The sequence below is a fragment of the Alphaproteobacteria bacterium genome (assembly GCA_037200005.1).
Taxonomy (GTDB): Bacteria; Pseudomonadota; Alphaproteobacteria; order UBA9219; family RFNS01; genus JBBCGY01.
The window spans coordinates 490,204-535,876 of sequence record JBBCGY010000002.1 but is presented as its reverse complement, the minus strand read 5'-3'; the positions used below and the strand labels follow the sequence as shown (position 1 = coordinate 535,876).

The 45,673-nt window shown below is 57.0% G+C and carries 56 protein-coding genes and 8 pseudogenes (1 of these 64 cut by a window edge); 36 read left to right on the top strand and 28 right to left on the bottom strand.

Annotation, left to right across the window (positions count from 1 at the left end; all coding sequences use genetic code 11):
• Nucleotides 1–31: 31 nt before the first annotated feature.
• Nucleotides 32–487 (bottom strand): response regulator, encoded by a 456-nt coding sequence (locus tag WDO70_12530; protein MEJ0063974.1) that lies wholly within the window; start codon nucleotides 485–487, stop codon nucleotides 32–34.
• A 9-nt stretch (nucleotides 488–496) separates the two neighbouring features.
• Nucleotides 497–874 (bottom strand): response regulator, encoded by a 378-nt coding sequence (locus tag WDO70_12525; GenBank protein MEJ0063973.1) that lies wholly within the window; start codon nucleotides 872–874, stop codon nucleotides 497–499.
• A gap of 116 nt (nucleotides 875–990) precedes the next feature.
• On the opposite strand from WDO70_12525, the gene gltX reads away from it, so the two are divergent.
• The 7 genes and pseudogenes from gltX (at nucleotide 991) to WDO70_12490 (ending at nucleotide 7,019) form a co-directional block, all read left to right on the top strand.
• Nucleotides 991–2,349 carry a glutamate--tRNA ligase gene (gltX, locus tag WDO70_12520; protein ID MEJ0063972.1) on the top strand — a complete coding sequence of 453 codons (1,359 nt, stop codon included), beginning with the start codon at nucleotides 991–993 and terminating at the stop codon, nucleotides 2,347–2,349.
• Nucleotides 2,350–3,778, top strand: a pseudogene (gene cysS, locus WDO70_12515) (cysteine--tRNA ligase). It abuts the gene before it with no gap.
• A gap of 415 nt (nucleotides 3,779–4,193) precedes the next feature.
• Nucleotides 4,194–4,736, top strand: a complete 543-nt coding sequence (locus WDO70_12510) for a TrmH family RNA methyltransferase (protein MEJ0063971.1) — start codon at nucleotides 4,194–4,196, stop codon at nucleotides 4,734–4,736.
• On the top strand, nucleotides 4,733–5,125 hold the full coding sequence (locus tag WDO70_12505) for a dihydroneopterin aldolase (GenBank protein MEJ0063970.1): 393 nt from the start codon (nucleotides 4,733–4,735) through the stop codon (nucleotides 5,123–5,125). The genes WDO70_12510 and WDO70_12505 overlap by 4 nt, the downstream gene beginning before the upstream one ends.
• A 56-nt stretch (nucleotides 5,126–5,181) precedes the next feature.
• Entirely contained in the window at nucleotides 5,182–5,625 is a 444-nt protein-coding gene (locus WDO70_12500; GenBank protein ID MEJ0063969.1) for a hypothetical protein, read from the top strand.
• 66 nt (nucleotides 5,626–5,691) lie between these two features.
• Entirely contained in the window at nucleotides 5,692–6,519 is an 828-nt protein-coding gene (locus WDO70_12495; GenBank protein ID MEJ0063968.1) for a hypothetical protein, read from the top strand.
• A complete protein-coding gene (locus WDO70_12490; protein ID MEJ0063967.1) occupies nucleotides 6,516–7,019 on the top strand; it encodes a hypothetical protein in 504 nt (167 codons plus the stop codon). Before WDO70_12495 ends, WDO70_12490 begins: the two co-directional genes overlap by 4 nt.
• Here the strand turns inward: WDO70_12490 and WDO70_12485 are convergent.
• Nucleotides 7,016–7,990: an IS1595 family transposase gene (locus WDO70_12485; protein MEJ0063966.1), complete on the bottom strand. Its 975-nt coding sequence runs from the start codon at nucleotides 7,988–7,990 to the stop codon at nucleotides 7,016–7,018. The two genes, WDO70_12490 and WDO70_12485, sit on opposite strands and share 4 nt — an antisense overlap.
• Before the next feature lie 124 nt (nucleotides 7,991–8,114).
• Here WDO70_12485 and WDO70_12480 point away from each other — a divergent pair, with 124 nt between their 5' ends.
• From WDO70_12480 to WDO70_12450, 7 genes and pseudogenes are all read left to right on the top strand, one after another.
• The gene (locus tag WDO70_12480; GenBank protein ID MEJ0063965.1) at nucleotides 8,115–8,351 is read left to right on the top strand and encodes a DUF6471 domain-containing protein; all 237 of its coding nucleotides are present in this window, start codon (nucleotides 8,115–8,117) and stop codon (nucleotides 8,349–8,351) included.
• Nucleotides 8,352–8,420: 69 nt separating this feature from the next.
• Entirely contained in the window at nucleotides 8,421–8,924 is a 504-nt protein-coding gene (locus WDO70_12475) for a hypothetical protein (protein ID MEJ0063964.1), read from the top strand.
• A 35-nt stretch (nucleotides 8,925–8,959) separates the two neighbouring features.
• Nucleotides 8,960–9,250 (top strand): hypothetical protein, encoded by a 291-nt coding sequence (locus tag WDO70_12470; GenBank protein MEJ0063963.1) that lies wholly within the window; start codon nucleotides 8,960–8,962, stop codon nucleotides 9,248–9,250.
• On the top strand, nucleotides 9,247–9,699 hold the full coding sequence (locus WDO70_12465) for a hypothetical protein (protein ID MEJ0063962.1): 453 nt from the start codon (nucleotides 9,247–9,249) through the stop codon (nucleotides 9,697–9,699). Before WDO70_12470 ends, WDO70_12465 begins: the two co-directional genes overlap by 4 nt.
• A 333-nt stretch (nucleotides 9,700–10,032) precedes the next feature.
• Nucleotides 10,033–10,479: a GIY-YIG nuclease family protein gene (locus tag WDO70_12460; GenBank protein MEJ0063961.1), complete on the top strand. Its 447-nt coding sequence runs from the start codon at nucleotides 10,033–10,035 to the stop codon at nucleotides 10,477–10,479.
• A pseudogene (locus WDO70_12455) lies at nucleotides 10,424–11,389 on the top strand (UvrB/UvrC motif-containing protein). Before WDO70_12460 ends, WDO70_12455 begins: the two are co-directional and overlap by 56 nt.
• 58 nt (nucleotides 11,390–11,447) lie before the next feature.
• Nucleotides 11,448–11,984, top strand: a complete 537-nt coding sequence (locus WDO70_12450; protein MEJ0063960.1) for a hypothetical protein — start codon at nucleotides 11,448–11,450, stop codon at nucleotides 11,982–11,984.
• Here WDO70_12450 and WDO70_12445 read toward each other — a convergent pair.
• The 5 genes and pseudogenes from WDO70_12445 to WDO70_12425 all read right to left on the bottom strand — a co-directional run bounded on the left by WDO70_12445 (nucleotide 11,958) and on the right by WDO70_12425 (nucleotide 14,979).
• Nucleotides 11,958–12,317: a hypothetical protein gene (locus WDO70_12445; protein ID MEJ0063959.1), complete on the bottom strand. Its 360-nt coding sequence runs from the start codon at nucleotides 12,315–12,317 to the stop codon at nucleotides 11,958–11,960. The two genes, WDO70_12450 and WDO70_12445, sit on opposite strands and share 27 nt — an antisense overlap.
• Before the next feature lie 88 nt (nucleotides 12,318–12,405).
• Nucleotides 12,406–13,672: pseudogene (locus WDO70_12440) on the bottom strand (glutamate-5-semialdehyde dehydrogenase).
• A pseudogene (locus WDO70_12435) lies at nucleotides 13,672–14,011 on the bottom strand (tRNA-binding protein). The pseudogenes WDO70_12440 and WDO70_12435 overlap by 1 nt, the downstream one beginning before the upstream one ends.
• A 1-nt stretch (nucleotide 14,012) precedes the next feature.
• Nucleotides 14,013–14,153 carry a hypothetical protein gene (locus WDO70_12430; protein ID MEJ0063958.1) on the bottom strand — a complete coding sequence of 47 codons (141 nt, stop codon included), beginning with the start codon at nucleotides 14,151–14,153 and terminating at the stop codon, nucleotides 14,013–14,015.
• Nucleotides 14,131–14,979, bottom strand: coding sequence for a hypothetical protein (locus WDO70_12425; protein ID MEJ0063957.1), 849 nt, complete (start codon nucleotides 14,977–14,979; stop codon nucleotides 14,131–14,133). Before WDO70_12425 ends, WDO70_12430 begins: the two co-directional genes overlap by 23 nt.
• On the opposite strand from WDO70_12425, the gene WDO70_12420 reads away from it, so the two are divergent.
• A complete protein-coding gene (locus WDO70_12420; GenBank protein ID MEJ0063956.1) occupies nucleotides 14,978–15,115 on the top strand; it encodes a hypothetical protein in 138 nt (45 codons plus the stop codon). The genes WDO70_12425 and WDO70_12420 overlap by 2 nt on opposite strands.
• A gap of 105 nt (nucleotides 15,116–15,220) precedes the next feature.
• Nucleotides 15,221–15,809 (top strand): annotated as a pseudogene (gene pgsA / locus WDO70_12415) (CDP-diacylglycerol--glycerol-3-phosphate 3-phosphatidyltransferase).
• On the opposite strand, the gene WDO70_12410 reads toward pgsA, so the two are convergent.
• From WDO70_12410 to WDO70_12395, 4 genes are all read right to left on the bottom strand, one after another.
• A complete protein-coding gene (locus WDO70_12410; GenBank protein ID MEJ0063955.1) occupies nucleotides 15,806–16,177 on the bottom strand; it encodes a S49 family peptidase in 372 nt (123 codons plus the stop codon). The pseudogene pgsA and the gene WDO70_12410 overlap by 4 nt on opposite strands.
• Nucleotides 16,177–16,521: a S49 family peptidase gene (locus WDO70_12405; protein MEJ0063954.1), complete on the bottom strand. Its 345-nt coding sequence runs from the start codon at nucleotides 16,519–16,521 to the stop codon at nucleotides 16,177–16,179. The genes WDO70_12410 and WDO70_12405 overlap by 1 nt, the downstream gene beginning before the upstream one ends.
• A gap of 65 nt (nucleotides 16,522–16,586) precedes the next feature.
• On the bottom strand, nucleotides 16,587–17,039 hold the full coding sequence (locus WDO70_12400) for a S49 family peptidase (protein ID MEJ0063953.1): 453 nt from the start codon (nucleotides 17,037–17,039) through the stop codon (nucleotides 16,587–16,589).
• Nucleotides 17,005–17,598, bottom strand: a complete 594-nt coding sequence (locus WDO70_12395; GenBank protein MEJ0063952.1) for a hypothetical protein — start codon at nucleotides 17,596–17,598, stop codon at nucleotides 17,005–17,007. Before WDO70_12395 ends, WDO70_12400 begins: the two co-directional genes overlap by 35 nt.
• A 129-nt stretch (nucleotides 17,599–17,727) precedes the next feature.
• Here WDO70_12395 and rpmG point away from each other — a divergent pair.
• Both rpmG and WDO70_12385 read left to right on the top strand, forming a co-directional pair.
• A pseudogene (gene rpmG, locus WDO70_12390) lies at nucleotides 17,728–17,893 on the top strand (50S ribosomal protein L33).
• Nucleotides 17,894–17,919: 26 nt separating this feature from the next.
• Nucleotides 17,920–18,249 (top strand): hypothetical protein, encoded by a 330-nt coding sequence (locus WDO70_12385; GenBank protein ID MEJ0063951.1) that lies wholly within the window; start codon nucleotides 17,920–17,922, stop codon nucleotides 18,247–18,249.
• A gap of 5 nt (nucleotides 18,250–18,254) precedes the next feature.
• Here the strand turns inward: WDO70_12385 and WDO70_12380 are convergent, their stop codons facing one another.
• The 3 genes from WDO70_12380 to WDO70_12370 all read right to left on the bottom strand — a co-directional run bounded on the left by WDO70_12380 (nucleotide 18,255) and on the right by WDO70_12370 (nucleotide 20,732).
• Nucleotides 18,255–18,620, bottom strand: a complete 366-nt coding sequence (locus WDO70_12380; protein MEJ0063950.1) for a hypothetical protein — start codon at nucleotides 18,618–18,620, stop codon at nucleotides 18,255–18,257.
• Between the two features lie 99 nt (nucleotides 18,621–18,719).
• Nucleotides 18,720–19,502 (bottom strand): TatD family hydrolase, encoded by a 783-nt coding sequence (locus tag WDO70_12375; protein MEJ0063949.1) that lies wholly within the window; start codon nucleotides 19,500–19,502, stop codon nucleotides 18,720–18,722.
• Between the two features lie 36 nt (nucleotides 19,503–19,538).
• Nucleotides 19,539–20,732, bottom strand: coding sequence for a hypothetical protein (locus WDO70_12370; protein ID MEJ0063948.1), 1,194 nt, complete (start codon nucleotides 20,730–20,732; stop codon nucleotides 19,539–19,541).
• Nucleotides 20,733–20,923: 191 nt separating this feature from the next.
• Here WDO70_12370 and WDO70_12365 point away from each other — a divergent pair, with 191 nt between their 5' ends.
• Nucleotides 20,924–21,439: a hypothetical protein gene (locus tag WDO70_12365; GenBank protein MEJ0063947.1), complete on the top strand. Its 516-nt coding sequence runs from the start codon at nucleotides 20,924–20,926 to the stop codon at nucleotides 21,437–21,439.
• On the opposite strand, the gene metG is transcribed toward WDO70_12365, so the two are convergent.
• Together metG and WDO70_12355 are read right to left on the bottom strand one after the other, a co-directional pair.
• The gene (metG, locus tag WDO70_12360) at nucleotides 21,436–22,977 is read right to left on the bottom strand and encodes a methionine--tRNA ligase (GenBank protein ID MEJ0063946.1); all 1,542 of its coding nucleotides are present in this window, start codon (nucleotides 22,975–22,977) and stop codon (nucleotides 21,436–21,438) included. The two genes, WDO70_12365 and metG, sit on opposite strands and share 4 nt — an antisense overlap.
• 15 nt (nucleotides 22,978–22,992) lie before the next feature.
• Entirely contained in the window at nucleotides 22,993–24,027 is a 1,035-nt protein-coding gene (locus WDO70_12355) for a DNA polymerase III subunit delta' (GenBank protein MEJ0063945.1), read from the bottom strand.
• Nucleotides 24,028–24,126: 99 nt separating this feature from the next.
• On the opposite strand from WDO70_12355, the gene WDO70_12350 reads away from it, so the two are divergent.
• Nucleotides 24,127–24,339, top strand: a complete 213-nt coding sequence (locus WDO70_12350; GenBank protein MEJ0063944.1) for a hypothetical protein — start codon at nucleotides 24,127–24,129, stop codon at nucleotides 24,337–24,339.
• Between the two features lie 5 nt (nucleotides 24,340–24,344).
• Nucleotides 24,345–24,899, top strand: coding sequence for a hypothetical protein (locus tag WDO70_12345; GenBank protein MEJ0063943.1), 555 nt, complete (start codon nucleotides 24,345–24,347; stop codon nucleotides 24,897–24,899).
• On the opposite strand, the gene tmk is transcribed toward WDO70_12345, so the two are convergent.
• Both tmk and WDO70_12335 read right to left on the bottom strand, forming a co-directional pair.
• Entirely contained in the window at nucleotides 24,896–25,507 is a 612-nt protein-coding gene (gene tmk, locus WDO70_12340; GenBank protein ID MEJ0063942.1) for a dTMP kinase, read from the bottom strand. The two genes, WDO70_12345 and tmk, sit on opposite strands and share 4 nt — an antisense overlap.
• The gene (locus WDO70_12335; protein ID MEJ0063941.1) at nucleotides 25,504–26,583 is read right to left on the bottom strand and encodes a D-alanyl-D-alanine carboxypeptidase family protein; all 1,080 of its coding nucleotides are present in this window, start codon (nucleotides 26,581–26,583) and stop codon (nucleotides 25,504–25,506) included. The genes tmk and WDO70_12335 overlap by 4 nt, the downstream gene beginning before the upstream one ends.
• Nucleotides 26,584–26,791: 208 nt before the next feature.
• Between WDO70_12335 and WDO70_12330 the strand changes: the two genes are divergently transcribed.
• From WDO70_12330 to WDO70_12305, 6 genes and pseudogenes are all read left to right on the top strand, one after another.
• Nucleotides 26,792–27,151, top strand: coding sequence for a hypothetical protein (locus WDO70_12330; protein ID MEJ0063940.1), 360 nt, complete (start codon nucleotides 26,792–26,794; stop codon nucleotides 27,149–27,151).
• A 296-nt stretch (nucleotides 27,152–27,447) separates the two neighbouring features.
• The gene (lptD, locus tag WDO70_12325; protein ID MEJ0063939.1) at nucleotides 27,448–29,598 is read left to right on the top strand and encodes an LPS assembly protein LptD; all 2,151 of its coding nucleotides are present in this window, start codon (nucleotides 27,448–27,450) and stop codon (nucleotides 29,596–29,598) included.
• 10 nt (nucleotides 29,599–29,608) lie between these two features.
• Nucleotides 29,609–30,103, top strand: a complete 495-nt coding sequence (locus WDO70_12320) for a glutathione peroxidase (protein MEJ0063938.1) — start codon at nucleotides 29,609–29,611, stop codon at nucleotides 30,101–30,103.
• A gap of 92 nt (nucleotides 30,104–30,195) precedes the next feature.
• Complete coding sequence (locus WDO70_12315; GenBank protein ID MEJ0063937.1) at nucleotides 30,196–30,705, top strand: peptidylprolyl isomerase; 510 nt, start codon at nucleotides 30,196–30,198, stop codon at nucleotides 30,703–30,705.
• Nucleotides 30,705–32,098, top strand: a pseudogene (gene trmFO, locus WDO70_12310) (methylenetetrahydrofolate--tRNA-(uracil(54)-C(5))-methyltransferase (FADH(2)-oxidizing) TrmFO). Before WDO70_12315 ends, trmFO begins: the two are co-directional and overlap by 1 nt.
• Complete coding sequence (locus WDO70_12305; GenBank protein ID MEJ0063936.1) at nucleotides 32,076–32,543, top strand: hypothetical protein; 468 nt, start codon at nucleotides 32,076–32,078, stop codon at nucleotides 32,541–32,543. The pseudogene trmFO and the gene WDO70_12305 overlap by 23 nt, the downstream one beginning before the upstream one ends.
• A 2-nt stretch (nucleotides 32,544–32,545) precedes the next feature.
• Here WDO70_12305 and hscB read toward each other — a convergent pair whose 3' ends face one another.
• Nucleotides 32,546–33,172: a Fe-S protein assembly co-chaperone HscB gene (gene hscB, locus WDO70_12300; GenBank protein ID MEJ0063935.1), complete on the bottom strand. Its 627-nt coding sequence runs from the start codon at nucleotides 33,170–33,172 to the stop codon at nucleotides 32,546–32,548.
• A 42-nt stretch (nucleotides 33,173–33,214) separates the two neighbouring features.
• Nucleotides 33,215–34,309 carry a cysteine desulfurase family protein gene (locus tag WDO70_12295; protein ID MEJ0063934.1) on the bottom strand — a complete coding sequence of 365 codons (1,095 nt, stop codon included), beginning with the start codon at nucleotides 34,307–34,309 and terminating at the stop codon, nucleotides 33,215–33,217.
• Nucleotides 34,310–34,612: 303 nt separating this feature from the next.
• On the opposite strand from WDO70_12295, the pseudogene WDO70_12290 reads away from it, so the two are divergent.
• A pseudogene (locus WDO70_12290) lies at nucleotides 34,613–35,273 on the top strand (alpha/beta hydrolase).
• Nucleotides 35,274–35,284: 11 nt separating this feature from the next.
• On the opposite strand, the gene WDO70_12285 reads toward WDO70_12290, so the two are convergent.
• Both WDO70_12285 and WDO70_12280 read right to left on the bottom strand, forming a co-directional pair.
• The gene (locus tag WDO70_12285; protein MEJ0063933.1) at nucleotides 35,285–35,638 is read right to left on the bottom strand and encodes a hypothetical protein; all 354 of its coding nucleotides are present in this window, start codon (nucleotides 35,636–35,638) and stop codon (nucleotides 35,285–35,287) included.
• Between the two features lie 20 nt (nucleotides 35,639–35,658).
• Nucleotides 35,659–35,985, bottom strand: coding sequence for a hypothetical protein (locus WDO70_12280; GenBank protein MEJ0063932.1), 327 nt, complete (start codon nucleotides 35,983–35,985; stop codon nucleotides 35,659–35,661).
• Nucleotides 35,986–36,204: 219 nt separating this feature from the next.
• Here WDO70_12280 and WDO70_12275 point away from each other — a divergent pair, with 219 nt between their 5' ends.
• Nucleotides 36,205–36,657 carry a DUF2147 domain-containing protein gene (locus WDO70_12275; protein ID MEJ0063931.1) on the top strand — a complete coding sequence of 151 codons (453 nt, stop codon included), beginning with the start codon at nucleotides 36,205–36,207 and terminating at the stop codon, nucleotides 36,655–36,657.
• Nucleotides 36,658–36,775: 118 nt separating this feature from the next.
• Here WDO70_12275 and WDO70_12270 read toward each other — a convergent pair whose 3' ends face one another.
• Nucleotides 36,776–37,411 (bottom strand): hypothetical protein, encoded by a 636-nt coding sequence (locus WDO70_12270; protein ID MEJ0063930.1) that lies wholly within the window; start codon nucleotides 37,409–37,411, stop codon nucleotides 36,776–36,778.
• A 74-nt stretch (nucleotides 37,412–37,485) separates the two neighbouring features.
• Between WDO70_12270 and WDO70_12265 the strand changes: the two genes are divergently transcribed.
• Nucleotides 37,486–38,256 (top strand): PIG-L family deacetylase, encoded by a 771-nt coding sequence (locus WDO70_12265; protein ID MEJ0063929.1) that lies wholly within the window; start codon nucleotides 37,486–37,488, stop codon nucleotides 38,254–38,256.
• Nucleotides 38,257–38,340: 84 nt separating this feature from the next.
• On the opposite strand, the gene WDO70_12260 is transcribed toward WDO70_12265, so the two are convergent.
• Genes WDO70_12260 through WDO70_12250 form a run of 3 tightly spaced genes read right to left on the bottom strand, consistent with a single transcriptional unit; the run spans nucleotide 38,341 to nucleotide 38,904 of the window.
• Entirely contained in the window at nucleotides 38,341–38,505 is a 165-nt protein-coding gene (locus WDO70_12260) for a hypothetical protein (protein ID MEJ0063928.1), read from the bottom strand.
• A 4-nt stretch (nucleotides 38,506–38,509) separates the two neighbouring features.
• Nucleotides 38,510–38,734, bottom strand: a complete 225-nt coding sequence (locus tag WDO70_12255; protein MEJ0063927.1) for a hypothetical protein — start codon at nucleotides 38,732–38,734, stop codon at nucleotides 38,510–38,512.
• Nucleotides 38,731–38,904: a hypothetical protein gene (locus WDO70_12250; protein ID MEJ0063926.1), complete on the bottom strand. Its 174-nt coding sequence runs from the start codon at nucleotides 38,902–38,904 to the stop codon at nucleotides 38,731–38,733. Before WDO70_12250 ends, WDO70_12255 begins: the two co-directional genes overlap by 4 nt.
• 249 nt (nucleotides 38,905–39,153) lie before the next feature.
• On the opposite strand from WDO70_12250, the gene WDO70_12245 reads away from it, so the two are divergent.
• The gene (locus tag WDO70_12245) at nucleotides 39,154–39,810 is read left to right on the top strand and encodes a helix-turn-helix transcriptional regulator (GenBank protein ID MEJ0063925.1); all 657 of its coding nucleotides are present in this window, start codon (nucleotides 39,154–39,156) and stop codon (nucleotides 39,808–39,810) included.
• On the top strand, nucleotides 39,780–40,619 hold the full coding sequence (locus WDO70_12240) for an SAM-dependent methyltransferase (GenBank protein ID MEJ0063924.1): 840 nt from the start codon (nucleotides 39,780–39,782) through the stop codon (nucleotides 40,617–40,619). The genes WDO70_12245 and WDO70_12240 overlap by 31 nt, the downstream gene beginning before the upstream one ends.
• On the opposite strand, the gene WDO70_12235 is transcribed toward WDO70_12240, so the two are convergent.
• Nucleotides 40,616–40,981: a helix-turn-helix transcriptional regulator gene (locus tag WDO70_12235; GenBank protein ID MEJ0063923.1), complete on the bottom strand. Its 366-nt coding sequence runs from the start codon at nucleotides 40,979–40,981 to the stop codon at nucleotides 40,616–40,618. The two genes, WDO70_12240 and WDO70_12235, sit on opposite strands and share 4 nt — an antisense overlap.
• A gap of 327 nt (nucleotides 40,982–41,308) precedes the next feature.
• On the opposite strand from WDO70_12235, the gene WDO70_12230 reads away from it, so the two are divergent.
• The 4 genes from WDO70_12230 to WDO70_12215 form a co-directional block, all read left to right on the top strand.
• On the top strand, nucleotides 41,309–43,090 hold the full coding sequence (locus WDO70_12230) for an acyl-CoA dehydrogenase (protein MEJ0063922.1): 1,782 nt from the start codon (nucleotides 41,309–41,311) through the stop codon (nucleotides 43,088–43,090).
• Nucleotides 43,091–43,156: 66 nt separating this feature from the next.
• Nucleotides 43,157–44,074 (top strand): hypothetical protein, encoded by a 918-nt coding sequence (locus WDO70_12225; protein ID MEJ0063921.1) that lies wholly within the window; start codon nucleotides 43,157–43,159, stop codon nucleotides 44,072–44,074.
• Nucleotides 44,075–44,082: 8 nt separating this feature from the next.
• On the top strand, nucleotides 44,083–44,997 hold the full coding sequence (locus WDO70_12220) for a hypothetical protein (protein MEJ0063920.1): 915 nt from the start codon (nucleotides 44,083–44,085) through the stop codon (nucleotides 44,995–44,997).
• Between the two features lie 24 nt (nucleotides 44,998–45,021).
• A protein-coding gene (locus tag WDO70_12215) for a hypothetical protein (GenBank protein ID MEJ0063919.1) crosses the window boundary here: on the top strand, nucleotides 45,022–45,673 show its start. Its footprint extends 1,544 nt past the window's final position; only the first 652 of its 2,196 coding nucleotides appear in the window; it begins with the start codon at nucleotides 45,022–45,024; its stop codon lies beyond the right edge, outside the window.

The window sequence follows — 45,673 nt, the reverse complement described above, 5'->3', positions numbered from 1 at the left end:
AACCGCAATATGGGTCGCGGGCGGGCGGAAATCAACCCGGGATGTATGTCAGACGGTATTTCGAACTCTGCGCCAGCGTAAAGAAATCCACTTTGTCTTTTTCGTACAATTCCGGCTGAACGCAGGTATCGCCAAGCGCCTTAAGATGCCTCTCGAATTTTCTCTTCTCGCCGGTAATCATGGTGGTGATCAGCGGGCAGAAACCCGGCTCCTTCTTGAGCAGTTTCAGCAGGCTCAACGACCCCATGCCGGGATATTCTTTATCGCCGCAATAATCTCCGTCGGTGATGAGAACATCAAAACGGCTTTTCTTTTCGAGAGCGGCTTTTGCCGACGCGAAATCCGGGCATGCAGTGACTTCAAAGCCCGCGCGCTTGAAGGCATTAACGATAGCCTTCTGCGTCTGCATGTCGTCTTCGACGATCAGCGCGCGCAGCTTGCGCGGCGGCAGGGGCGTTCTCGATCTTCTGCGATGCTCGTGGGGCATGTCGGCCTATTATCCCAAAGTTATCTTGCGCGCCAAAGTCTTAAGCGCGGCGGGGTCCTTGCCGGAAATCTCCGGCCTGACGGCCTTCAACCCAAGCTTGGCGATTTCCTCTTGCGCATAGCCGGGGAGAAATGTCGCTATGACGACGCCCGATACGGGGCGATGGCCTGGGGTTTTTTCAAGATGTTTCAGCAAGTCGCATGAACCGGGATCATTTCCTGAATCGCTGCCCTTGATAATCCAGTCACGGCGCCCGCCGAGAGCAAGTTCGGCGCCGGCATGAGCGGATGTTTCCACGCTCGTTACTTCATTGCCCGCCCCGGAGAACATAATCTCCATAAGGCCGCGCATGGCAGCGTCTTTTTCTACGACAAGAACTCTGGGCATAAGATCATCCTTTGAATGCTTCCAGCAATATACCATTCAATAAACTCGATTTTCCGGGGTATCGTCAATATCGTAATTACTTGCATAGTCTTAAAAAAAGCTGCAAAAACAACATCATGACCCAAATCAAGCAAGTCAATGTCCGCTTCGCCCCCTCGCCGACCGGCCTATTGCATATCGGCAATGTCCGGGCGGTGCTGTTCAACTGGCTGTTCGCCCGCCGCCATGGCGGCATCTTCATGCTGCGGCTCGACGATACCGACCGCGAGCGCTCGCGTGAGGATCTAGCGCAATTCATCGAGCGCGACCTGCGGTGGCTGGGCCTGGAATGGGACAAGTTCGCGCGCCAGTCCGACCGCATGGAACGCTATCACCAGGCGCTGGCCGATCTTAAGGCCAAGGGCCGTGTCTATGCCTGTTATGAGACGCAGGAAGAACTCGGCCTGAAGCGCAAGGCGCAATTGGGCCGGGGCCTGCCGCCGATCTATGATCGCGGGGCGTTGAAACTCACCGACGCCGAAAAGCAAAAACTGGAAACCGAAGGCCGCAAGCCGCACTGGCGCTTCCTGCTCAACGATGAAGATGTCATCTGGGATGACGCCGTGCAGGGGCAGAAGAACTTCGCCGCCGCCGCATTGTCCGATCCCGTCCTGGTGCGCGAAGACGGCGTGCCCCTCTATACCTTCTGTTCGGTGGTCGATGACGCCGATTTCGCCATCTCCCACGTCATCCGCGGCGAGGATCACGTCACCAACACCGCCGTGCAAATCCAAATTTGGCGCGCGCTGACGGATTTGCCGCCGCCCGGCTTCGCGCATTTTCCGCTGCTGGTCAGCGGCGACGGCATCGAGATGAGCAAGCGGCTGGGCACGCTTTCCATCGCCAGCATGCGCGACGACATGGGCATCGAGGCGATGGCGATCAACTCGCTGGTGGCGCGGATCGGCACGTCCGATCCCGTCATCGCCGCCGCGCGGCTCGAAGAGCTGGTGCCCGATTTCAGCCTGGATAAAATCTCGCACGGCACGCCGAAATTTGAAGTCGCCGAACTGCAAAGCCTGTCGGCGCGGATTTTGCACGGCATGCCCTACGCCGAAGCCGCCCCTCGCCTCGCCGGTTTGGGCTTCGGCGAAGTCGATGAAAATTTCTGGAACATGATCCGCCCGAACCTGACCAAGCTCGCCGACGTCGGGGAATGGTGGCAGGTCGCGCGCGGCCCAGTCACGCCGCAAATCGACGATCCGGCCTTCGCCGAGCAGGCGCTGAGCGTCCTGCCCGCCGAGCCATGGGATACCGCCACCTGGAACGCCTGGACGGCGGCGGTGAAGGCCAAGACCGGTAAAGGCGGCAAGGATCTGTTCATGCCGCTGCGCCTCGCGCTCACCGGCCACGCGCACGGGCCGGAACTTAAGCTGTTGCTGCCGCAAATCGGCGAGCACAGAGTGCGCGAGCGGCTGATGGGACGCGCGGCGTAAATGTCCGATCTTCGCCTCTACAATACGCTCACGCGCGACAAGGAAGAATTTAAGCCCATCGATCCGGCGAATGTCCGCATGTATGTCTGCGGGCCGACGGTTTATGATTTAGCGCATCTGGGCAACGCGCGGCCCGTGGTCGTGTTCGACGTGCTGTATCGCCTGTTGCAGCGGCGCTATGGCGCGGAGCATGTCACCTATGTCCGCAACATCACCGACGTGGACGACAAGATCATCAACAAATCCAGGGAAACCGGCGAGCCTATCGACAGCATCACCGCGCGCACGACGGCGGCCTATCACGAGGACATGGCGGCGCTGAATGCGCTGCCCCCCCACGCATGAGCCACGCGCGACGGAACATATTCCGCAGATGATCGCGATGATCGAAGCCCTCATTCCCAAACATGCCTATGAGAAAGACGGGCATGTCTTGTTCCATGTGCCAAGCATGGAAAATTACGGCGAATTATCGCGCCGCAACCGCGACGAGCTGGTTGCGGGCGCGCGGGTCGAAGTCGCGCCCTACAAGCGCGACCCCGCCGATTTCATCCTGTGGAAGCCCAGCACGCCGGATCAGCCGGGCTGGGACAGCCCCTGGGGCCGGGGGCGGCCCGGCTGGCATATCGAATGCTCGGCGATGGCCGCGCAATATCTCGGCAAGAGTTTCGACATTCACGGCGGCGGCCTCGATTTGATCTTTCCGCATCATGAAAACGAGATCGCGCAAAGCTGCTGCGCTCACGGCACCCAGCGGATGGCGAATGTCTGGATGCATAACGGCTTCCTGACTATCGACAATGACAAGATGTCGAAGTCGCTGGGGAATTTCTTCACCGTCCGCGATCTGCTGAAAAAATATCACAGCGAGGTGATCCGCCTCGTGCTGCTCTCCGCCCATTACCGCCAGCCGCTGGATTTTTCGGAAGCTGCGCTGGAGCAGGCGAAGGCAACGCTTGACCGGTGGTATGGGGCGTTACGATGCTTAGAATTATCTGTGTATGCTGATTTGCCATCGATACAGCCGCAACAAGATAAAGAAACTGCCGTGAGTGCAATAATTGACATCCTGAATGATGATCTCAACACACCTCAAGCCATTGCATTCATACATACACTTGCGGACAAAATTTTTAAGGCAGATTCTATAGGTAATCGCGGAGACTTGGTTGACTTGACCCCGCAAATGCGGTCAACCACATCTATGCTCGGCCTCCTGCAACAGGACCCCGAAGCTTGGTTCCGCTGGCAGCCCGCCGGACAGGAAGGACTAACCGACGCCGAAATCGCCGCGCAAATCCAGGCCCGCCTCGACGCCCGCAAATCCAAAGACTTCGCCGAGGCCGACCGCATCCGCAAATCGCTGGCCGACCAAGGTGTCATCCTCGAAGACAAGCCCGACGGCGCGACCGAATGGCGGCGGGGGTAATACAGTTAGAATAGGCGTCATTCCCGACGCCGCGCAGCGGCGAGCGGGAATCCCGTTTGTTCATTGATAAAAAAAGGAAACGGGATTCCCGTTCGTGCCATGCCTGCCAAGGCAGTCATGGCACGCCGGGAATGACGGCATCGGTTGCAATCATGCTCTATAACGAATAAGTACACTGACGAAATGACCGCCCCCATCATCATCCTCGTTCGGCCGCAGTTGGTCGAAAACATAGGCTCCGCCGCGCGGGCGATGCTGAACTGCGAGCTGACGCAGCTTCGCATCGTCGATCCGCGCGATCCGTGGCCGTCGCAGGAGGGCAAGGAGCCGATGGAGCCGTGGATCCGCGAGCGGCTTTACGCTTCCGCGTCCGGCGCGGACGAGATTCTGAACAACGCGAAAGTGTTCCCCCGATTTGCGCACGGCGCTGGCCGATCTCAACCACGTCTATGCGACATCGGCGCGCGATCACGACATGGCGAAACGCTGGCTCACGCCGCGCGAGGCCGTGGCGGCCATGCTGCCCCTCGCCGCCGAAGGGCAAAAGACCGGCATTATGTTCGGGCCGGAGCGCACCGGCCTGACCCATGACGACATGACCTTCGCCAACGAGGCGATCTATATTCCCGTCAATCCGCAATTCTCGTCCCTCAATCTGGCGCAGGCGGTGCTGATCCTTTCTTACGAATGGCATGAGGCTCAGAACAAGCCGCCCAAGCCCCGGCAGGAGCCGAACCGCGCCGCCACCAAGGACGAGCTGCATAATTTCTTCGACCGGCTGGAAGGCGCGCTCGACGAGGCCGGATTTTTCACGACGCCGGAACTCCGTCCGACCATGGTGCGCAATCTGCGCCATGCGGTTCAGCGCGCCGCGATGACCGAACAGGAAATCCGCACCTGGCACGGCGTTGTCAAAGCTTTGGCCGAAGGCCCGAAACGCAAAAAGGATATTCAATGAGCAAACGCGACATGATCGAGCTTTTCCTGCGCGATGTGCCGGTGCAACTGCGCGTCGGCTGCTGCGAGCGGGAGAAACAGGCGCCGCAGACCGTGATCGTCAGCGTAACCCTGACGTCATCCGCGCCGCCGGATTATCTGCCGCTCGGCGACGATCTGGCGCAGGTGATCGATTACACCGCGCTGCATGATTTCATCTGCCGCGACCTGCCGTCGCAGCCTCACCGCAATCTGCTGGAAACCATCGCCGAGCATGTCTGCAACTTCGGTTTTCGCGATGCTCGCGTCGAAAAAGTCAGCGTCAAGCTGGTCAAGCCGGAGATTTTCCCCGAAACCCGCCAGACCGGGATCGAGCTTACAAGATTTCGGAAGAATCACGGCATTATGTAGCAGTCTCACCTTGTGACCCATAGTTTCAGGCGCAGCCGGCGCTTATGATTCCGGCCATGGCAGAAACCCATGTCCTTAGCGCCCTGAAAGACAAGTATGCCGAATTGGCTGGCAAGCTGAAAGCCTGTGACGATGAAGCATCAAGGCTGCAAGCCGCCCTTGCGAACCTAGACCGGACAATCCGGCTGTTCGAGAATGATTTCAGCCCTGCGGCTATCAGGCCGCTTGTTCCGCGAAAGCCAAAGCTGTTTCAGAAAGGCACGGTGATACGTCATGCGCTGGACGCCATGCGGGAGGCCGGGAAGCCGCTATCGGCCCGCGACCTTGCGATCATGGTATTGAACCGCCAAGGCATTCAGAACCCCGACAATGCCGCCGTGGAACATCTGCGGCGCGTCCTGACCGTCACCCTGAAACGCAAGCTTGGCGATGGCGATATTGCCGTGACCGAGCATGGGGTGCCGAGGCTGTGGTCTATTGTGGGAGCGGCCAATCATTAAGACATACTATGTAATGCTGTTTTACAACTAACTTGCAAATAAGCCTAGATTTGATATTGCCATGCAATGGCAAGCAGATTCTTAAAATTCAAAAACCAATTCAAAGACACCTTTGGGTCTAGGGTTTTTGTTTATGGCTCAACAGTTTTTTTGGGACTGAATGACAGCCTGTCTGACAAAGTTATTTTTTATAATGAAAACAAAAATGCCGTCTTTACATGGTCTCATGTTTTCATCATAGCGGGCGTTGGGCTGCTATTAATTGACCTATGGATTGCTTTAAAGGATTTTCGCCAAGGAAGGAAAAGCTCAAAGGCTCATTTAGATTCTTTTATGGGAAACGAATTGCTTGCCTTCTCACAGAATACAAGACTGTCTTCTACAGAAAGGGTAAGTCTCTATCTTCATGATCAACAAGCTGGAATGTTTAGGCTTCTGGGAAGACATTCCGATCATCACAGGTATGCTTCTCCGGGCAGAAAAATGTATCCTGACGGTCAGGGCATAATTGGAAATGCCTTTCAGAATGATTTTTGCTATGAGCCGAATTTACCCGACCCGGCTGCTGACGAAAGACTCTATATCCAAGAAGTCAGCAAGTTATGCGCCATCCCAAAAGATGTCATAAAGAGCCTAAGAATGAAATCGCGTTGCTTGGTTGGATATGCTATAAGAAATCTTAGGAATGAAAAAATTGGCGTCCTGATTCTGGAGACAACAAAACCAGACTTTTCCCATATTCCTTTGCAGGGAAGCACGCCGACAATGCAAATAACCCTAGTCGAATCGAGAATAAGAGATATTCTAGAGCGCGAATGTAATCGATTAAAATATCATATTGAATCTATGGAAGCACAAAAATCAATCGCTCTAGCGGCGCAGGAGGGGGTATGACGCAAAGGCTTGCACATACTATGGCCTATTTTTGCTCCAAGCAGGGAGGGAAGCTGCCAAGCATAATCTTGGCAATGATGATCTATGTTGCCGATTGGAAGTCTGCAATAGAGCGCGGGGTTACTATTACGGATATCGCATGGAAAAAAACTGAATATGGGCTGCCTTATACTGATGATATTCTGAATACCGCAAAAACGTATTCCCATTATTTTAGCGTGACAGAAAGCAATCTGGATAAAGAGTATTTTGAAATATCTTTGAAGGCTATGAATTATCCGTTTCAGCCTTCTCCGGAAGAGCAAGAAACATTTAAATTTGTAGAAAATCTTTTCTACGAAAAAAGGACGTGGAAAGAACTCTCTGACATCATTTCCTCAACATACCCAATGATCTCAAAAACGACTAGCTTGCTCAATCTTCCAGAATTGGCCAAGGAGTACGTTGGATATGTGCTGCCACACTTAAATAATAGAAGAGTGGCAAGAGCAGTTGGTTAGCTATCCCCCGTTCCCTTTTGCCAATACCCCTTCCACTGCCGGGAAACGGGATGATTGAGGGCCGCGTTCGCCATCATCGCGTATAGGGTTCCATTCGGGACGCGCCGGTTATCTTCCCGCCACGCCATTTCATCGGAATAGTTTTCGAGGTACGGCCCGGCGATATGGTGGTGCGTTCCGATTTCGGCGCGGCGAAGGCGTGAGAAGAATGACTCCGCCATATTGGTAGAAGCGCCGTTATGCGAATAGGCTTGGCTATGATTGATGCGCTTGGTTTCATACCGGGCATGAAGGCTATCCCATGCCGAAGCTTCATCGGCATAGATCGTGCTGCCGGGCGCGACGCAGTTCTGAATGGCGGGAACGGCGGCATCTTCCGATTTGGTCACGAAAGATAGCGTCTTGCCGTCGCGCTGGCGCGTGACGACGACCACGCGGCGCTTGCCGGTGCGGTTCTCGGCCAAGCGGCGGTCAATCCGGTCTTTCTTGTAGTTCGCGGGCTTCACATAGCCGCCGAAATACGCGCCGTCGATTTCGACTTCGCCCGATACCTTGGCATCGGCGCTGTTGCCGCTGCTAGCAATCGCTTCGCGCAGCTTGTGCGCCAGCACGAAAGCCGTCTTGTATTGGCAGTCCAAATCACGGCTCAATTGCAGGGCGCTATGACCTTTTGCGCCGTTCACGAAAATGGCGATGGCGAGAAGCAAATCCTTGATCGGCATTTTACGGCCCGCGAAGATCGTGCCGCTCGTCACGCTGAATTGATGATTGCAGCCCTTGCACTTCCAAAGCTTGCGTGTCGCGTATTTATAGACCGCTACGCAGCCGCATTTCGGGCAATAGGGCTGGCCGTCATTTCCGGCCCACCTGATTTGCTGAAACGTGTCATGCGCTTCATCATCGGTCAGGCGAGCAACCGCTTTCAACGAAAGCGTCCTTGCCTTGGCGGATAAGAGGAAGTGCTGGCCCACTGAAAAAATCACCGTATTTGATGTTTACACACCGAATATGATGATTATTTATCCCATTGTCAATGACAAAAAACATCATATATGATGATATTCATCACCACAAACAATATCAATGGGTTAGATCATGCCGGACGACAAGATTGATTGGGCAAAGCGCGTAAAAGGCATTCTCAAGGCCGAATTGAAGCGCCGGAATGTCAGTTACAAGGAACTGGCCGAGAAGCTGGAGGCGGTCGGCGTGAAGGAAAGCGAGCGCAATATCGCTAACAAGCTGGCGCGAGGCAGCTTTACAGCCGTGTTTTTTGTTCAGTGCCTCGCCGCCATAGGATGCCAGAACGTGAGGTTGAAGGAGGACGACTAATAAGGTGTTTGACTCTCCATGCCACAACTACTAATTGCGTAGTGGGGATCAAAAAATTTAGGATATGACATGGCGCAATCTTTCGAGCTTTACAGACTCTCGTTGCTGCCGCGCCCGCTTGATCTCCTGACATATAATCAGAAGCAGCCAACACGAGAAGAGTATCTGCGATCTGTCTTTGCAAAGAAAAGAGCCTTCGATTTTTATAAAAAAACCTTTCATTATGTTCCGGCAGAGAAAGCCGATGCTGGATCATCGATTATAGGACGCATTGGAAGGGCGATTGTCTCTAGCGAGAATTTGTCGCCCGAAGAAGGCCTGAAAGAATCCACTCGGAAATCTTGGAAGGCGGCACTTATGATTATTGATCCGGCTCACCATAAAGACGGGCAAAAATTAGGGTTTGAGGTTGATCCCAAGGTCGGCAGTCCAAGTGGACTCATACAGGCACTTGTGAATGTCATAATGAAGCAATGCCTAATGGCGCATATCATATCGAAGTTCAGCCGATTACAGATGACGCTAGTTTTTGGAAATTCGCCGAAGACAATAAGGGTGAAATTACATCTCTAACGTTTAACTTCATTGCTCCCAATATGTTCGGAAGCGTGGATGAATTATCGAAAGAAATGAAGGATTTTCAAAAACATGAAAAAGCTCAGAAAATCAAGGTAACCCTGCAAAGCAAGGATGGGCTTGATACGGGGACAAAAAAGATTAAAAGCTCGGTTGAGTATGCCACGCGAGGCACCGGAACTATTGTCGCTAAAACGAAGCGCAACAAAACATACAATTCGACAAAAAAGAGAAAGAGGGTTACGATTCCGAAGGATGCCAAAAACAGCGACCATTGGCTGGTCAAGGCCGCTAAAAAGATTGCTGAGGTGATCGGGACGTGAATAAGACGATTGCACGATGCGTGATGATTGTCGCCGTCGGTCTGTGGATCGCAATTGCTATCTTCAGTCCCCATTTGCTTGGCGATAGCAACACTTTCCTAAAGGGCTTTGTGAATCAGGAGTTCATTGGCTTGCTTGGCGTTGTTGTCACAATAACCTTGGCGTCTGCTGCAAACCTTCATCTTGAATTGAACAAATTGGAAGAAAAAGTAAATAAGGCGATATTCAGAAATACCAGAACTTCAGTAAGGCTATCCGCCTATACTATGATTTGGACAATGTTTTTCGGTTTAGTTCTAGTCGTAATTAAACCCCTTATTTGTGGTGGGGATAACGAGTCCGTCTCGGCATTGATTAACGGGGGCGCGCTGCTGATTGTGTTATCAAACATTATAATTTTGGCCGATTTGACTCAGGCCATTTTCAAAATAGAGCCTTCTTTCAAATAGCTCTTAGGTGAGACTGCTACATAATGCCGAAGAATCACCCTTGACTCGCCTTTTGGTTTTTTCTAGCCGCGCCGCGAGTTACGCACACAAGCCTTTTCTATCAGAGACTTGCCGATTTTATATCCCGCTTATGCATCAATGCACCGTCCCGCCGCATCGCGGCATGAATATTTTTATTTTATTTCATAGGCTTGCGAATATGTGCCTATATTTTAATCAGACAGGCCGCATCCCAGCCTTTTCCTGATTTTTTTTCGCGCGTTAAGCACTTTGCCAACATAGTTATCCACAGAAAATGGGGGTAAGATCGAAAGACAGGGAATAGAAGACAGAATGCAAAAACTTTCGTCCAGTTTTGCCGCGGGGGCCGAGATTATCCGCGGCCATATCAAAACCATACCCGAAAGCCCCGGCGTGTACCGGATGCTGGCGGAAAACGGCGAAGCGCTGTATGTCGGCAAGGCCAAGAACCTGAAAAAGCGGGTGCTGGCCTATACCCAGGCCGCGCGGCTGCCGAACCGCCTGCAGCGCATGGTGGGCCTGACGCGCGGCATGGAACTCGTCGTCACGCATACCGAGGCCGAGGCGCTGCTGCTGGAAGCCAATCTGGTGCTGAAGCTCCAGCCGCGCTTCAACATCCTGCTGCGCGACGACAAAAGTTTCCCCTACATCCTGCTCACCGGCGATCATGATTTTCCCGCCGTGACCAAGCATCGCGGGCCGCATGAGCGGCGCGGCTGGTATTTCGGCCCCCTTCGCGTCGGCCCTGGCGGTCAATGAGACGGTGATCCATCTGCAGCGCGCCTTCATGCTGCGGAATTGCTCGGACAATATCTTCAAGTCGCGCACGCGCCCATGCCTGCAATATCACATCAAGCGATGCACCGCGCCCTGCGTCGGCAAGGTCACGGCGGCGCAATACGGCAAACAGGTCGACGAAGCGCGGGCGTTCCTGTCCGGCAAGAACAGCGAACTGCAGCGGGATTTCGCCGAGCAGATGCAAGAGGCGAGCGACAAGCTCGATTACGAAACCGCCGCGAAATTGCGCGACCGCATCAAGATTCTGACGACCATCCAGTCGCGCCAGGATATCCATGTCGCCGGGATCGACGACGCCGACGTTATCGCCGCGCATAAGGAAGGCGGCCATATCGCCATTCAAGTCTTCTTTTTCCGCGCCGGGCGCAATTTCGGCACCCGCACGTATTTTCCGCGCCACGAGCCGGAAGCCGCGATCGAAGAAGTCATGGAGGCGTTCCTGGCGCAATTCTACGCAGAACGCCCTCCCCCGCCGCTGCTGCTGCTCAGCCATATGCCGGACGAAGCGGCGCTGCTGGGCGAAGCGCTGGCCAGCAGAACCAGCCATGCCGTCGATCTCCAGGCGCCGCAGCGCGGCGACAAGAAGCGCCTGACCGATCACGCCGTCGCCAACGCCAAAGCCGCCCTCGCCCGCCGCCAGGCGGAGAGCGCCGCGCAGAACAAGCTGCTGCAAGGCGTGGCGGATTGCTTCCAATTGTCCGACACGCCGAAGCGGATCGAGGTTTACGACAATTCGCATATTCAGGGCCGCCACGCTTCCGGCGCGATGATCGTCGCCGGGCCGGAAGGCTTCGACAAAAAGTCATACCGGAAGTTTAATATCAAAGGGCAGCAGGCAAGCACCGCCGCTCCAGGCTTCGCGGAATCCGCGGGCGGCGACGATTACGCAATGATGCGCGAAGTGATGCTTCGCCGCTTTCGCCGCCTTTATGGAAGAAGATTCCGAGCGCAAGACCGCGCAATGGCCCGATCTGCTGCTGATCGACGGCGGACAGGGGCAGCTCAACGCCGTGACGGAAATTCTCGGCGAACTCGGCCTGACCGACATCATGGCCGTCGGCATCGCCAAGGGGCCGGATCGCGACGCCGGACGGGAGAGATTTTACCTGCCGGACGGCACGAATTTCACGCTGCAGCCCAACGACCCCGTGCTGTTCTATCTGCAGCGCCTCCGCGACGAAGCCCATCGTTTCGTCATCGGCGCGCACCGGCAAAAACGGCAGAAAGCCATAAGCTCGACGCCGCTCGATGACGTCCCCGGCATCGGGCCGACGCGAAAAAAGGCGCTGCTGCACCATTTCGGCTCGGCACGCGCGGTGACGGAAGCGGGGAGTTCACGATTTACAGAAAGCGCCAGGCATCAGCGCCAGTCTGGCGCGGAAGATTTATGCGTGGTTTCATTGAAGAATATTGGGACAAAAATGTTCAGGAGAAAATATTCAGCCCAACCCGAACATCAGATTTGACAAGCCGCCAGCCACATCGGAGCGAACGCATTTCGGCTCATTCGGAGCGGGGTCTGCTTCCAGGGGAGGCTTGAGCAACGCGGCCATTCGGCCTGCCAGCTGGGTATCCAGATGCTTCATGCTGAATTCCGCTCTTCCGGCCAATATTTCATCCAAGCCGGCATTGCTTTTGACCAAACTGCAGAATTCTGTGGCCAAACACATATCGCGGGCAGCAATCCACGCGACTTGCTTATGGAAACCCGCGCCCATTTCCCTGGCGCATTCGACGATCCGGCTCGCCGGCCCTTTAACGATTTCCGTGATCTGATCCAGAGAATAATTCTGCGCCATGGATGCCCCATCGACATATTTGCATGCAATCGCTTCACTCTACCTTATTTTCGCGAAAGTAAATAAAGCGATGTTTGGTTAACGCGGCTTAACCCCTCGCTTGCCCGCTGCCATGCAAGCGATATTGATAGGTCGTCAGCTCCTCCAGCCCCACGGGGCCGCGCGCGTGAAGCTTGCCGGTGGCGATGCCGATCTCCGCCCCTTTGCCGAATTCGCCCCCATCCGCGAATTGCGTCGAGGCATTGTGGATCGCAACCGCGCTGTTCACGTGCCGCAGGAAATAATCCGCCGTTGCGCCATTCTCGGTGATGATCGCGTCGGTATGCTGCGAGCCGTGGCAATTGATGAAATCCACGGCTTCATGCGCATCCGCCACCACGGCCACCGCGATGATCGGCGCGAGGAATTCATGGCCGTAATCGCCCGGCTCCACGCGTTTCAGCAGCGGATGGAACGGCAGCAACGCCTCCGGCGCGCGCACTTCGCAGCCCGCTGCCAGCAAAGCTTCGATGACCGTCCGGCCCGTTGTCGCTACGATATCCCGATGCAGCAGCAGGCATTCGGTCGCGCCGCAGACCGACGGACGCCGCATCTTGGCATTGACCGTCACGGCGATGGCTTTCGCGGCATCGGCTTCGGCATCGATATAGGTATGGCAAATGCCGTCCAGATGGCTGAAGACCGGAATCCGGCTTTCCTGCTGCACCCTGGCGATCAGCGATTTCCCGCCGCGCGGAATGATGACATCGACATAATCCTCAAGCCGCAATAACGCGCCGACCAGTTCGCGGTCCGTCGAAGGCAAAATCTGCACCGCATCGCGCGGCAGGCCGGATGCCGCTAGAGCGTCCTGGATAACGCCCGCCAGCGCCTTCACGCTATGCCAACTTTCGCTTCCTCCGCGCAGAATGCAGGCATTCCCCGATTTTCAAGCATAGCGCGGCGGCATCGACCGTAACATTGGGGCGCGATTCAAAAATAATGCCTATCACGCCGAGCGGGCACGCTGCGTTTTTCGATCCTGAGACCGTTGGGGACGCACCGTTTCGGAAAGCAGCCGGTCGACAGGATCGGGCAGCCCGCGCACCGTATCGACGCCAGCCGCAATCGACGCCAGCCGCGCCCTCTCGTCAAGCCGCAGCCGGTCGAGCTTCGCCTCATCCATGCCCGATTTCCGCGCCGCGTCCATATCGGCGGCGTTTGCGGCGAGAATTTCGCCCGCCCGCGCCCGCAATCCCGCGGCAATCGCCGTCAGCGCCGCATTTTTTTTCCTCAGGGGAAGCCTGCGCCAAAAGCGCCGCCACCGCCTTAGCCTGCCGGCCGATAGAAGTTAGGGGATTATTCGTCATATCCATCAAAACAGCTTCGCTCCGTTTGGAACGGGTTTGTCGGGACTGACGAGCACGACCGCGCCGTTCTCGTCGGGAAAGCCTGTGCAAAGAAATTGCGACATGAAGCCGCCGATATTCCGCTCGCCGAGATTGAGGCAGCCGGACGATTTGCTTGCCGATCAAACTTTCCGGCGTGTAATGCACCGTAAGCTGCTCCGAGCTTTGCCGGACGCCGAATTCCGGGCCGAAATCCACCCAGATTTTATAAGCAGGCTTGCGCGCCTGCGGAAAAGTTTCGGCGCGCACCACAGTACCGGCGCGTAATTCGACGGCGGCGAACTGATCGAAGGGAATAATGTCCATCTCAGCCTTCCGTTCTGTGCAGATGATCGTAATGCACGAAAACCGGCTGCTGTTTCTTTTCCAGCACCGGGCGAAGCTTGCTCGAACCGTAGCGGGCCACGCCGAGCGCGAGCAGTTTTTTATTCTCGTCCACGATCCGCACCAGATCGCCTTTGTCGAAATCGCCGTCGATGGCGCTCAAGCCTACCGGAAGCACGCTGAACACCTTCTCTTCGTCGCGCAGCATGGCGGCAAGACATATGTTGGCGGTCACCGAAGCTTGGGTCATATGGGCTTCGCTGCCGAGCCACCGCTTTACGGCGCCGCGCTTGCCGGATAGCGGCAGGGAAACCGTGCCGGCCCGTTTCGTCGCGCATGATACGGCCGATGATCTCCGGCTCGCGCGCCGAGGCGATATGCGTGCGAATGCCGAGCATGGCCATTTTCTTGGCGATGCCGAGCTTGCTGGCCATGCCGCCGCGCCCGGTTTTCGATTTTCCGACGGTCACGGCGGATTTCTTCTCCTGCCAGTCGATGACGGGAATGACCGCCGCTCCCGGCTCGTCCGGCGGGCAATCATAGACCCCCGCGATGTTCGACAGGATAATCAGGCGGTCGGCATTGAGCATCGCCGCGAGCAGGCCCGCCAGCTCGTCATTGTCGGTGAACATAAGTTCGGTGATGGCGACGCTGTCATTCTCGTTCACGACCGGCAGGATATGCGGTTGCCCATGCAGCATGGCGAACAGATGCGCGATATTCTTGTGATGATCGCGGGTGCGGAAATCCTGCTTCGTCAGCAAAATCTGCGCCGGGATGATGCCGTGGGGCGCCAGCAAATCCTGATACAGCGTCATCAATCTGGGCTGGCCGAGCGCGGCGAGAATCTGCCGCTCCGCCAACCTGGTCGCAATGGCGCAGCGCGCGGCCCTGGGCTGCCAGGATAGTCCGCCCCGTTCCCATCGCGCCCGAAGAGACCAGCACGACATGGGCCCCCTCGCGCTTCAGGGAGGCGATCTCCGCCGCGAGATTGCCGAGCAGGACGGGGTCGGGGTTCCGTCTTCCCGGCTGAGCGCCGCCGTGCCGATTTTAATGACGAGATTCATGGCGCGATATTGGCCGTAAAATTCCCCATAATTCAATGTTTGACCCGCCCGGCAGGCAAATGAACCGTTTTCACCACCGCATTTTCCGGTATATTGTGGGGCAAATCATAGGTAAATATCGTCGATGCTCGATAATCTTCCCAATCAATTGACCGTAGCCCGGATAGCGATCATTCCGATCATTCTGGGGCCTTATCCTGATGTCGGCGACCTGGAGCGCGTGGCTGGCGCTTATCCTGTTCGCGGCGGCGGCGATTACCGACTGGCTCGACGGTTATCTGGCGCGCAAGCAGGCCCTGGTCTCCAGTTTCGGCAAAGTCATGGATGTCATCGCGGACAAATGCTGGTGGCGGCGGTGATCTTGACCTGGCCAATACGCGGGCCATCGACGGCGCGGCGATCATCCCCGCGATCATCATTCTCATGCGCGAAGTTGCCGTGTCCGGGTTGCGCGAGTTCCTGGCGAGGTCAAAGTCAGCGTGCCGGTCAGCAAGCTGTCGAAATGGAAAACCACGCTGCAATTCGTGGCCCTGTCCGTTTCTTATCATCGGCGATTACGGACCTGAGTCGGTGCCGTCGATTCTTATCGGCTCGACCCTGCTGTGGATCTCAGGCGTGCTCACCCTCATTACCGCTGGGATTATTTACAGGCCAATCTCAAGCATCTGGCGGAAGAAAATAAGAATAACCGACCGGATACGACGCTCCATTAATTCAACCCGATGTAAGGCATTCGAGCGACGGGCTGCGCCGCTATGCTCGCGAGCCACTCATGCAATTGATTCATGGCCACGCCGAGATTGGGCATAGAGACTTTCGGCTCGAAATATTGCCTTAGCATCTGTTCCAGCTTTTCCGCGGGCGTTTCTGCGGCGGAAACTGCTATGAGCATGATCAGGTCCGTAGGCTGCAGACCCATGCTGGTCTTGGCATAGGCAATGGCCGCGCTCAAACCGCCCAGTTCATCGACAAGACCGTTCTTGACGGCTTGCGCTCCGGTAAAGACGCGCCCTTTGCTGACCGCCGGCATTTTATCCATCGGAATCTTTCGCGCTTTCGAAACATTCTCGCGGGAAAGTATTATAAGTGTCGTCGATCAACGCATCCATCCGCGCCTGTTCCGCGGGGCGTATAATCATGCAGCATCGACCACATGCCCATATTCCCCCCCGTCTGCAGCACATCCCAATTGATGCCCAGTTTTTCGTATAAGCCCGCAAGAATAAACTTGCCGCCCAGGACGCCGATCGAGCCGGTGAGAGTCGCGGGATCGGCAAAAATCCGGTCGCCGTTCATGGCGATCCAATAGCCGCCGGAACCAGCCATGGCGCCCATCGATATGATGACCCTTCTTGCCTTTGTCCTGCGCTTTGACCAAAGCGCGGCGTATCGTTTCCGAGGCCGACGGCGAGCCGCCGGGACTATCGACGCGGACGATAATCAGCTTCACTTCCTTATCCTCGGCGGCATCGCGCAAGGCTTCGGCCACTTCACGGGCGTCCATGGTCTCGCCGCCGGGAAAGCGGGCTGTAATGCTCGGCGCGATCGGCGATCTCGCCGTGCGCGACGATGAACGCCACCGTCTCTTTCGGCATGGGGTTTTTCTTCATGTCGAGCGGCAAGTCGACATACTCCTCGGGACGCATCATGGCTTTCTTGCCATAGGTGTCATTCATGATTTTATCGATCTCGTCGCTATAGCCGATCTGATCGATCAGTTTTTTATCGAGCGCCTCTTGCGCGGTATACGGCCCTCCGGCCATCAATTCCTTGACCCGCTCGATCGGCAGACTCCGGCTTGCCGCGATCCCGGACGCCAGCTGCTCGTTCATGTCGTCGAGCATCGACTGCATCATTTCACGGGCGGGCGCGGGCATTTTATCTTCGCTCAGGAATTCGAACGCGGTCTTATATTCTTCGCGCTGCACGAAATGCGCTTTCACCCCGGCTTTCTCCAGGGCGGCGCGGGGCGAAAGGCTGTTCTATCTGCAATCCGGACCAGGCCGACCGTGCCGACCGGCTGCACCCAGATTTTTCTCGAAGGGCCGAGGCGAGGTAATAAGCGCTGTTGCTGGGGCCGAAATCGCCGAAGCTGGGAGAAAAAGCATAGGAGAATTTTCCCGCCTCGCGGAATTTCTGCAGGGCGGCCCGAATTTCCTGGCCATGCGCCATATGAGGCAGATTCTTGCCGAACAGCCCGATGACGCCGAGAACATGCGCATCTTTGCTGCCGCGCTCCAGAGCGCCGACGACATCATGCACCGAAACCTCCCGATCCTGGGTCATGGTATCGACGAAAGACCTGAGCGATATCGGCATATCCTCGGCTTCTTCCACCAGGTCGGTGTTAAAATTCACGACCAGAATAATTTTCTCGGGGGATCTTCGGCGGCGCGGACGCCTTATGCATCGCCAGCCAAACGCCTCCAGCGACTGCCAAAACGACCAGAAACCCGATTGCCGCAAAGACGCGACGGTATATTTCATGATTTGCTTGAACATGGCGGCTTCCCTGATAGCGTGATTTTAACCATTAACCGGTTTCTGCTCTTCCGGCAACAAAAGCTTGACAAAATGGCTGATTTTCAAGATGTTCCGGGCTTCCATGGCTGAATTTTCAGGTGAATGACAATGGCTAAGACCAAAAACGCGATCAAGATGCTCAGCGAAGGCGGCACCGGTACTTTCTACGTCACGAAGAAAAACCCGAAAAACAACACCAAAAAGCTCGAACTGAACAAATACGACGCCAAAACTGCGCAAGCACGTCAAATTCAAAGAAGGCAAAATCAAGTAAGGCTGTCTTAGCAACAGGCTTATTCGATGAATGCCATGCCTTCTTCCGCCTCCCCAGCCCCGACCACCCCGCTGGACCTCACCTGGAAACGCATCATAAAAATCTGGTGGGCCTTCTGCTGGCGCGCGGGGTTGCTCGGTCTTATCAGCAGTTTCATCATAGGCCTCGCGGCCGGTTATATGGGTCTTGCCTTAGGCATGGACTCGCAAACATTGGCGGGAATAATTGCCGCCCTCGGCACCCTCATCGGCATCGGCACCGGGCTTATCGCCTTCCGCGCCGTGCTTAAGAAGAAATTTCCCGATTTCCGCATCGCGCTTGTGCCGCTTGCCGGGGAAGACGCGAAACGCCGCTAATCCTTCTACCTGTTCGCATTGCCGGGATTAGGCCGCGGAACCAGCGCAAGGCCAATAAAGAATCCCAACAACCACTCCATATCTTCTTTTGGTTTTTGCGGCTGTAGAAGCGGCGGCTGACAAATCCGTTTAAGCTGCTTGTTCGCCTTGCGCTGGCGATGCCGGCGTTCCGCATCGGCGATGGCGAGAATGGCCTGGCGCTCCGAATCTTCCTCGAAGGCGATATCCTTCATCAGCCGCATCATTTTCGGCGTCATTTTATCGTCGGTCTGCGCCGCGCAACGCATCCGGCCCATCAGGTCGCGCATATCCTTGAGTTTCTCATGGCTCCGCAGCCACGCCCAGGCGGAAACCGGATCAAGTTTTTGCATGAAAGTGAAGCCATTCATGCCCTCAGTGATATCGGAAAAGTCTGAAGCAACTATTTATTTTGATATCGAAATTATATTTTCTATCCTTGAAGTACAGGATCAGTTCACCTTCGTGAACAAGCGGTAAAAATTTTCCGTGGTGATTGCCGCTATTTGGTCGGTTGTTACCCCTTTGACCTGCGCCAAGACGGCGGCGGTATGCACGATAAAAGCCGGTTCGTTTTGTTTGCCGCGATAAGGTTCCGGGGCGAGGAACGGCGCGTCGGTTTCGACCAGCAGCCGGTCGAGCGGCACGTCGCGCGCGATGGCGCGCAATTCCTCGGATTTCTTGAAGGTCAGGATGCCGGAAAAGGATATGTAAAATCCCATCGCCAGCGCCGCTTCGGCCAATATGCGCTTCGAGCTGAAGCAATGCATCACGCCATGCAGTTTGTCTTCCTTGCCGCGCCGCTCCTCGGCGATAAGGGAGGCCGTGTCTTCCTCGGCATCGCGGCTATGCACGATCATCGGCAGGCCGGTTGCGATGCAGGCGCGCATATGCTCGCGGAAGCTTTCCTGCTGCCGCTGCCTGGGCGCGGTATCGTAAAAATAATCGAGGCCGGTTTCCCCCAGCGCGGCGATTTTCGGATGATCGGCCTTCGCCGCCAAATCAGCCGCCGTCACCTGCTCGCCGTCCTCGGCCACATGATGCGGATGCACGCCGATGGTGCAGAACACGTCGGGATAGGATTCCGCGACGCCGATCACCTGCCGCGCTTTCGTGATATGCGTCGAGATCGTCAGAAACCGGCCCACCCCCGCCGCGCGCGCGCGCTCGACGACGCCCTGCTGATCCTTCGCAAGCGCCGGGAAGTCGAGATGGCAGTGGGAGTCGATAAGCATGCATGATTGGTAAATTCATGCCCGCCGAGAGTCAATTCATGGCGTATGAGTCGGCACGGCGACCGGCGACGATTTGGGCTGCGGGTGCGGCGGGCCAAGCTCGGCAATCAGCTGCGCATAGGTTTCCTGGCAGATATTGCGCGAGGAATCCCGGATCAGCTGGTTGGCGATGGCCGGGCCTTGCTGCGTTAAACTGTCGGGCTTGAGCAGTTCCATGATCTGCTCATAGCTGAACCCAGCCGAGACGATCTTCACCGCCCCCGCATCTTCCGCTCCGTCCCATCTGGATTCGCCGGGCATATTCTTCCATGACGGGCGCATGATGATGATCTTTGCAGGCGAAGTATCATCGTTGACGCTCAGCGCTAGATGGTGCGGCGTACTGCCATTGCCGAGAATAATCGCTTTATGGTGAAGCCCGGCTATCAGAAACGCCGTCGCCGGCTCCTCGAAATTGTTCCAATCGATGCCGAGATTGGTCGCTTGCGGCGCGAGGCCCTGCTGATTAAATTCGTCGATGCGCTCCTGCAATTGCACCGCGTTGCCATGCAAAGCGAAGACCGGAATGATCGCTTCGCCTCGCTGAGCTGCCTCTTTCTGGAAAGCGGCGATGCCGGGAATATGATCCTCGGCCCATACCGACTTCACCATGCCGCCAAGTTTCTTCGCACCGGCATTGGCTTCGGAGTCCGTCAGCGATTTGCCGCCGAAGAAGAACAGAAACGTCGCGGGCGCGTCGGGTGGAAGCCCGGCTTCCTGCCGTCCCGCCGAGGCGGCCTGTATCAGCCGGGCAATCATGGATTCATATTTATCATCCGAAGGGTCAAACCAAGAAATAGGCTTAGCCAGCAGCATGCCCGCAGGCGAAGGAGAGGGAATGAGCTTATAGAATTCCGGGCCATTGGCATGAAGTTTTTGTACAATTTCCGCATTCGTGATAACGCTGGCCCCCGACTGCTGCGAAAGCTGTTCGACGATCGCTTGCTGCGCGGGCGTAACTTCGGCGGAGCCTGGAATATCCGTGCGCTTATAGGGATAGGCGACAGAAACATCGACGCGCCAAGATTCGGCGCCATCCGCGACCATGGCCTGAAAACGCTCATCCGCATGCAGCTCGAATTGCGCCGGTGCGCCACCGACCTTCAGTGAAGACGCATAAGCGAAGACATGACCGATGATATCGGTGGCGTAACCGGCGGAATTCGGAATGGGAACAATGAATTTTTGCACGTTCTACTCATAATAAAAAATCGGCTGGCTGAGCCTATATCCGGTCGACACTATATCAATTCTTCCGCACCGCCAAAACTTTCATTTTGTCCTGGTTAACCATAAAAAAAGCCCATCGCCGGGCGAAAGCTTTCAGCATTACTTTCGGCGTTTCGATGCTATATTCGCCTGAAGCAAGCAAGAGGAATTATATGAAACGCGCTCTTATTACAGTCATAGACGACGCCTCCATAGCGCCAATAAAACAAGGCCTGCGCTCGATCGATCTCGCTGAACGCGAGAGAGCGGTCGCCCATATCGCGCAATACGGCAAATATAACGAGCATGTGCGCGCCGCAGGAATTCGCCTGGCCTCGGCTCTTCATATCGTCGCCAGCGACGCCGACGGCGGCATCCATTATCAAATCGCCAGTGCCGCGAAGAATCTATTTCAACGCAGCGGCGCGATTGCCAATCCCGAACAACGCCTGGACCTTCTTGAGACTCTGCGTGACGTCAGCCGCGCTCAGGCACAGGTGCTGACCAGGCAAGGATATCCCAGCGATCCGGAAGAAAGACAATCTTGGGACGCGACCTTCGCCAGAGCGGTTTATGAAGGCACCGTCGCGCAGAATCTCGACGCTCTCGAACAGCTTATCGATCCCAGCAAGCCATCGCTTCACGAATGGCACAGCAGGTTCGCCGCCGCCGCATCGCCCCGGCCTTAAATTATTTCTTCCACATATCTCGGAAACACGCCGCTCGGCGCGGGGAGTTCTATTCCCGGCGTCAAGGCAATCGTCGGCGCGAGCGTCGCGAAGCTGCGCTCGTCCGCCGGAACGGCAAGCTGATCCAGCAATTTATCCATCGCCAGCGGCATGAAAGGCTGGGCAAGAATGGCGAGACGGCGCACCACTTCGACGACATGATACAACACGCTGCCCATGCGCGCGGGATCGGTCTTCTTCAGCGCCCATGGCGCTTGCTCGTCGATATAGCGGTTCCCAGCGCCGATGACAGCCCATAGCGCCTCAAGCGCCTTGTGGAACTGCTTGCCCTCCATTTCGGCGCGGACGATCTGCAATAAATCGTCGGCGGCGCCGCGCAAGGCGTGATCGGCCTCGGTCATCGGCCCCGGCTCCGGCAGCTTGCCGCCGCAATTCTTCGCGATCATCGACAGGCTGCGCTGCGCCAGATTGCCGAAATCATTGGCGAGATCGCTGTTGATCCGCTGCGTCAGCGTCTCATGCGAGATGTTCCCATCCTGGCCATAGGCGATGTCGCGCAGCAGGAAATAGCGAATCTGATCGACGCCGTATTTCTCGGCCAGATCGCCGGGCGTGATGACATTGCCGACCGACTTCGACATTTTCTCGCCTTTGTTATAGATAAAACCGTGCGCGAAAATGCATTTCGGCAGTGGCAGACCCGCCGCCCAGAGAAACGCGGGCCAGTAAACCGCATGGAAGCGGATGATATCCTTGCCGACCATATGCGCGTCGCAGGGCCAGAAATCCGCCATCAGCGCGGTTTCGGCGGGATAGCCGAGCGCGGTGATGTAATTCGCCAGCGCGTCGATCCAGACATACATGACATGCTTGGGCGCGTCCGGCACCGGCACGCCCCAGTCGAACAGCGTGCGCGAAATCGACAAATCGCGCAGGTCGCCCTTGACGAAACTGACGATTTCGTTGCGGCGCGTGGCGGGACCGATGAAATCCGGCTGCGATTCATAGAGAGCCAGCAATTTTTCCTTATAGGCCGAAAGGCGGAAAAAATAACTCTCTTCCTCCATCCATTCCACCGGCGCGCCGCCGGGCGCGAGTTTCTTGCCGTCCGCCGCTTCCGTCAGTTCGTCTTCGGTGAAATAGGCTTCGTCGCGAACCGAATACCATCCCGCGTATTTATCCAGGTAGATATCGCCTTTCGCCTCCAGCTTTTTCCAAAATTCCTGCACGGCGGCCTTATGGCGCGGCTCGCTCGTGCGGATAAAATTGTCGTTCGTGATCATGAATTGCGCGCGCATGGCGGCGAACAATTCGTTGACCCGGTCGACCATGGCCTGCGGCGTGATGCCCTGCTTCTCGGCAGTCTGCTGCACCTTCTGGCCGTGATCGTCCATGCCGGTGAGGAAATGCACCTTATAGCCGTCGAGCCGCTTGAACCGCGCCAAGGCATCGGTCGCAATCGCCTCATAGGCATGCCCGATATGCGGCGCGCCGTTGCTGTACGGAATGGCGGTGGTGATGGAGAAGGTTTTGGACACTGGATATTCCTGTTTCTAAGCGGCAGCAGCGAGAATTTGCTGCAAATTATTCAGCATGATAAGGCGGCGATCAAGGCTGGCGGTTTGCGCCAGCGCGAATTGCTGGCCGCAATTCTCCGCGACATCGAACCAGACGGCAAGAGGCTTGACGGCCATGCGCCGCATCAGCTGCCCCTCGCCCGGAATGATTTCCTGCGCTTCGCCGGTCGCCGCCATATGCCGCAGGCGCACCAGCCAATCTTCGCAGAACCGGGCGATAAGATTGAACCGTTCGCGCTCGACCTTGCCGCTGCCCGTGAAACGCAGCAGCGCCGCGTTCCTCTCCCTGGGCGAGGTTTGCAGCAGGTTCAGAAAATCGCGGTAAATCTCCAAACCGTCATGGGCCAGAATATCGAGCGCACGGCCCGGGCTTCCCTGCGCCATGCGATGGAGAATCTTCGCGTCATCGCCGGAGCATTCGGCAAGGCGGTCGCCCAGCACCTCGTTCATCTGCGCGTCATCGAGCGGCGACAACCGCAAGGGGCGGCAGCGCGAGCGGATGGTGGGCAACAGCTTGCCCGGCGTCACGGCGGTCATGAGGATCAGGCTGCGCGGCGGCGGCTCCTCGAGAATTTTCAGCAGCGCGTTGGCGGCGTTGCGATTCAGCGCGTCGGCGCGCTTGACGATGGCGATGCGCCAGCCGCCATGGCTGGACGTCAGCTGAAAGAACGCCGTCAGGTCGCGAACCTGATCGATGGGAATTTCTTCCTTCATCACGCCGGTCTTGGGGTCGACGGGCCTTTCCAGAACCTTTAAATCCGGATGCGCGCCGCCGGCAATCAGCCGGTAATTGCGCTCCTGCACGTCCAGAGCGCCAATTTTTTGCCGTCCCTCCGACAGCAGGTAATTCGCGCAGTGAAACGCGAAACTGGCCTTGCCGATTCCCTCCGTCCCGTGAATCAGCCAAGCATGATGCAGGCGCGACGCCGCGGCCTGCATGAAGGCCGCAATCGCGTCTTCATGGCCTATGAGTCGGGGGTTGCCATGGGCCTCGGAAAGGGCTTCATTCATCGGAATTCCGGTCTTCTGGCGTCTGAAAGTAAAAAAACGATAGTCGGTTCATTCTTTGACCATATATACAGATAGCATACAGCAGCAAGGCTATATTCAATGGCGATATCCGATATTTACCATGGTTTCCGCCGCACGGCGCGTGAAGTTTCGCGGCAAGCCGTGAACAGCACACAGGATATAGCGCGCTCAATCGTCCAGCAAGGAATGAAGACGGCCCTAACAAATGTATATCCGAGCAAATTTACGGGCCTGACCTCCTTCGCGGCCGATGTTTTTACGGCATTTCGTCATACCAAAACGGCAGCATAGCAGGCGTGCTGTCATCCATAGGTTTTGCGGCGACTTCGGTCTGCCTTTTTCTCTACGGCGATCCCAAGATCAAGGCAGGACAGACGGAAAATTACACCGATGCCCAGGACGCCGACATTTCGCCCGCGCGGCGCGCCCTCAATCCCCAGGCCTATCCATGGGAAACATTTGCCCTGGGCAGAATGCCATCTTATATCGGCATGATTGCCTCGGGAACGACAAGCGGTCATTGGACAGAGATTCCGGCGGGACTCTTGTGCCTGACGGCGGCAGCGTTCAAATTCGTGCCTGAGCGAGGAACCGACGCGAACGAAGCTTCCCCTTCTGCCGTCACGGGACAATTCAGAAAAGCCGCGGCGCGCATGACGAATTACGTAACAAAAAATCCGGTGCGCAGCGCCGGCATATGCTACAATCTTTCCAATATCCCTTATGCGGGTGGAGCTCTGTTTACCCGTGACGTTCCGAAAATCATTTCCGCCCTGACCTATATCGTACCGGATGTCATGACCTTATTCGGGCGCAAGCGGGCAAAGCAGCAGCCTCCGACGCCGGTTTAAGGACTTGCCGCCCGCCAGATTTGCTCGCTTACATTCTCGGCAGGCTGCGACGCGTCAATCACCCGCCACGCCGCCGGATTTTCCGCCGCGAGCCGCAAATAGCCCTGGCGCAGCTTTTCGTGAAATTCGTCCGGCTGGCGTTCATAGCGATCGAGATTGCGCGCCGAGATTCTTTCGCGCGCCGCCGCGACCGGAACATCGAGCAGTAGGGTCAAGTCGGACTGGAAATCCTCCGCCACCATACGATAGAGCGTTTCCACCTTGTCGCGGCCCAGTCCCATCACGATGCCTTGATAGACAATCGTCGAGCCGACGAAGCGATCCGAAATCACCCACGTCCCGGCATCGAGCTTCGGCCATATGGTCTTGGTTAGGTGCTCGCGCCGCGCGGCGAAAATGAGCAAAAGCTCGGTCAGCGCGTCCCATTCCTCGTCGCGATCGGCAAGCCATAGCTTGCGGATATCTTCGGCGGAAGGCGATCCGCCGACTTCGCGGGTGACATGGGTCTTCAGGCCCGCCGCCGCCAGCCTTTCGGCCAGAAGCCGGGCTTGCGTGGACTTCCCGGCCCCCTCCCCGCCTTCGAGAGTGATGAAGCGCCCGCGCGTCACGTCTGCTTGCCGCCTAGCAGCAAGCTGAGTTTGGCGGCCAGCGAGGCGAAGAACCCCTTCCTGGCCACACTTTCACCGGCAATGAGCGGCGTTTCGACGGCGGGACTCCCCGGCACGGTCACGATAAGCTTGCCGAGTTTTTGGCCTTTGGCGATGGGCGCTGTAACAGGCTGCTGATATTCGATGGCGGCATGCAATCCGCCGCGCGCGGAAACCGGCAGCGTCATCGCGATATCCTGTGCGGCGACCACGGAAACCTCGGCGCTTTCGCCCAGCCAGGTTTTAGCGCTTGCCAGCTTTTGCCCGGCCTTGGCGATGGCGTAAGTGCTGAACTCGTGGAATCCGTATTCCAGCAGCCGCGCCGATTCATCGGCCCGCGCCTGCATGTCCGATAGGCCGTTCACCACCAGCACCAGCCGCCTGCCGTCCCGGACGGCGGAGGCGATCATGCCGTAGCCCGCATCTTCCGCATGGCCGGTCTTGACGCCATCGACGCCGATATTGCGGTAGAGCAGCGGATTGCGGTTGCCTTGCTTAATTTTGTTATAGGTGAATTCATGTTCGCCGAAATAGCGGTAATCTTCGGGAAAATCCCGCATCAGGGCCAGCGACAATTTCGCCAGATCGTCCGGCGTGGAATAATGCTGCGGATCAGGCAGGCCGGTCGCATTGACGAAATGACTATTCGTCAGGCCGAGCTTGGCGGCGGTTTCGTTCATGCGGTTGGCGAAGGACTCCTCGGTGCCGCCGACCGCCTCGGCCAAAGCCACCGAAGCGTCATTGCCGGACTGGATCGCCACGCCCCGGATCAAATCCTCGACCTTCACCTGCGTGCCGACATCGATGAACATGCGCGAGCCTTCCATCTTCCAGGCATGCTCGCTGACCGGCACCATCTCGTCCAGCTTCAGCTTGCCCTGCTTGATAGCGTCGAACACCAGATACATCGTCATGATCTTGCTCATCGACGACGTCGGCATCCGCTCGTTGGCTTTTTTATCGAAAAGCACCGTGCCGGTCGTGGCGTCGATCAGCACCGCCTGCTCCGCCTCGCTCTCGAACGCGGGGGCGGCCATGGCCGGAATCGGGCAAAGGAAAGAAGCAAAAGAAGAATAAGAAAAGGCATGGTCGGTTCCCGCACGATTTTACCTGAATCACTTCTGGTTAACACATCTCTGGCATCGCGGCAAAGCGGGCAAAACATGAAAGTATTTCGGCTATTCACGCATGCGCAATCATGGGTTATGATCGGCGAAGCATATTAAACCCAAAGGAAATATTATCATGAGCGAATTTCAGGGCGATTTAGATTCAGGCTTCAGAAGCGCCGCCGCCGAGAGCACGAAACCGGAAACCGTCGCGGATGTGTTCCAACATGCTATTAAGGCCGCAGAGCAGGCATATCAAGAACCCAACCGTACGGGCGCGATCGAAGCCCTTGATCGTTTGCAGCGCTATATTCGCGAAGGTGATGTAGACATTATTCGATACAGTAAAGATTTGCTTGTTAACATATGTTCCGCCAATGGGCGGCAGAGGCAGCTTTTCGCCAAACCTATGCTGGCCGTGGCAACCGTTCTTCTGGAAACAGGATATGAGCATGCGCGTGGCGTCGCCCAAAAAAGCCGCTGGTTTTGCCTATGATAACGCGCCCGATACAACCAATATCGAATTCCTCAATATAGCTCAATATATAGCCCGGAAAGCCGCCCAGGCTCCCATGCGCCCAGCGCCTCTCGACCGTCCCGCCTTCGGCGACCTGACGCCGGGGGTTCTAACGCCGGGGAAATAAGCCCAAGACCCCAATCTTTTCATCCCTTTACGGGGTGATTGCGGTCTGGCAGTTTACGGCCATGAAGCGACTCGCCGCCCTCCTGGCCTTTCTCCTGCCATTTTTCTGCGCTTACCATGCAAATCATGCGAGGGCGCAGGAAATGCATTTGAGTAAAGACCCGGTTCTGCTGAATGCCGACCGGGTCACCTACGATCAGAAAACCAAAATGGCCACCGCGCTCGGCAAGGTGGAGATCAGCCAGGGCGAGCGCCTGCTGCGTGCCGACAAGGTCGTCTACGACCAGCAGCGCAATATCGTCAGCGCCGAAGGCAATGTCGCCATTCTCGAAGAAAACGGCCATGTCAGCTTCGCCGACCGGGCCGAGGTAACGAGCGACCTGAAACAAGGATTCGTCAACCAGCTCCGCATCCTGCTCGCCGACAATTCCCGCTTCGCCGCGCAGGAAGGCGAGCGGGTGGACGGACGCTACATCATCCTGCGCCGCGCGACTTACTCCGCTTGCGATCTTTGCAAAGAAGACCCGACAAAGCCTCCATTCTGGCAATTGCGCGCCGCGCGCGTCACGCACGACAATGAAAGCAAACGGATCATCTACCGCGACGCTTCGCTGGAGTTCGGCGGGGTGCCGGTTCTCTTCTCGCCTTACTTCTCCCACCCCGATCCGACCGTGAAGCGCAAGACCGGTTTTCTGACTCCCGTCGTGGGAAAGAACAGCAATCTGGGCGCTTATGTCACCGCGCCTTATTATATCGACCTCGCGCCCGATAAGGACATGACCCTCGCCCCCACCATCAGCGACAAGGATGGCTTCCAGTTCGCCGGAGAATACCGGGAGCGTTTCGCGCACGGCCAAATGAAATTCAACGGCAGCGCCGTGGTCGCCGACCGGATCAACGATCAAGATACGCTTGAAAAAAATCAGCTTCGCGGTCATTTGTTCGGTGACGTTCGTTTCGATATCGGCCCCAGTTACCGCGCCGGAGCCAACATCGGATTTACGTCCGACAAAAGCTATCTCTATCGCTATCGCATTCCGACCACCGACGTTCTGGAAAATCGCGCCTATCTGGAGCGGTTCGGCGGACGGAACTATCTCGACAACCGATCTCTATTATTTCCAGGATTTGCGCCCCGGCGAACGCCAGATCGAGCCGGTGACCCCTGCGCGCCCAATATTCCGCGTTGGGCGCCCCCCGGCAAAACTCTGGGCGGGCGCTGGGAAATCAACGCCAGCGGAGTCTCCCTGACCCGCGACGATAGCATCGTCTCTCCCGTGAAGCGCGGCCCCGATTCACGCCGCGCCTCGCTGTCCGGGGGATGGGAGCGCCGCATGATTTCCGATTTCGGCCTGGTTTCCACTTTTTCGGGCAAAGTCTATAGCGACCTGTTCTGGTCCAACCGCGTGCAAGACCCGGACGACCCGGCCAATCACTTCCGCGACAGCTATGCCTATCGGCTGTTCCCTCTCGGCAGCATGATGTTCAGCTACCCGCTGGCGCGGCAGGGCGAGCATTGGCAGCAGGTCATCGAGCCGATTGTCTCGATTACGGCATCGCCGCGCCGTTCCATCGATTCCCATATCGCCAACGAAGACAGTCAGAACGTCGAATTCGACGAAACTAACCTGTTCGCGGCCAACCGCTATTCGGGCCTCGACCGTTTCGAGACCGGCGTGCGCGCCACTTATGGCGTCCGCACCGCCGCTTACGGCGATAACGGCGGGCGCTACGAAATCATGCTGGGCGAAAGTTATCGCCTTAATCGCGACGACAATTTCCTGCCGTCGTCGGGCCTGCGCGAAAAGCTGTCGGATTACGTGGGGCAGATCGATGTCCAGCCCGCGCCATGGTTCGGCGCCAATTACGGCTTCCAGCTTAACGAGGAAACCTTCCAGCCGCGCCGCAGCGAAGCCAATCTCTTCGCCGGCGAGCCGTGGCTTCGCCCCTTCGTCAATTATCTGTCCGTGGATAGCGACACCGCCGGTCAGATCGGCAGCACCATCGCGGAACTCACTTACGGCTTCTCCTCGAATTTCACGCGCTATTGGACATTCACCACCTATCAAAGACGGGCGCTCAAGACCGATCCCGGCCCGCGCACCACCGGCATGGCGCTCGCCTATCAGGACGAATGCGCGACAATCAGTCTGAGCGGCAGCAAAGATCAAATCAGCCGCCCGGACCTCAATTCAGGAACATCTTTTATGTTATCGGTTTATCTGCGTAATCTGGGCGGCGTGCAGACCGATGCCTTGAGCACGCTGGGCAACAACAACCGCGAAGTCGTGCATCAATAACGAGGCTCTCATGACCATGGCCTATGACTTTATGTTCGATGCGCTGCATGGGGTGCCGTTGCCGCTTTCGGCTTGGCAGGGCCGGCCCATATTGATCGTCAACACGGCGTCGCAATGCGGTTTCACGAAGCAATACGCGGCTTTGCAGCAGTTATGGCTCAATTATAGAGGCCGCGGACTGATGGTGCTGGGCGTGCCTTGCAATGATTTCGGCAAGCAGGAGCCGGGCGACGCCAAAACTATCGACGAATTCTGCACCCGCAATTTCGGAGTCGATTTTCCGCTGACCGCTAAATATCATGTGCTAGGCAGGCAGGCTCATCCGTTCTATCAATGGGCGAATACCTGGGCCGGATTTATCGGCAGCCCGAAATGGAATTTCCACAAATACCTGATCGGTCCCCAGGGACAGCTGATCGATTGGTACTCGTCCATCACGCCGCCCGACAGCCCGGGGATAACCGGCATGATCGAATATCTGCTAACCATGGAGAAGACATCATGAACAAAGCTTTCAAAACCCTGCTGGGCATCGCCGCCGCTTTGATGCTATTACAACCGGCTTCTCTTCTAGCGGCAGACAAGGATAAGAGCGACATGGATAAGGAAAAGGCGCAGCCCGTGATTACCGACAAAGAGAACACGATCTATCTCGACCTTAAGCCCGGACGCATCATCATCCAATTGCGCCCCGATCTTGCGCCGAAGCATGTCGCCCGCATCAAAGAGCTGACGCGGCAAGGTTTCTACGACGGCCTCGGCTTTCATCGCGTGATCGAAGGATTCATGGCCCAGACCGGCGATCCGACGGGCACCGGCGCGGGCGGCTCGGGACAAAAGCTGAAAGCCGAATTCTCCAAGGCCCCGCATCTTCGCGGCACGGTCTCAATGGCGCGCGCCGCCGATCCGGACTCGGCGGACAGCCAGTTCTTCATCTGCCTCGACGAGGCGCCGCATCTCGACGGCCAATATACGGTTTTCGGACAAGTGATCGGCGGCATGGAATTCCTCGACCTCATCAAGCGGGGCGAAACCTGGAATAACGGCACCGTCAGCGAGCCCACCAAGATCGTCAAGATGCAGGTCGCGGCGGACGCGAAGGAGTAATGACTCCCGTCCACATCATCGGCGCGGGCATGGCGGGCAGCGAAGCGGCGTGGCAGCTACTTCAGTCCGGCATTCCCGTCGTGCTGCATGAAATGCGCCCGGTCGTGAAGACCGACGCGCATCAGACCGATCAATTCGCCGAGCTGGTCTGCTCCAATTCCTTCCGTTCCGACGACGCGGACTATAACGCCGTCGGGCTGCTGCATGACGAAATGCGCCGCTGCGGCTCGATCCTCATGGAGACGGCGGCGGGCCATCAGGTTCCGGCTGGCGGCGCGCTGGCTGTCGATCGCGAAGGTTTCGCCGAGGCCGTCACCGCGAAGCTGACCGCGCATCCGCTGCTGACCGTGGCGCGGGAGGAAATCGCGGCGCTGCCCGAATGGGATCAGACGATCATCGCCACCGGGCCGCTGACCGGCACGGCGCTAGCGGAATCGATCCGCGCACTGACCGGCGAGGAGTCGCTCGCCTTCTTCGACGCCATCGCGCCGATCCTCTATCGCGAGAGCATCGATATGAGCAAGGCGTGGATGCAGTCGCGCTACGACAAAGTCGGCCCCGGCGGCACCGCAGCGACTACATCAATTGCGCGATGGACAAGGAGCAATATCTGGCTTTCATCGCGGCGCTGCTGGCGGGAGAAAAAACCGACTTCAAGGAATGGGAAAAGAGCACGCCCTATTTCGAGGGCTGCCTGCCCATCGAAGTGATGGCCGAGCGCGGCGCGGATACGCTGCGCTACGGCCCGATGAAGCCGGTCGGCCTCACCGATCCGCATACCAGCCGGCGGCCTTACGCCGTGATGCAGCTGCGGCAGGATAACGCGCTCGGCACGCTCTACAATATGGTCGGCTTCCAGACCAAGTTGAAATATGCCGAGCAGACGCGCATCTTCAAGATGATCCCCGGCCTGGAAAACGCCGAATTCGCGCGCCTCGGCGGGCTGCATCGCAACACCTTCATCAACAGCCCGCGTTTGCTCGACGGCGAATTGCGGCTCAAGGCGAAACCCAATATCCGCTTCGCGGGGCAGATCACCGGCGTCGAGGGCTATGTCGAATCCGGCGCGATCGGGATTCTCGTGGGACGGTTCGCAGCGGCGGCGCGGCTTGGGCAGACGATGCAGCCTCCGCCGCGCACGACCGCGATGGGCGCGCTATTGGCGCATATCACCGGCGCGGCCAGCGCCGAAACTTTCCAGCCGATGAACGTCAATTTCGGATTATTCCCGCCGATCACCACCGGCCCCGGCGGCCGCGAGCGCAAGAAAGCCTACACCGCGCGGGCGGAAAGCGGATTTCGGAGCGTGGCTGGAGGAGAAAAGCAAGGCGGCGTAGTCATTTATAGCGGTGTCTCAAATGGAGCAGCCAATGCCAATCATTGTTCCGCCTGATCTTGTTCGGCAAGCCATGGAAGGCGTTACGGACAGCATCGCGGCTCAATTGATAAGCTGCGCGTTCGAGCTCGCGTCGCGGACTCCCAAACATCTGCTGACTCGGGAGGGCGCTTTAGCCGTCGGCGCCATTCTTATCGATAAAGGCGGCGGATGCCATGGAACCTATAGCGGAGCCGATCACGGTCTCGGCCACGCCGAAGAGCTATTGTTCCGCGAAGCGGCCAAGAAAGCTGTCGCATGCGAAGGCGGCATTCTCATATCCACGCATGAGCCTTGTTTCCGCCGCAGCGATCCCAACAGAATGTCTTGCGCAAAACTGATCGCCCAGTATCAGATCGGCACAGTGATTTTTTCCGTAAGGGAGCAGAAGCCACCCTTTCAAAGCCTGTCTTTTCTTCAGGAAACAGGCGTTCGGGTCATTCAAGTCCCGACGCCGACCTAACCCTACCTCTTCTCCATATCCCGCCGCTTTTGGCGGGCTTCGGAGAGGATGTTTTCCATGCCGTCGAGTTCGAGCAGGGTTTCGTTCGCGCCTTGCCAGTTCTGCTGGCGCAGCGACTGCATGAGGCGGGTGATGCCTTCCTCGAACGCCTGCGTGGCCTTATGCGCCACGCGGTCGATCTCGGGCGCGGAGCCGGCCTGCTCGCATTGCAGGCGCATTTCCTGGACGATGGCGATGGTGGCCTGGGCGTCCTCGAACTCCTTGTTATGCATCGTCAGCCAATAGCGTCCGCGCTTCACCGGATCGCGCAAAACTTCATAGGCCGCCGTGAGGGCTTCGAGCTGCTTGGCGGCATAGGTGCGCTCGGTCGCGGTGCGGATGGCGAAACGGTCGGGGCTGAGGGTTTTCTGCATGCCCGCGAATTGCCGGTCGAGCGTGGTCTGGTCGATATCGATGCGCCGCTCGATGCCGAGGCGCGCGAAATGGTCCAGCGGCCGCACCGGCTGGATCGCGCCGCAATGGTTGCAGAACAGGGCGCGCGGCGACAGCTGCTTTTGGCAGAACCAGCACACGATATCGGTGCTCATCATGTCCTTGGCTTCGATGATGCCGATGATCTTATTGCTCATGCGCTCCCCTTATTCTTGTCGTTTTATGCTTATCGCGATCTTTCATGCTGCCTGCCCGCGCGCGCGACGGTGTAACTTCTGCCAGTTTTCTATTGCCGCGTCGACATCTTCCGCGCGGCTGCCCCAACCCAGCGAAAGCCGCATGGCGGAGCCGGACTGCATAATATCATAACCCATGGCCTTTAGCACATGGGATGAGGCGACTTTCCCGCTGGAACAGGCCGAGCCGCTGCTGACCGCCAGTCCCGCGAGATCGAAACCCATGACCTGGGTCTCCCCCTTCATGCCCGGCATGATGACGCAGGCCGTGTTGGCGACCCTTTCGGCTTTGCCGCCCGCGATGATCGCGTCGGGAGCATAATTTCTTATGCCTTCCTCAAGCGCGTCGCGCCAGGCGCGCAGCTGACCCTGCCGCGCCAACTCTTCCGGTACCAGCGCCGCCGCCGTTCCGAAACCGACGATCCCGGCGACGTTTTCCGTCCCCGCCCGGCGGCGTTTCTCCTGCCCGCCGCCCCGCAACAGCGGCTCCAGCGGTATTTTATCCGCCAGCACCAAAGCGCCAACCCCTTGCGGCCCGCCGAATTTATGGGCGGAAAGGCTCAGCATATCCACGCCGAGATCGTAAAAATCCAGCGGGATTTTTCCGGCGGCCTGCACGGCGTCGCAATGGACGGTGGCGCGATGGCGGCGGGCTATATCGGCCACCTCGCGGATCGGTTGAATGACGCCGGTTTCATTATTGACCAGCATGACCGAAACCAGCGCCGGGGCCGCCGACGCGGCAAGCATCTGTTCTAGGGCTTCGAGATTCACGATCCCGTCGCCAGTAACGGGGATATAGGGGCCTGGCACTGACGCCAGCACTGAATCATGCTCGATGGCGGAGGCCAGAACCTGCCCTTGCCACCCCCTCACCGCCCAATTATTGGCCTCGGTGCCGCCGCCGGTAAAAAAGACGTGGGCAGGCTTGATCTTCACCATAGCCGCGACCCGTTCGCGGGCTTCTTCCACGGCGGCGCGGGCCTTGCGGCCCAATCCATGAACCGAGGAGGCATTTCCCCCGAGTTCCAGCGCGGCGCTCATGGCCTCGCGCACGGCGGGTTTAAACCGGCGCCGTCGCATTATAATCGAGATCAATCATGCCCTGCTGCCCGCCATCACGACGCCTTAATCATCAGCGATCATCATCGCAATTCAAGAATCGTTATAGGTTAATAATGCAATCCAGCAAAATCCAACATCGGAATAGCATGCTTATACAACATGGATTGTTCTTACATTCCAAATATATAAGCGTGTTTTCTAAGAAGCCAGTTAATATTTATTCCGGTTTTATACAAGATGCTTGAATTTTGCCGCCCGGATTGCGATATATAGAGAAAGCAGAATATGGAAATTTTTCCATGTTTCTCAATTAGATAATAGTGGAGACTCGCTCTTATGCCAGAAATTCTGTTTACGGGCCCCGCAGGCCGTCTCGAGGGACGCTATAGCCCCGGCAAGTCTCCGACCGCTCCCATCGCGTTGATTTTGCATCCCCATCCGCAGCATGGCGAACGATGAACAACAAAGTCGTTTATGCGATGTATAACGCGTTCGCCAAGCGCGATTTCGCGACCGTTCGGTTTAACTTTCGCGGCGTAGGCCGCAGCCAGGGCAGCTATGACCGTGGCGAAGGCGAATTGGCCGATGCGGCGTCGGCGCTCGACTGGCTGCAGAGCTTCAATCCGAATTGCCGCGCCGTATGGGTCGCGGGATTTTCCTTCGGCTCATGGATCGGCATGCAATTGCTGATGCGCCGTCAATCGACCGCTTCATCTCGGTCGCCCCGCCCGCCAACCTGCTCGATTTCAATTTCCTGGCGCCCTGCCCTACTTCCGGTATGATGCTCCATGGGGCCGCCGATGAGTTGGTGCCAGAAGCCGCCGTCGCCAAGCTGGTGCATAAGCTGTCCTATCAGCGCGGCATCACCATCGATTACCGTCTGGTGCCCGGCGCGGGTCACTTTTTCAACGAGCATCTGGACGAACTGACGCAGCATATCGAGAGCTATCTCAATCAGGCAATGCATCAGATGCCGCTATCGTCGGTAGCCGCTTAAGTCGGCAGCCTTTATTTAGCGGGCTTAACGCCGCCATTGCCATCGGCAGGCTTGACGGGATTGATCGTGACACCCGCCTGCTTCATGCGTTCCACAAGCTCTTTAGCATTGGCATTGCCGCTATCGGCAAGCTGCAAAGTTCCGACCGCAAGGCGATCAAGCTTGGCCTGCAGTTCGAGGCTCTGGGCTAAAGGCTGAGTCTGGTTCTCGCGCACCTGACGCAGCACCGTGCCATCGGACCATGCCAGGGACACCTGAACCCCGGCCAACCCGACAACGGCGAGAGCCAGGATCGCTATCGGCAATACAGGGCATTCGGAAAGAGACGCCAGATTAAATTTGCAGGACGATTCGTTCGAGTTCATCGCTTTACCCTCTATCGACATTATTTGGATTTAGTGGGAGCCGGTTTGGCCGGGCTATCTTGAGGCGTCGGCGCGGCAGGCTTGGCGGCCGGGACTTCGATGCCTTCCTGGGTCAGAAAATCCCGGACAGCCCGATCATCCCGTTCCATGGCATAGCCCATCAAAGACTGCGCCACGCCTTGATACAGCTGACCTAAAGGCTGGGCGGCATTGATCTGCTGCTGCCGCGCATCGATGACGCGCCGCAGATCGTTGTTGCTGTATACGCGCAACGCATAGGCTACCGTCAGCAACAGGGCGAGAATGCTGAACCCTATCGCCTTCCAATAAATTACCCGATTGGTCATTTCGTTTACTCCAGCGCTACAATTGAATCAGCATGATGGTTAACAGGATCATGGTTAATTAGCAACCGGCTGTGATATATTTTCCCTTACTGTTGCAGCCACAACAACATATTATATGCTAGGTTCTCTTCATGTTTATCATGAGGTTATGGTTGCATGTTCACAAGAAACATTATTCGTATCGCATTTTTGGCCGCTATTTTGAGTCCAGGGACAGCAATGGCGGCAAGCGATCCGTTCACCTCGGTTAAAGGTGTATGGCTTACCGAAGATAAAAGCGGCGCCGTCGAGCTTTATCCGTGCGGACAGGAATTGTGCGGCAAATTTTATTGGCTGAAGCCAGACCCGAATGACGCGCCCGCCGCGGATATGGATGACAAGAATCCCGATCCAAAATTGCGCAACCGCCCGCTATGCGGCATGCAATTCATGGGCGGCTTTACCGAAGCCGACGGCAAGTTCTCCGGCGGCTGGATATACAGCCCGAGGCACGGCACGAAATTCAGCTCGGAAATTCGTCCCCAAAGCCCGGACGCCATTGAACTCAGAGGTTATGTTCTGACGCCGCTTCTGGGACAAAGCCAAATATGGACTCGCGCCAACAACAATCTCCCCGCATGCGAGCCATCGCGCAGCCTGGCGACGAATGCCCGGCAGCAGGACAAAAGCTGATTTTTAATTGGCTGGTTCTTCGGCGGGCTTTTTGCCGAAAAGCATTTCCAGCAAGCCGGGTTTAGCGGCCGGTTTTTTATTCTCTTTTTTCTCGGCATCCTTTTTGCCGGGGTCTTTTTTATCGGGAACTGCAACCGCTGAAGCTTTCTCGCTTTTTTTTAGCAGAGCTTTTAATTTCAGTAGAGTTTTCAACGCTGGGCTCAATTTTCGCGCTGATGCAATCTCCGCACACAAGATCCATGCCGCAATAAGACACCTTCTCACCTGGCTTGCAAGCGTCCAGGGCGAGATCTATGCGCTTGTAACTGTTATTATCATCGCCTACAGGGCAGGTGCACTGCAAAATGTCCGACCGATTGGCACCGACCAGTATATAACAAAGAGGGCATACCTTGCCGTAATCTCCCGCCGGCAGCTTGGGGAGCTTAGCCCCATACATTTGCTCAAGCTTGGCCTGCATCGCCCTCATCATTTGGATTTGAAAATTGTTCTGAAGTTTTTTCTGCAGCGCGTCTTGGGCGGGATCCGACATGCCCCCAGCCATGCCTGCTCCGATGGAGTTTATCCCTGCCATGGGCATATTGTTCGCCGCAGACGGCGCGGGGGGCATGGGAATTTGGCACTGCTGAGTGGTTTGCGCGGCGGATTGGTTGCTGGTATCGGTAGACGCGCCGGGGTTAGCGTCCTGTGCTATGACAGGCGAAGAACCGGCAACCAGACAAAAAGCCAGCACCAATAATGCAACGATACGCATTTGTTCACCCCAAGAGAGTCCCGTTCGGGCCAATTTTAATGCAGCATGCCAGAAAATGATAGGCGGAATATTTTATGATCGGCCCATTCGGTAAAAAGATACTCATCCTGATTCCGCATCCTGACGATGAAGTCGTCGCATGCGCCGCCGCCATACGCCGCGCTCAGGCCGAAGGCGCGAAAATATACGGGGCGTATCTGACGCATGGCTGCCCGGCCCTGCAAACATTGTGGCCCTGGCAACGCCGCGCCTATAAGAAACGGATTTTGCGACGCCATGAGGAAGCCCGGCGGGCGGCAACCATGCTGGGCATCATGCCGGTGTCATGGAAACCGGTTCCGGCGCGGTTCCTATGGCGGCAACTGCCCAAGGCGCTGAAGGAAATCGAAGAGATTATTCTGAAATACCAGATCGATCAGCTATGGGTCCCCGCTTATGAGGGTGGCAATGCCGATCACGACGGGCTGAACGCCGTCGGCCGGGAATTAGGCAAACAAATGCCGGTGATCGAATTCGCCGAATATAATTGGTGCGGCGGCGCCGTCAATAGCCACCAGTTCCCCTTCCCCACCCGATCCGTGTCGACCATATATCTCACCCCGGAAGAGCAGGAATGGAAACGCCGCTGCCTTGCCGTCTATGCGTCCGAGAAACGCAATTTATCATATGTCGATGTGACCCGGGAAAGTTTCCGGCCGCTCGCGAATTACGACTACAGCAGGCCGCCGCATCCCGGCCTGTTGTGGTATATGCGGTTTCGATGGGTGCCGTTCCATCATCCCGGAATCGACAGAACGACGCCCGCCATGGTTTCCAGGGCCATCGGACGGTTTCAGACTTCATGATTTTTTGGGAAAATATCCGACAAATAGAGCCGTCATTCCCGTTTCCTTCCGACAGTGACGCAGCAGCGCGATCGCAGGTTCCGGTTATGCCAATTCCGTTTGGTCCAAAACTTCCAGCGCCTGTCGCAGCCGGATTTCTTCGTCGATCTCGATAATGTCGTGCTTGATCTTCGCCAGCTTCTCGATAGTGACAAGCAAACCGAAAGCCATGTCGTAGCCATAACGCGCGACGAGTTCCTTGTAGGTCATCGCGCTAGCCTTTTTCTTTCGAGAGAGATTCGATCAGGACAATAAGACGCGCTTCAAGGACAAGATAATCCGGTTTTTCGATTTCTCCATCGAGCCAGGATTGGCAGGCGGCAATGTCCAATTCCTCGGCGCGTTTCAGGATGGCGGCGCGAGAGCGATTTGACCTTGCGGCTTCGTGCGCCAGATCGTCCACGGCATCGCGGAAATGTTCGGCGGTTTTGGTTTTCATGCCGCAACCGCCCCCGTAGCCCCGCTATCCTCCATCATGATGGCCCAGCGCCGCTCCAGCGGCGTTGCGGCATCCGCCCGCAGGCCGACATGCCGTTCCCAGTTCTCGACAATGGCGGCGGTGGCCGGTTCGCCCTGGCGCGTGAGGAAAGTCATGAATGAATTGGTCATCGAAAATCCTTCATAAAATAGAGACTTCAGTCAAAATCATGGGCAATATAACCAACCGATTCGTCAAAATCAACAAAAACCCTGCAAATTGCATGAAATAATCATGCATAAAACTAAATATGTCTGTTGATAACATTCATTTTACCATATATGTGTAATTAATTGCCAGTTTTTGATTATACTTGTATAACGCAATCATGTAATTTTAACGGGACGCATTTACGAAGTATCCCGGAGGAACAATTTGAAATGACGATAGGCAGACAGATACGCGCCGCGCGTGGCCTTTTAAGATGGTCGGGCGCATTGCTGGCGGAAAAGGCCGGGCTGACGCGCGACACTATCAATAAGATCGAAGACGACGCCGTACAGCCGCGCGAAGGCACGCTTGCCGATATTATACGCGTGTTCGATGAGAACGGCGTCGAGTTCACAGACAATTCCGGCGTTCGTCTCAAGCCTCAAGGCGTCGAAGTTTTGGTTGGCTCGGACGGGCTTCAACGCTTTTTTGACGGCGTGTATGAATATACCAAGGAGCATGGCGGCACCATCATGCAGCTTGGCATCGATGAAAACCTGTTTTGGGCGATGGGTGTCGAATTTTCCAAGGCGCACAGAAAGCGCATGACGGAATTGGTGCGCGAGCGTAGGGACATTAAGGTCCTGGCGATTGTCTGCGAAGGCGACACCAATTTTATCGCCGCCGATTACAACGAGTATCGTTGGTTCCCCAAGGAACTTTTTGCGCCGGTACCGTTCTACATATATGGCGAATGCCTGGCGATCATGAATTTCCAGACAGTTCCCGCGCCGACGATCATTCTCCACAAATTTCCGGCGATCACCCTTGCCTATCGCAAGCAATTCGAGGCGATGTGGAATTTGTCGAAAGAGCCGAGGACATAATCATGGCTGCGGCTGAGAGAAAAATAACGAAAGATGTTATCGTCTCCGCGAAGGATAAAGCGGATTTCCGCAAGAAATTCATCTGCCCGGAAGAATCCTCCTGGTATTCGAGTTCCGTCGAACAAATGGTTTTTAACAGGCTGCGGGATTGTTCAAGCCCCGTTATTGTTGAATTCGGTTCCGGCACCGGATCGCCGGTTGTTTCCGCGCTGCTGAATTCCGATTTCTCCGGCACCGTGCACGGCTATGAAATCAACAAGGAAGCCCTAGATACAGCCAACGGCCTGATCGCGGAATATGGTTTGAATAAAAAATATATCACTCATCACGGCTCCTTCTTTGAGAGTCGCGACATCCCCAAATCCGAATATCTGATAGCAAACCCGCCGTATCTTCCGGCCATGGCTAGAGAGCAATTGACTTTGCCCGACCTCTATGGCGGTCGCGAAGGTATTGACGTTAGCAAACGACTCTTATCGCGCGGCTATGAAAACGTCCTGCTTCTCATGTCGAGTTATTCCAATCCCGCGAAGCTCGTCGATCATGCATCCCGGCGAGGGTATAAGGTTTCGGATTTTCGGGTCACGCCGCTGCCGTTCGGCGTCTATAGCCGCCAGGATCATGTGCAAGAACGCATTCATGAGATGAAAAAAGCCGGAAAAGCTTTTTTCAGCAAGGATTGCTACTTGCTGGGCAGCGCCTTATTCACCAAAGCGCCGGGTTGTAAAACGGATATGTCGTCCGACCTTCTTGCTTGCCTGACTTCTGCCGGGCGTTTCAAATCGCGCGTCGGGGCGTTGGTGCTTTAGTAAAATTTCCCCGCGATCACGCCGCATAAAGCTTCGTACAGCGCCGGTCGGTCGCGCTCGGCGCGTTGCAAGGCGCGGAGGAGAAGCAAATGTTTTCGCGTCGAGGGCCATAAGACCGCCTCGGCCTCGCTTTCCGCCTCGTCGTCGAAAAAATAGGCGATGGGGACATCCAGGGCCGCGGCGGCGGCAAACAGCGCCGAGGCCGCGATGCGGTTATCGCCGCGCTCGTATTTCTGAATCTGCTGAAAAGTGACGCCGATGGACCTGCCCAGCCGGGTCTGGCTCATGCCGCGCATGACCCGCGCCCGCTTGAGGCTCTCGCCGATGCGCCGGTCAAGCGCCAGTCTGTCCGTTGCATCCATGCCCCGTCCCTTTCGTTGGACAGGACACGGCTCGGATGCCGAGAGGCTGAAAACGCCAAAACCCGGCGTGCGCGGTATTCCCTTGCGGTCTTCTATTCCCGCACCCTCTCGACCGAGGGTGCGCACACCGTGAATATTGCGCCGTATGGTTTCGAGGGTTTTCAGACCCTGTCACGGCGGCTAATCTACCATGCCGGACGCGAATGTCACGCGGGTTTGTCGGCAATCGCAAAATATGGACAAACCAGCCGGGACGCTTCACAATCGTCCGATCGAATGCTTCCCCGGAATAGCAACTTCTTAACCCACCGCCGTTTATAAAAACTCATGACCTACGCTCCTCCGCTTGCCGATATGGGATTCGCTCTCAGAAACCTGATCGGCGTCCCCAACATGCAGCAGCTTGGCTTCGAGGTTACGCCCGAACTGATCGACGATGTTCTGAGCGGCGCGGGAGCGTTGGCCGCCGGCACTTTCGCGCCGCTCAATTACAGCGGCAACAAGACCGGCGCCCGCATGGAGGACGGCAAAGCCGTCATGCCTGAGGGTTTCGCCGCCGCCTACCGCGCTTTTACCGAGGGCGGCTGGAACGCCGTGCCGTTCGACGCGGAGATTGGCGGCATGGGACTGCCATGGTCGGTAGCATTCTGCATCCAGGAAATGTTTCAGGCGGCGAATCTGTCATTGGCGCTCGCCACCTTGCTGAATCAAGGCGCCATCGAACTTCTGGCGACGCACGGCCAGCAGGAAGTCAAAAACCGCTATCTGCCGAAACTGGTCAGCGGCGCATGGACCGGCACGATGAACATCACCGAGCCGCAGGCCGGGTCCGATGTCGCCGCCATTCGCACGACCGCGAAGCCGCAAGACGGTTATTTCAGCATCGTGGGGCAGAAAATCTTCATCAGCTATGGCGACCACGACATGGCCGAAAATATTTTGCACTTCGTCCTCGCCCGCCTCCCCGACGCGCCTCCGGGCACCAAGGGTTTATCGCTGTTCCTGGTGCCGAAAATGCTGGTCAAGTCGGACGGCACGCTCGGCAAGGCCAACGATGTGCGCGTCGTATCCATCGAACACAAGCTCGGCCAGCATGCCAGCCCGACCTGCGTCATGGCGTATGGCGACAATGGCGGCGCAATTGGCTATCTCATCGGCCAGCAGCATGGCGGCATGGCGGCGATGTTCACCATGATGAATAACGCCCGCATCGGCGTCGGCATCCAGGGGCTGGCGTTGGCCGAGCGCGCCTATCAGGACGCGCGGAATTATGCTCAAACCCGCGTTCAGGGGCATGACATGCGCCTGAAAAAGAACAGCCCTCCGGTTCCGATCATCGCGCATCCCGACGTGAAGCGCATGCTCATGACCATGCGCTCCCAGATCGAGGCTGGCCGCGCCTTTTTCGTTCTGGCCGGCCATATGGCCGATCGGACGCGGAAGAACGAGGATGATAGATTAGCGGCCATACAGCTGGATTTATTCACGCCGATCCTCAAGGCATGGCTGACGGATATGAGCAACGAGGTCACCAGCCTCGCCATTCAAGTCTGCGGCGGCATGGGCTATATCGAGGAAGCGGGCATAGCCCAGCATTACCGGGACGCACGGGTTCTTGCCATCTACGAAGGAACCAACGGCATTCAAGCGCAGGATTTAGTGTTTCGCAAACTGGCCTCCGACCAGGGCATGGCCATGTTCAGGATATGCACCGAGATCAAAAAGCTGGAATCTGAATTAGGACGTCTGGGCACTGACCGTACCCGCAAGATACGGGAACAGCTGGCCTTCGCGCGCACCGATCTCGAAAGCGCGACGCAGGCCATGGTCGATTACCTGGTCAATGACAGGCTCGCCGCCGCGGCGGGCGCGGCTCATTACCTTCGGCTCGCTGGAATCGTGCTGGGCGGTCTATGCCTTGCTCAATCGGCGGCGCACGCAACGCAGTTGCTGGCCGCCGCTCCGGCGGAAGATCAGGCATTCCTCAATGATAAAAATACGACGGCGCTGTTCTATGCCGAACAGATTTTGCCGCAGACGACGGGCCTGCGCATGATCATAACCGACGGCAAGGACACGGTTTGCACCGTTTCGGAGAGTTATTTTTAGAGCGTTTTCATGGCCGATGGGCTATAATTCAACTATTCCGATTATAAGCGGCAGTATGGGATCGGCATGACACCTTATTTCAAGACCGCTCTATTTCTCATGACGCTGCTCTTCACCGCGCCGGTACACGCGGGCGACGCGACGGCGGGGCCGTGGACAAGCTGCACCGACAAAGCAGCGGGGCAGACGCAATCCAACCCCGACGGATTCTTTGCATGCACGACGACAGGCGGCACCCGGAAATGGGCGCCACAGACCATCGTGATCGGCGAGACGCCGGCGACTTGCAATCAGGACAATACCGGCCGCCTGGGCTGGAACAACGAATACAGCACCCTTTTGATGTGTCAGAATGGTTCGTGGAAGTGGATCATCCCCGCCGGCGCGCAACAATCAATTCCACCGGAGGGCGTCGGCTATTTCGTGCTGTCGCATGACACATGGAACGGAGAGATGGGCGGCATTTCCGGCGCGAACGCGAAATGCCTCGCCGACCTGACGGCCAATGATTGGCTGGGCAAGTCCGATGCCGATAGCCGCGAAATGCTCAATGTCGATCATATAAAAGCGTTCTTGTGCGACGGCGACGGTTGCGCGATGGCATTGCCGCTTGCGACTTACGCTTTTGCCCGCTCCGGCTCGGCGACGGCGGGCGGCGCGACATTCACCGCGAACATTGAAGGCATGGGGCCGGGAAGCAACGAAACCTGGGCAGGCGTAAATTATTTCGGCATGGCCGCGCCCTACTGGACCGGGCGACAACATCCCGGTCCATTTGAAACATACTATACGAGCGAAGTATGGTTTGAATGGTTCAACTGGAATGCCGGATTCAGCCATTGCAGGAATTGGACCGTCGATTGGGACAGCGGCACCGACGGCAACTGGGGGAATTCCACCGCTACCAACGAAAGCCGCTGGAACGTCGGCGGGGCCAATTGCACGACGCTCAAGCATCTCATCTGTTTCGTCCATCCGGGGTAATGGCCTATATGAACAAATTTGCCCTCGCTCTGCTTCTCGCCACATTATTGCTCGCCGCGCCGGCGGTTCACGCTGGCGATGCGACGGCGGGGCCGTGGACAAGCTGTGAAGACAGGGCGCTGGGAAATGTACAAAGCACCCCAGACGGATTTTTCATGTGCACCTCGACCGGCAGCACGCAAGAATGGGCGCCGCAGACTATCGTTATCGGCGAGACTCCCACAACCTGCGATGCCAACAATAAGGGCCGCTTGCGATGGGACGCGACGGAAAGCACCATCAAAATGTGCGACGGTTCGGACTGGAAAAAGATCGTCGCCAGCGGCGGCAGCGACGCCGCCGTGCCGCCCGAAGGCATGGGCTATTTCGTCTTGACCAGCGCTTCATGGACAGGCGATCTGGGCAATGTCGAAGGCGCGGATGACAAATGCCTTTCCGATCTGACCGCCAATACCTGGCTGAATAAATCCGATGCCGTGAGCCGGGGCCTGCTTAACGCCGACCATGTTCGCGCCTTCTTATGCGGCTCGGATCAGTGCGCGATGGCGCTGCCTTACGGCACATACACTTTCGCCCGCTCCGGCTCGGCGACGGCCGGCGGCGCGACGTTCATAGTGGATGGATGGGGATCGGGGCCGGGCGACAGCGACGATTGGTCGAACGCGACTCATTTCGATTCGACAGCGACATATTGGTCGGGACGGTTTAACTATGGCAGCCCCGAGGAATTCTGGGTGGATTCTCATCAATGGAACAACGGCTTTGACAATTGCAGCAATTGGACAGACGAGGAATTTTATAGCGGCATCTATGGCGATACGGCCCAGACAAACCATCTTCGGTGGACTTCCCTTGATGGGGGGGAAATGGTCGGATGTGATAACACTAAACGGCTCGTATGCTTCGTTCATACGGATGAATGAGGTAGCGCAGATGGGAAGACTTATATGATCGAAAAGACCGCTCTATTTCTTGCCATCATGTTTCTCATGTTTCCTTCTCCAGCCCACGCGGGCGACGCGACGGCAGGACCATGGACGAGCTGCGTCGACAGGGTGGCGGGGCAGACGCAATCCAACCCCGACGGCTTTTTCAAATGCACCACCACCGGCGGCACGCGAAAATGGGCGCCGCAGACCGTCGTGGTCGGCGAAGCTCCCACGACTTGCGATGCCGACAATAAGGGGCGCATCCAATGGAACGACGCCGACGCCACGATCGAGATGTGCGACGGCTCGGTCTGGAAAAAAATCCTCGCCAAGGGCAGCGTAGGCGATCCTACGACCCCTCCGGCAGGAAGCGGCTATTTCGTGATGACGAAAAACGGTTATACCGGAAATCTGGGAAGCATTTATGGTTCGGACGGCGGCGACGCCGTATGCCTTACCGATCTTACTGATAACAATTGGCTGAACAAGTCCGACGCCGTCAGCCGGGGACTGCTCAATGCCGATCATGTCCGGGCGTTCCTATGTAACGGCTTTGGCTGCGCAATGGCCGTCGCGAGCACCCCCTACACCTTCGCCCGTTCCGGCTCGACGACGGCGGGCGGCGCGAATTTCACTGCGAATGCGTGGGGTGAAGGGCCGCAGAACAATG

Coding starts and splice junctions, on each gene's coding strand:
- WDO70_12530 (MEJ0063974.1), bottom strand. CDS start 487: ATGCCCCACGAGCATCGCAGAAGATCGAGAACGCCCCTGCCGCCGCGC.
- WDO70_12525 (MEJ0063973.1), bottom strand. CDS start 874: ATGCCCAGAGTTCTTGTCGTAGAAAAAGACGCTGCCATGCGCGGCCTT.
- gltX (MEJ0063972.1), top strand. CDS start 991: ATGACCCAAATCAAGCAAGTCAATGTCCGCTTCGCCCCCTCGCCGACC.
- WDO70_12505 (MEJ0063970.1), top strand. CDS start 4,733: ATGAGCAAACGCGACATGATCGAGCTTTTCCTGCGCGATGTGCCGGTG.
- WDO70_12500 (MEJ0063969.1), top strand. CDS start 5,182: ATGGCAGAAACCCATGTCCTTAGCGCCCTGAAAGACAAGTATGCCGAA.
- WDO70_12495 (MEJ0063968.1), top strand. CDS start 5,692: ATGGCAAGCAGATTCTTAAAATTCAAAAACCAATTCAAAGACACCTTT.
- WDO70_12490 (MEJ0063967.1), top strand. CDS start 6,516: ATGACGCAAAGGCTTGCACATACTATGGCCTATTTTTGCTCCAAGCAG.
- WDO70_12480 (MEJ0063965.1), top strand. CDS start 8,115: ATGCCGGACGACAAGATTGATTGGGCAAAGCGCGTAAAAGGCATTCTC.
- WDO70_12475 (MEJ0063964.1), top strand. CDS start 8,421: ATGGCGCAATCTTTCGAGCTTTACAGACTCTCGTTGCTGCCGCGCCCG.
- WDO70_12460 (MEJ0063961.1), top strand. CDS start 10,033: ATGCAAAAACTTTCGTCCAGTTTTGCCGCGGGGGCCGAGATTATCCGC.
- WDO70_12450 (MEJ0063960.1), top strand. CDS start 11,448: ATGGAAGAAGATTCCGAGCGCAAGACCGCGCAATGGCCCGATCTGCTG.
- WDO70_12445 (MEJ0063959.1), bottom strand. CDS start 12,317: ATGGCGCAGAATTATTCTCTGGATCAGATCACGGAAATCGTTAAAGGG.
- WDO70_12420 (MEJ0063956.1), top strand. CDS start 14,978: ATGGGCCCCCTCGCGCTTCAGGGAGGCGATCTCCGCCGCGAGATTGCC.
- WDO70_12425 (MEJ0063957.1), bottom strand. CDS start 14,979: ATGTCGTGCTGGTCTCTTCGGGCGCGATGGGAACGGGGCGGACTATCC.
- WDO70_12395 (MEJ0063952.1), bottom strand. CDS start 17,598: ATGTTCAAGCAAATCATGAAATATACCGTCGCGTCTTTGCGGCAATCG.
- WDO70_12385 (MEJ0063951.1), top strand. CDS start 17,920: ATGAATGCCATGCCTTCTTCCGCCTCCCCAGCCCCGACCACCCCGCTG.
- WDO70_12380 (MEJ0063950.1), bottom strand. CDS start 18,620: ATGCAAAAACTTGATCCGGTTTCCGCCTGGGCGTGGCTGCGGAGCCAT.
- WDO70_12375 (MEJ0063949.1), bottom strand. CDS start 19,502: ATGCTTATCGACTCCCACTGCCATCTCGACTTCCCGGCGCTTGCGAAG.
- WDO70_12365 (MEJ0063947.1), top strand. CDS start 20,924: ATGAAACGCGCTCTTATTACAGTCATAGACGACGCCTCCATAGCGCCA.
- WDO70_12355 (MEJ0063945.1), bottom strand. CDS start 24,027: ATGAATGAAGCCCTTTCCGAGGCCCATGGCAACCCCCGACTCATAGGC.
- WDO70_12350 (MEJ0063944.1), top strand. CDS start 24,127: ATGGCGATATCCGATATTTACCATGGTTTCCGCCGCACGGCGCGTGAA.
- WDO70_12335 (MEJ0063941.1), bottom strand. CDS start 26,583: ATGGCCGCCCCCGCGTTCGAGAGCGAGGCGGAGCAGGCGGTGCTGATC.
- WDO70_12330 (MEJ0063940.1), top strand. CDS start 26,792: ATGAGCGAATTTCAGGGCGATTTAGATTCAGGCTTCAGAAGCGCCGCC.
- WDO70_12320 (MEJ0063938.1), top strand. CDS start 29,609: ATGACCATGGCCTATGACTTTATGTTCGATGCGCTGCATGGGGTGCCG.
- WDO70_12315 (MEJ0063937.1), top strand. CDS start 30,196: ATGGATAAGGAAAAGGCGCAGCCCGTGATTACCGACAAAGAGAACACG.
- WDO70_12305 (MEJ0063936.1), top strand. CDS start 32,076: ATGCCAATCATTGTTCCGCCTGATCTTGTTCGGCAAGCCATGGAAGGC.
- hscB (MEJ0063935.1), bottom strand. CDS start 33,172: ATGAGCAATAAGATCATCGGCATCATCGAAGCCAAGGACATGATGAGC.
- WDO70_12285 (MEJ0063933.1), bottom strand. CDS start 35,638: ATGAACTCGAACGAATCGTCCTGCAAATTTAATCTGGCGTCTCTTTCC.
- WDO70_12280 (MEJ0063932.1), bottom strand. CDS start 35,985: ATGACCAATCGGGTAATTTATTGGAAGGCGATAGGGTTCAGCATTCTC.
- WDO70_12275 (MEJ0063931.1), top strand. CDS start 36,205: ATGGCGGCAAGCGATCCGTTCACCTCGGTTAAAGGTGTATGGCTTACC.
- WDO70_12270 (MEJ0063930.1), bottom strand. CDS start 37,411: ATGCGTATCGTTGCATTATTGGTGCTGGCTTTTTGTCTGGTTGCCGGT.
- WDO70_12265 (MEJ0063929.1), top strand. CDS start 37,486: ATGATCGGCCCATTCGGTAAAAAGATACTCATCCTGATTCCGCATCCT.
- WDO70_12260 (MEJ0063928.1), bottom strand. CDS start 38,505: ATGACCTACAAGGAACTCGTCGCGCGTTATGGCTACGACATGGCTTTC.
- WDO70_12255 (MEJ0063927.1), bottom strand. CDS start 38,734: ATGAAAACCAAAACCGCCGAACATTTCCGCGATGCCGTGGACGATCTG.
- WDO70_12250 (MEJ0063926.1), bottom strand. CDS start 38,904: ATGACCAATTCATTCATGACTTTCCTCACGCGCCAGGGCGAACCGGCC.
- WDO70_12245 (MEJ0063925.1), top strand. CDS start 39,154: ATGACGATAGGCAGACAGATACGCGCCGCGCGTGGCCTTTTAAGATGG.
- WDO70_12235 (MEJ0063923.1), bottom strand. CDS start 40,981: ATGGATGCAACGGACAGACTGGCGCTTGACCGGCGCATCGGCGAGAGC.
- WDO70_12230 (MEJ0063922.1), top strand. CDS start 41,309: ATGACCTACGCTCCTCCGCTTGCCGATATGGGATTCGCTCTCAGAAAC.
- WDO70_12225 (MEJ0063921.1), top strand. CDS start 43,157: ATGACACCTTATTTCAAGACCGCTCTATTTCTCATGACGCTGCTCTTC.
- WDO70_12220 (MEJ0063920.1), top strand. CDS start 44,083: ATGAACAAATTTGCCCTCGCTCTGCTTCTCGCCACATTATTGCTCGCC.